Origin of the sequence: Demequina soli (assembly GCF_000971195.1) — a bacterium.
GTDB lineage: Bacteria > Actinomycetota > Actinomycetes > Actinomycetales > Demequinaceae > Demequina > Demequina soli.
The window spans coordinates 169,331-223,762 of sequence record NZ_BBLZ01000001.1; the positions used below are offsets into that span (position 1 = coordinate 169,331).

At 72.5% G+C, this 54,432-nt stretch carries 61 protein-coding genes (2 of these 61 only partly in view); 27 read left to right on the plus strand and 34 right to left on the minus strand.

Going from position 1 to position 54,432, the window contains the following annotated elements; translation table 11 throughout:
• Positions 1-193: the end of an HNH endonuclease signature motif containing protein gene (locus AOM04_RS00790; protein ID WP_062460880.1), read on the plus strand. Its footprint begins 1,277 nt before the window's first position; 193 of the gene's 1,470 nt are visible here — the last part of the coding sequence; the start codon falls outside the window, past its left edge; its stop codon occupies positions 191-193.
• Between the two features lie 39 nt (positions 194-232).
• Here AOM04_RS00790 and AOM04_RS00795 read toward each other — a convergent pair whose 3' ends face one another.
• Entirely contained in the window at positions 233-1,471 is a 1,239-nt protein-coding gene (locus AOM04_RS00795; RefSeq protein WP_062460883.1) for a mechanosensitive ion channel family protein, read from the minus strand.
• A gap of 169 nt (positions 1,472-1,640) precedes the next feature.
• On the opposite strand from AOM04_RS00795, the gene AOM04_RS00800 reads away from it, so the two are divergent.
• Together AOM04_RS00800 and AOM04_RS00805 are read left to right on the plus strand one after the other, a co-directional pair.
• Positions 1,641-3,149, plus strand: a complete 1,509-nt coding sequence (locus tag AOM04_RS00800) for a serine hydrolase domain-containing protein (protein WP_228373569.1) — start codon at positions 1,641-1,643, stop codon at positions 3,147-3,149.
• A gap of 41 nt (positions 3,150-3,190) precedes the next feature.
• A complete protein-coding gene (locus AOM04_RS00805; protein WP_062460886.1) occupies positions 3,191-3,649 on the plus strand; it encodes a lamin tail domain-containing protein in 459 nt (152 codons plus the stop codon).
• A gap of 60 nt (positions 3,650-3,709) precedes the next feature.
• Here AOM04_RS00805 and AOM04_RS00810 read toward each other — a convergent pair whose 3' ends face one another.
• From AOM04_RS00810 to AOM04_RS00835, 6 genes are all read right to left on the minus strand, one after another.
• A complete protein-coding gene (locus AOM04_RS00810; RefSeq protein WP_062460889.1) occupies positions 3,710-4,141 on the minus strand; it encodes a hypothetical protein in 432 nt (143 codons plus the stop codon).
• A gap of 44 nt (positions 4,142-4,185) precedes the next feature.
• On the minus strand, positions 4,186-6,192 hold the full coding sequence (locus tag AOM04_RS00815; protein ID WP_062460892.1) for an ATP-dependent helicase: 2,007 nt from the start codon (positions 6,190-6,192) through the stop codon (positions 4,186-4,188).
• A 49-nt stretch (positions 6,193-6,241) separates the two neighbouring features.
• On the minus strand, positions 6,242-6,610 hold the full coding sequence (locus AOM04_RS00820; RefSeq protein WP_228373570.1) for a TM2 domain-containing protein: 369 nt from the start codon (positions 6,608-6,610) through the stop codon (positions 6,242-6,244).
• 111 nt (positions 6,611-6,721) lie between these two features.
• Complete coding sequence (locus tag AOM04_RS00825) at positions 6,722-8,866, minus strand: beta-galactosidase (protein ID WP_062460895.1); 2,145 nt, start codon at positions 8,864-8,866, stop codon at positions 6,722-6,724.
• Between the two features lie 163 nt (positions 8,867-9,029).
• Positions 9,030-10,085, minus strand: coding sequence for a LacI family DNA-binding transcriptional regulator (locus AOM04_RS00830; RefSeq protein ID WP_062460898.1), 1,056 nt, complete (start codon positions 10,083-10,085; stop codon positions 9,030-9,032).
• 72 nt (positions 10,086-10,157) lie between these two features.
• Entirely contained in the window at positions 10,158-10,544 is a 387-nt protein-coding gene (locus tag AOM04_RS00835) for a hypothetical protein (protein WP_062460901.1), read from the minus strand.
• Positions 10,545-10,683: 139 nt separating this feature from the next.
• On the opposite strand from AOM04_RS00835, the gene AOM04_RS00840 reads away from it, so the two are divergent.
• From AOM04_RS00840 to AOM04_RS00850, 3 genes are all read left to right on the plus strand, one after another.
• Positions 10,684-11,025, plus strand: a complete 342-nt coding sequence (locus tag AOM04_RS00840) for a hypothetical protein (protein ID WP_062460904.1) — start codon at positions 10,684-10,686, stop codon at positions 11,023-11,025.
• Positions 11,026-11,162: 137 nt separating this feature from the next.
• Entirely contained in the window at positions 11,163-11,408 is a 246-nt protein-coding gene (locus AOM04_RS00845; RefSeq protein WP_062460907.1) for a hypothetical protein, read from the plus strand.
• 126 nt (positions 11,409-11,534) lie between these two features.
• Positions 11,535-11,786: a hypothetical protein gene (locus AOM04_RS00850; protein WP_062460910.1), complete on the plus strand. Its 252-nt coding sequence runs from the start codon at positions 11,535-11,537 to the stop codon at positions 11,784-11,786.
• A gap of 34 nt (positions 11,787-11,820) precedes the next feature.
• On the opposite strand, the gene AOM04_RS00855 is transcribed toward AOM04_RS00850, so the two are convergent.
• The 5 genes from AOM04_RS00855 to AOM04_RS00875 are packed head-to-tail and all read right to left on the minus strand — an operon-like array spanning position 11,821 to position 19,039.
• Positions 11,821-12,924 (minus strand): peptidase C39 family protein, encoded by a 1,104-nt coding sequence (locus tag AOM04_RS00855; protein ID WP_062460913.1) that lies wholly within the window; start codon positions 12,922-12,924, stop codon positions 11,821-11,823.
• Position 12,925: 1 nt separating this feature from the next.
• Positions 12,926-14,503 carry an ATP-binding cassette domain-containing protein gene (locus tag AOM04_RS00860; RefSeq protein ID WP_062460915.1) on the minus strand — a complete coding sequence of 526 codons (1,578 nt, stop codon included), beginning with the start codon at positions 14,501-14,503 and terminating at the stop codon, positions 12,926-12,928.
• Positions 14,500-15,363 carry an ABC transporter permease gene (locus AOM04_RS00865; protein WP_062460917.1) on the minus strand — a complete coding sequence of 288 codons (864 nt, stop codon included), beginning with the start codon at positions 15,361-15,363 and terminating at the stop codon, positions 14,500-14,502. Before AOM04_RS00865 ends, AOM04_RS00860 begins: the two co-directional genes overlap by 4 nt.
• Positions 15,360-16,355: an ABC transporter permease gene (locus tag AOM04_RS00870; protein WP_228373571.1), complete on the minus strand. Its 996-nt coding sequence runs from the start codon at positions 16,353-16,355 to the stop codon at positions 15,360-15,362. The genes AOM04_RS00865 and AOM04_RS00870 overlap by 4 nt, the downstream gene beginning before the upstream one ends.
• A 2-nt stretch (positions 16,356-16,357) precedes the next feature.
• Positions 16,358-19,039 carry an ABC transporter substrate-binding protein gene (locus AOM04_RS00875; RefSeq protein ID WP_062460920.1) on the minus strand — a complete coding sequence of 894 codons (2,682 nt, stop codon included), beginning with the start codon at positions 19,037-19,039 and terminating at the stop codon, positions 16,358-16,360.
• Between the two features lie 85 nt (positions 19,040-19,124).
• Between AOM04_RS00875 and AOM04_RS00880 the strand changes: the two genes are divergently transcribed.
• Positions 19,125-19,916 carry a DUF1684 domain-containing protein gene (locus AOM04_RS00880; RefSeq protein ID WP_062460923.1) on the plus strand — a complete coding sequence of 264 codons (792 nt, stop codon included), beginning with the start codon at positions 19,125-19,127 and terminating at the stop codon, positions 19,914-19,916.
• On the opposite strand, the gene AOM04_RS00885 is transcribed toward AOM04_RS00880, so the two are convergent.
• Positions 19,838-20,470, minus strand: a complete 633-nt coding sequence (locus tag AOM04_RS00885; RefSeq protein ID WP_062460926.1) for a thymidine kinase — start codon at positions 20,468-20,470, stop codon at positions 19,838-19,840. The two genes, AOM04_RS00880 and AOM04_RS00885, sit on opposite strands and share 79 nt — an antisense overlap.
• A gap of 220 nt (positions 20,471-20,690) precedes the next feature.
• Here AOM04_RS00885 and AOM04_RS00890 point away from each other — a divergent pair, with 220 nt between their 5' ends.
• Together AOM04_RS00890 and AOM04_RS00895 are read left to right on the plus strand one after the other, a co-directional pair.
• A complete protein-coding gene (locus AOM04_RS00890; RefSeq protein WP_062460928.1) occupies positions 20,691-21,005 on the plus strand; it encodes a DUF2316 family protein in 315 nt (104 codons plus the stop codon).
• 25 nt (positions 21,006-21,030) lie between these two features.
• Positions 21,031-22,455, plus strand: coding sequence for an MFS transporter (locus AOM04_RS00895; protein WP_082104252.1), 1,425 nt, complete (start codon positions 21,031-21,033; stop codon positions 22,453-22,455).
• Positions 22,456-22,476: 21 nt separating this feature from the next.
• Here the strand turns inward: AOM04_RS00895 and AOM04_RS00900 are convergent, their stop codons facing one another.
• Genes AOM04_RS00900 through AOM04_RS00915 form a run of 4 tightly spaced genes read right to left on the minus strand, consistent with a single transcriptional unit; the run spans position 22,477 to position 24,323 of the window.
• Positions 22,477-22,824, minus strand: a complete 348-nt coding sequence (locus AOM04_RS00900; RefSeq protein WP_156160553.1) for a hypothetical protein — start codon at positions 22,822-22,824, stop codon at positions 22,477-22,479.
• Positions 22,821-23,324, minus strand: coding sequence for a GNAT family N-acetyltransferase (locus tag AOM04_RS00905; RefSeq protein ID WP_228373572.1), 504 nt, complete (start codon positions 23,322-23,324; stop codon positions 22,821-22,823). Before AOM04_RS00905 ends, AOM04_RS00900 begins: the two co-directional genes overlap by 4 nt.
• Complete coding sequence (locus AOM04_RS00910) at positions 23,324-23,713, minus strand: ribonuclease E inhibitor RraB (RefSeq protein ID WP_062460938.1); 390 nt, start codon at positions 23,711-23,713, stop codon at positions 23,324-23,326. Before AOM04_RS00910 ends, AOM04_RS00905 begins: the two co-directional genes overlap by 1 nt.
• Before the next feature lie 58 nt (positions 23,714-23,771).
• Complete coding sequence (locus AOM04_RS00915) at positions 23,772-24,323, minus strand: GNAT family N-acetyltransferase (protein ID WP_062460941.1); 552 nt, start codon at positions 24,321-24,323, stop codon at positions 23,772-23,774.
• A gap of 138 nt (positions 24,324-24,461) precedes the next feature.
• On the opposite strand from AOM04_RS00915, the gene AOM04_RS14730 reads away from it, so the two are divergent.
• The 5 genes from AOM04_RS14730 (at position 24,462) to AOM04_RS00935 (ending at position 28,932) form a co-directional block, all read left to right on the plus strand.
• Positions 24,462-24,635, plus strand: coding sequence for a DUF8730 family Cys-rich protein (locus AOM04_RS14730; RefSeq protein ID WP_169816389.1), 174 nt, complete (start codon positions 24,462-24,464; stop codon positions 24,633-24,635).
• Positions 24,636-24,793: 158 nt separating this feature from the next.
• Positions 24,794-25,018, plus strand: a complete 225-nt coding sequence (locus AOM04_RS00920; RefSeq protein ID WP_062460944.1) for a TM2 domain-containing protein — start codon at positions 24,794-24,796, stop codon at positions 25,016-25,018.
• 71 nt (positions 25,019-25,089) lie between these two features.
• Positions 25,090-25,536: a CotH kinase family protein gene (locus AOM04_RS00925; RefSeq protein ID WP_062460947.1), complete on the plus strand. Its 447-nt coding sequence runs from the start codon at positions 25,090-25,092 to the stop codon at positions 25,534-25,536.
• Positions 25,537-25,615: 79 nt separating this feature from the next.
• Positions 25,616-26,872 (plus strand): arginine deiminase, encoded by a 1,257-nt coding sequence (locus AOM04_RS00930; RefSeq protein ID WP_228373573.1) that lies wholly within the window; start codon positions 25,616-25,618, stop codon positions 26,870-26,872.
• A 245-nt stretch (positions 26,873-27,117) separates the two neighbouring features.
• Positions 27,118-28,932 (plus strand): alpha/beta hydrolase, encoded by a 1,815-nt coding sequence (locus AOM04_RS00935; RefSeq protein WP_169816390.1) that lies wholly within the window; start codon positions 27,118-27,120, stop codon positions 28,930-28,932.
• Positions 28,933-28,994: 62 nt separating this feature from the next.
• Here AOM04_RS00935 and AOM04_RS00940 read toward each other — a convergent pair whose 3' ends face one another.
• On the minus strand, positions 28,995-29,573 hold the full coding sequence (locus AOM04_RS00940) for an NADPH-dependent F420 reductase (RefSeq protein WP_062460953.1): 579 nt from the start codon (positions 29,571-29,573) through the stop codon (positions 28,995-28,997).
• Positions 29,574-29,678: 105 nt separating this feature from the next.
• On the opposite strand from AOM04_RS00940, the gene AOM04_RS00945 reads away from it, so the two are divergent.
• Positions 29,679-30,281 carry a MarR family winged helix-turn-helix transcriptional regulator gene (locus AOM04_RS00945; RefSeq protein WP_062460956.1) on the plus strand — a complete coding sequence of 201 codons (603 nt, stop codon included), beginning with the start codon at positions 29,679-29,681 and terminating at the stop codon, positions 30,279-30,281.
• 16 nt (positions 30,282-30,297) lie between these two features.
• Here AOM04_RS00945 and AOM04_RS14395 read toward each other — a convergent pair whose 3' ends face one another.
• From AOM04_RS14395 to AOM04_RS00960, 4 genes are all read right to left on the minus strand, one after another.
• Positions 30,298-30,441: a hypothetical protein gene (locus tag AOM04_RS14395; RefSeq protein ID WP_156160555.1), complete on the minus strand. Its 144-nt coding sequence runs from the start codon at positions 30,439-30,441 to the stop codon at positions 30,298-30,300.
• Between the two features lie 13 nt (positions 30,442-30,454).
• Complete coding sequence (locus AOM04_RS00950; protein WP_062460959.1) at positions 30,455-31,912, minus strand: NAD(P)/FAD-dependent oxidoreductase; 1,458 nt, start codon at positions 31,910-31,912, stop codon at positions 30,455-30,457.
• Between the two features lie 173 nt (positions 31,913-32,085).
• Positions 32,086-32,475, minus strand: coding sequence for a phage holin family protein (locus tag AOM04_RS00955; protein WP_062460962.1), 390 nt, complete (start codon positions 32,473-32,475; stop codon positions 32,086-32,088).
• A 90-nt stretch (positions 32,476-32,565) separates the two neighbouring features.
• Positions 32,566-33,000, minus strand: coding sequence for a phage holin family protein (locus tag AOM04_RS00960; RefSeq protein ID WP_156160556.1), 435 nt, complete (start codon positions 32,998-33,000; stop codon positions 32,566-32,568).
• 302 nt (positions 33,001-33,302) lie between these two features.
• On the opposite strand from AOM04_RS00960, the gene AOM04_RS00965 reads away from it, so the two are divergent.
• Positions 33,303-34,958 (plus strand): cation:proton antiporter domain-containing protein, encoded by a 1,656-nt coding sequence (locus AOM04_RS00965; protein ID WP_062460965.1) that lies wholly within the window; start codon positions 33,303-33,305, stop codon positions 34,956-34,958.
• A gap of 120 nt (positions 34,959-35,078) precedes the next feature.
• The gene (locus AOM04_RS00970; RefSeq protein ID WP_062460969.1) at positions 35,079-35,492 is read left to right on the plus strand and encodes a winged helix DNA-binding protein; all 414 of its coding nucleotides are present in this window, start codon (positions 35,079-35,081) and stop codon (positions 35,490-35,492) included.
• Between the two features lie 3 nt (positions 35,493-35,495).
• On the opposite strand, the gene AOM04_RS00975 is transcribed toward AOM04_RS00970, so the two are convergent.
• Positions 35,496-35,909, minus strand: a complete 414-nt coding sequence (locus tag AOM04_RS00975) for a carboxymuconolactone decarboxylase family protein (protein ID WP_062460972.1) — start codon at positions 35,907-35,909, stop codon at positions 35,496-35,498.
• Between AOM04_RS00975 and AOM04_RS14735 the strand changes: the two genes are divergently transcribed.
• Both AOM04_RS14735 and valS read left to right on the plus strand, forming a co-directional pair.
• A complete protein-coding gene (locus AOM04_RS14735) occupies positions 35,908-36,297 on the plus strand; it encodes a hypothetical protein (RefSeq protein ID WP_062460978.1) in 390 nt (129 codons plus the stop codon). The two genes, AOM04_RS00975 and AOM04_RS14735, sit on opposite strands and share 2 nt — an antisense overlap.
• 37 nt (positions 36,298-36,334) lie before the next feature.
• Positions 36,335-39,088 (plus strand): valine--tRNA ligase, encoded by a 2,754-nt coding sequence (gene valS, locus AOM04_RS00985; protein WP_228373574.1) that lies wholly within the window; start codon positions 36,335-36,337, stop codon positions 39,086-39,088.
• 82 nt (positions 39,089-39,170) lie between these two features.
• Here the strand turns inward: valS and AOM04_RS00990 are convergent, their stop codons facing one another.
• Positions 39,171-39,806 carry a TetR/AcrR family transcriptional regulator gene (locus tag AOM04_RS00990; RefSeq protein ID WP_062460981.1) on the minus strand — a complete coding sequence of 212 codons (636 nt, stop codon included), beginning with the start codon at positions 39,804-39,806 and terminating at the stop codon, positions 39,171-39,173.
• 65 nt (positions 39,807-39,871) lie between these two features.
• Here AOM04_RS00990 and AOM04_RS00995 point away from each other — a divergent pair, with 65 nt between their 5' ends.
• Positions 39,872-40,945: a flavin-containing monooxygenase gene (locus AOM04_RS00995; protein ID WP_228373575.1), complete on the plus strand. Its 1,074-nt coding sequence runs from the start codon at positions 39,872-39,874 to the stop codon at positions 40,943-40,945.
• A gap of 111 nt (positions 40,946-41,056) precedes the next feature.
• A complete protein-coding gene (locus AOM04_RS01000; protein ID WP_062460986.1) occupies positions 41,057-41,986 on the plus strand; it encodes a putative endonuclease domain-containing protein in 930 nt (309 codons plus the stop codon).
• Between the two features lie 73 nt (positions 41,987-42,059).
• Here AOM04_RS01000 and clpX read toward each other — a convergent pair whose 3' ends face one another.
• The 3 genes from clpX to AOM04_RS01015 form a co-directional block, all read right to left on the minus strand.
• On the minus strand, positions 42,060-43,316 hold the full coding sequence (gene clpX / locus AOM04_RS01005; protein ID WP_062460989.1) for an ATP-dependent Clp protease ATP-binding subunit ClpX: 1,257 nt from the start codon (positions 43,314-43,316) through the stop codon (positions 42,060-42,062).
• A 190-nt stretch (positions 43,317-43,506) separates the two neighbouring features.
• Complete coding sequence (locus AOM04_RS01010; RefSeq protein WP_082104338.1) at positions 43,507-44,193, minus strand: ATP-dependent Clp protease proteolytic subunit; 687 nt, start codon at positions 44,191-44,193, stop codon at positions 43,507-43,509.
• A 5-nt stretch (positions 44,194-44,198) separates the two neighbouring features.
• Positions 44,199-44,777, minus strand: a complete 579-nt coding sequence (locus tag AOM04_RS01015; RefSeq protein ID WP_062462265.1) for an ATP-dependent Clp protease proteolytic subunit — start codon at positions 44,775-44,777, stop codon at positions 44,199-44,201.
• Positions 44,778-45,033: 256 nt separating this feature from the next.
• Between AOM04_RS01015 and AOM04_RS14915 the strand changes: the two genes are divergently transcribed.
• Together AOM04_RS14915 and AOM04_RS01025 are read left to right on the plus strand one after the other, a co-directional pair.
• Complete coding sequence (locus tag AOM04_RS14915) at positions 45,034-45,423, plus strand: DUF4190 domain-containing protein (protein ID WP_062460995.1); 390 nt, start codon at positions 45,034-45,036, stop codon at positions 45,421-45,423.
• Between the two features lie 89 nt (positions 45,424-45,512).
• Positions 45,513-46,157, plus strand: coding sequence for a DUF4190 domain-containing protein (locus tag AOM04_RS01025; protein WP_062460997.1), 645 nt, complete (start codon positions 45,513-45,515; stop codon positions 46,155-46,157).
• A 75-nt stretch (positions 46,158-46,232) separates the two neighbouring features.
• Here AOM04_RS01025 and tig read toward each other — a convergent pair whose 3' ends face one another.
• The gene (gene tig / locus AOM04_RS01030; protein WP_062461000.1) at positions 46,233-47,558 is read right to left on the minus strand and encodes a trigger factor; all 1,326 of its coding nucleotides are present in this window, start codon (positions 47,556-47,558) and stop codon (positions 46,233-46,235) included.
• 182 nt (positions 47,559-47,740) lie between these two features.
• On the opposite strand from tig, the gene AOM04_RS01035 reads away from it, so the two are divergent.
• The 3 genes from AOM04_RS01035 (at position 47,741) to AOM04_RS01045 (ending at position 49,976) form a co-directional block, all read left to right on the plus strand.
• The gene (locus AOM04_RS01035) at positions 47,741-48,235 is read left to right on the plus strand and encodes a MarR family winged helix-turn-helix transcriptional regulator (RefSeq protein WP_062461002.1); all 495 of its coding nucleotides are present in this window, start codon (positions 47,741-47,743) and stop codon (positions 48,233-48,235) included.
• A gap of 83 nt (positions 48,236-48,318) precedes the next feature.
• The gene (locus tag AOM04_RS01040; RefSeq protein ID WP_062461005.1) at positions 48,319-48,747 is read left to right on the plus strand and encodes a MarR family winged helix-turn-helix transcriptional regulator; all 429 of its coding nucleotides are present in this window, start codon (positions 48,319-48,321) and stop codon (positions 48,745-48,747) included.
• Positions 48,744-49,976: an MFS transporter gene (locus tag AOM04_RS01045; RefSeq protein ID WP_062461008.1), complete on the plus strand. Its 1,233-nt coding sequence runs from the start codon at positions 48,744-48,746 to the stop codon at positions 49,974-49,976. The genes AOM04_RS01040 and AOM04_RS01045 overlap by 4 nt, the downstream gene beginning before the upstream one ends.
• 72 nt (positions 49,977-50,048) lie before the next feature.
• On the opposite strand, the gene AOM04_RS01050 is transcribed toward AOM04_RS01045, so the two are convergent.
• Positions 50,049-50,606, minus strand: coding sequence for an NYN domain-containing protein (locus AOM04_RS01050; RefSeq protein ID WP_062461011.1), 558 nt, complete (start codon positions 50,604-50,606; stop codon positions 50,049-50,051).
• A 32-nt stretch (positions 50,607-50,638) separates the two neighbouring features.
• Here AOM04_RS01050 and AOM04_RS01055 point away from each other — a divergent pair, with 32 nt between their 5' ends.
• Positions 50,639-51,040 carry a DUF1304 domain-containing protein gene (locus tag AOM04_RS01055; protein ID WP_369401298.1) on the plus strand — a complete coding sequence of 134 codons (402 nt, stop codon included), beginning with the start codon at positions 50,639-50,641 and terminating at the stop codon, positions 51,038-51,040.
• Between the two features lie 22 nt (positions 51,041-51,062).
• Here AOM04_RS01055 and AOM04_RS01060 read toward each other — a convergent pair whose 3' ends face one another.
• The 5 genes from AOM04_RS01060 to AOM04_RS01080 all read right to left on the minus strand — a co-directional run.
• Entirely contained in the window at positions 51,063-51,659 is a 597-nt protein-coding gene (locus AOM04_RS01060; protein ID WP_062461013.1) for a cation efflux transmembrane domain-containing protein, read from the minus strand.
• A 29-nt stretch (positions 51,660-51,688) separates the two neighbouring features.
• The gene (locus tag AOM04_RS01065; RefSeq protein WP_062461016.1) at positions 51,689-52,087 is read right to left on the minus strand and encodes a VOC family protein; all 399 of its coding nucleotides are present in this window, start codon (positions 52,085-52,087) and stop codon (positions 51,689-51,691) included.
• Positions 52,088-52,137: 50 nt separating this feature from the next.
• Positions 52,138-52,716 (minus strand): hypothetical protein, encoded by a 579-nt coding sequence (locus tag AOM04_RS01070; RefSeq protein ID WP_062461018.1) that lies wholly within the window; start codon positions 52,714-52,716, stop codon positions 52,138-52,140.
• Between the two features lie 381 nt (positions 52,717-53,097).
• Positions 53,098-53,826 carry a dienelactone hydrolase family protein gene (locus AOM04_RS01075; protein ID WP_062461021.1) on the minus strand — a complete coding sequence of 243 codons (729 nt, stop codon included), beginning with the start codon at positions 53,824-53,826 and terminating at the stop codon, positions 53,098-53,100.
• A gap of 34 nt (positions 53,827-53,860) precedes the next feature.
• Positions 53,861-54,432, minus strand: partial view of an acyl-CoA dehydrogenase family protein gene (locus AOM04_RS01080; RefSeq protein WP_062461024.1) — the 3' end only. The gene runs 640 nt beyond the window's last position; the window shows 572 of its 1,212 coding nt (coding positions 641-1,212); its start codon lies beyond the right edge, outside the window — the gene reads right to left on this strand; the stop codon is at positions 53,861-53,863.

The following is a 54,432-nucleotide window of genomic DNA, read 5'->3' on the forward strand; positions in this document are numbered from 1 at the left end:
CCACGACACCGGCTGGGAGGTGGAGATCCACGGCGGCAACGTGTGGTTCCGGCCTCCCGCAAGCGTGGATCCGGCTCGCGTGGCGGTGCTCGGCGGCCGGCGACGGACCGCGCCCAGGTCGATGCCGCAGCCTCCTCCCTTGCCCACCTCACCGTCCGTGCGGCGGTGCAGCGGAAACCACCTGCGGACATGAGTGCCCTGGCCAGTCACCAGCCACGGTCGTCCGGCGCGGTCAGGCGGGACGGTCGGAGGAATGCTCGTCGGAACTTGACTCCGCGTCGTCGGCGACCACCGCATCGTCCCCCTCGCGGCCCACCCGCGGGATCGCGTGCGTGAACTGGCTCGCGCGCTCCTCCGCCTCCGCGGATCCGGTGAACAGCCCGGCCTCGCCGGCCTGCTCGGGCTTGAGGCTCCGGCGCCGGGGCCCCGCGGGGGCCGGGGCGGTCGCCTCGGACACGAGCACGCGCTGCGCGGGCGCGGCGTCCGGCATCACGGACTGGATCCAGAGCACCATCGCCTCGCGCACGAAGCACCGGAGGTCGTAGAGCTTGGGCGCGTCGGAGGCAGTGACGAGGATGCGGACCCGCACGTACCCGGCGGTCGCCTCGGTCACCTGGAGGACGGAGGCGCGGCCGTCGTACAGCGGCGTCTCCTTGAGCACGGTCTCGAGGTGCTCGCGCATCCTCTGCGGCGAGACCCGCCAGTCGAGGTCGAACTCCACGGAGCCGAGCAGCTCCGACCCCTGCCGCGTCCAGTTCTCGTAGGGGGTGGTGGTGAAGTAGGTGCAGGGCAGCACGAGGCGGCGGTCGTCCCACAGGTCGAGCACCACGTAGCTGAGGGTGATCTCGCCGACGCGGCCCCACTCCCCCTCGGCGACGATGACGTCGTCGACGCGCAGCGCGTCCGAGAACACCAGCTGGATGCCGGCGAACATGTTCCCCAGCACCGACTGCGCAGCGAGACCCGCGACGATCGACGCGATGCCCGCCGACGCCAGCACGGACGCCCCGACCGCCCGCACCGAGTCGAACGTGAACAGCACCGCCCCGATCGCGATCACCACGATCAGCGCGATCGCGAGCCGCTTCACGATCAGCGTCTGCGTCCGCAGCCGCCGCGCGAGCCGGTTATCAGGGATGTCGATCTTGTTGTACGCGAGCGCGAGGTCCGCGACGAACCTCACGAGCGCGACGAGCAGCCACGCGATGGCCGCGATCGCGGCGATGGTGAAGACGCGCGAGATGACGGGCATCCACCCGGAATCGCGGAGCGAAGCGTGCACCCCCGCCCACAGCCCGAGCAGGATCACCAGGACCCAGAACGGGTTGCGCGTGATCGTCTGAAGGTCGCGCGCCCACGGATAGCGGCGCGCCACCACCCTCATCAGCACCTCGACCACGAGCGCGAACAGCAGGGCACCGCCCACGCCGATCGCGACGGCGACACCGAATCCGAGCCAGTCCTCGAGCATCTCTCCTCCTGGGGTGGGGTCCGTCTCGACGGTACGGGAGGGGTGTTTCGGCCGCATGAACCCTTGGCGCGGCGGACGACGCGCGGGCCCGGTCGCGCGTTCATTGCCCCCCACCGTGGCTCCCGCTAGGGTCGACGAAAATCCGCACGCACGACTCTGGGGGTGTTCTGTGCGGCACCGACGTGTCACCGCAACGCTGAGACTCGGGCTGGGACTCGGGCTGGGCCTGGCGCTGGCGCTGGGTCCGGGCGCGTTCCTGGGCCCGACCGCGCCGGCGAGCGCCGCCACCGCGAGCACCGCGATAGACGACGCGATCGCCGCCGAGATGCCCGCCTCCGGCGCGCCCGGGCTCGCGTACGCGGTCGTCACCGACGGCGAGATCTCCGAGGTCGGCGCGCGCGGCGTGACCCGCGCCGGCACCAACACCCCGGTCACCGCCGACACCCCGTTCCTGCTCGGTTCGATCTCCAAGAGCTTCACCGCGGTCGCCGTGATGCAGCTGGTAGAGACGGGTCAGGTGGACCTCGACGGCACCCTCGCGGACTATGTCTGGATCTTCGCCGACCTCCCGCCCGGCGACATCACGATCCGCCAGCTCCTGAGCCACACGAGCGGGTTCTCGACGCTCCAGGGCAACACCCGTCGCACCCACCCGACCGGTGCCGAGGACGACCTCGCCAACGCCGCCGCCGTCATCACCGCCGAGACCCCCGCCTACGCCCCCGGCACCCGGTGGGAGTACTCGAACACCAACTACCAGCTGCTCGGCCGGCTCGTCGAGGTGGTCAGCGGCGTCGACTACCAGACGTATGTCACCGAGCACATCCTCGAGCCGATCGGGATGGCGGACAGCTTCGTCGCGGACGGCGCCGTGCACCCCGAGATGGCGACCGGGCACACGCCGTGGTTCTGGACGAAGCGCCCCCTCGCCGAGCAGCCCACGGATCGCACGACCGCGCCCCAGGGCGGCATTGCGGCGAGCGCGCACGACGTCGCGCTCTACCTCGCCATGATGATGAACGGCGAGGACGACGTCCTGAGCGCAGACTCGAAGACCCTCATGATGCGTCCCGCGGGCCCGACGTCCCCGTTCTACGGGCTCGGCTGGTACGTCGACACCTCGCAGGGCACGGTCGGCCATACCGGCTCCACCCCGGGCGTCGAGACGCAGGCGACCATGGTCCCCGCGAGGGACGATGCGGTGGTGGTCCTCGTGAACGGCGGCAGCGGGGTGGGGTTCGCGGAGACCACGCAGCTGCGCTCGGCCGTCACCTCGGCCGCGCTGGGGCTCGACTACGCGGGCGAGGGCTCCCGCTGGTCGCAGAAGGCGCTCTTCCTGGCCCTCACGCTCGCACCCCTGCTGTACCTGGCATGCATGGTGTGGGCCTGGAGCAGGCGCGACGCGATCCGCGCCAAGTCGGGCGCGACCGGCCTGTTCAGCCTGTGGTTCCCGCTGCTCACCACGGGCATAGGTGCGTGGGTGATCCTGGCGCTCGTCCCCCGCCTCATGGGCGCCCCGATGCCGACCCTGCGCGCCTTCCAGCCCGACCTCGCGCTGGCGATGACGGCGACGGCCGTGGGCGGCGTCGCATGGGCGGCCTTGAGGCTCGTGGTCGCGTACACCGGCGGCCGCGGCCCGCGGCGCGCGGCGTCATCGGACGCACCGAACCCGACGTAACATCGTCACGCGCATCTCGCGCACGTCTGAGGGGACACACCATGCTTGCCGCACGCCGCCTGACCGCGATCGCGGTCGCCGCCGCCATCACCGTCTTCGCCGTCGCGCCCGCCACGGCTCCCGCCGCGGACGCCGCGCCGGCGATCCAGTTCTCGTACGTGCAGTACAACAGCCCGGGCTCCGACCGCGGCGGCAACACCTCGCTCAACGGCGAGTACATCACCATCAAGAACCGCAGCACGGTCGCGAAGAGCCTCAAGGGCTGGACGGTTCGCGACGTCGCGAACCACGTCTACCGGTTCGGCTCGTTCACGCTGAAGCCGGGCGCCTCCGTCACGCTCTACACGGGCAAGGGCACCAACACCGCGTCCAAGCGCTACTGGGGACAGTCCTGGTACATCTGGAACAACGACGGCGACACCGCGATCCTCAAGAACGCGTCGGGCACCAGGATCGACACGTGCTCGTGGGGCAGCTCGGGGTCCGCCAAGCGCTGCTGACGCCCAGACCCGCCGGCTCCGCACCGGCGGGCTCCACACCCGCAAGGGTCGAGCGGACTCCTAGTCGTCGCACCCGCACGACCCGGACGGCGTCCGCGCCTGCCAGCACTTCTCGCACACGCCGTAGCTCTTGGGCTCGTCCTGCGCGGGGATGATGCGCTTCTTGCTGCCGGGGCTGCCGGTGCGGGCCGCCACCGGGTGGTCGACCGCCCAGTTGACCATGCCGTTGCCGTGGGTCTTGTCGCGCACCCGGTCCGGCAGGTCGGAAGCGGACACGGCCTCGACGCGGGACCCGAACCACTCGGTCGACCGCTTGCCGATGTGCAGCGGGTGCAGGCCGTCCTCGCGCATCGCCTTGATGTAGCTGGACTTCACCTCGCACCCGATCACCCCTGCTCGGAGGGCGATCTGCCGCACGAGCGGCCTGGCGTCGTCGGCGAGCTTGAACTGCTCCATGGCAGCCTCGAGCGGGATGAGGGTCGCGTCGTTCACCCCTTAGGGTCCCACGCGCGGACCGGGACCGCTGACCGCGACCGCTACTCCAGGTCCCCGAGATCGATCGACAGGTCCACCTCGACGGACGCCGAGAGCCCGGGCGGAGGCGCCGGACGCGCGGGCCGCACCGCCACGTGCGGCACCTCCGTCATGAGCCGCTCCGGCAGCCGCCCCAGGAAGTACGCGTCCTCGAGCGCGTCGAGGCCGTGCGGCCCCATCCACGCTCGCACCGGCGTGTGCGACACGGTCCGCGTCACGACCAACCGGTCCCTCGCGCGCGTGAGGGCGACGTAGAGCACGCGACGCTCCTCCTCGACCTCGTCGAGGTCGCCCAGCGAACGTGCCGACGGGTACGACCCCGCCGACACCCCCGCGCAGAACGCCCAGTCCCGCTCGAGTCCCTTGGCCGAGTGCACCGTGGAGACGATCACGTGGTCGTCCTGCGACTCCTGCTCGAGCTCCGACGTGAACACCGGCGACAGGATGTACTCCTCGAGGAACTCGAGGATGCTGGCCCGCGTCGCGGCGAGCCGCTCGACGTGCACGAGGTCCCTGGCCCGCGCCTCCCAGTTCTCGTTGCGGTACTTGTGCGCGAGCACCGGCTGAAGCATCGCGGCGGCCCGTCCCACGGCATCGTCCACCCGCTGCGCGGCCTCCTCGATCGCGTCGAGGCCCGCCCGGAGCCACGCCGGCATGCCCGCCAGCGACGATGCGCGCGCCTCCGCGGCGGAAGCGCCACCCGCGCGCGCCTCGAGGAACGCGTCGAACGCCCGCGCCGCCGTCACGTCGCCGACGCGGGGGACGAGGGTGAGCAGGCGCATCCAGGCGACCTCGTCGTCGGGGTTGGCGACCACCCTTAGCGCCGCCAGCACGTCCCGGACGTGGGCCGATTCGAGGAGCTTCACACCCCCGAAGAACACGTACGGGATGTCGTTCTCGACGAGCCTCGCCTCGATCGCGCGGCCGCTGTAGTTGGAGCGCACCAGCACGAGGTGGGTGGCCCAGGGCAGCTCGTCGGCGCGGGCCTTCAGCAGCGAGGCGGCGATGAACCCGGCCTCGTCCTGCGGCGTCTCGAAGCTGTGCAGCTCCGGTTTGGCGCCGCGACCGCGGACGGCCCGCAGCTTCTTGTCGTACCCCAACGGGGACTCCGACAGCAGCCAGTTCGACAGGTCGAGGATCTCCTGCGTCGAGCGGTAGTTGTCCTCGAGCTTGAGCACGCGCGCGCCCGGCACCCGCTCCGAGAACGAGTGGATGGACGCGAAGTCGGCGCCGCGGAAGCCGTAGATCGACTGAGCGTCGTCGCCGACGCAATACAGCCTGGTACACGGCACCAAGGGATCGAGGATGGTCCACTGCAGCGGGTTGGTGTCCTGCATCTCGTCGACGAGGATCTCGTCGTGGTGCGAGCCCACCCACGCCGCCACGGTCGGGTCGGCGAGCCGGGCCGCGAACACCCGCAGGATGTCGTCGTACGTGAGGTACCTGCGCTCCTGCTTGCGCTGCTCGAAGGCGCGGACCGCCGCGCCGATCGCCTTCGCGTCGACGTCCAGGTCGGGGAGCTTGGCCGCGATCGCGGACGCGAGGGTGCGGCGCGTGTTGTGCGCGAAGCTCAGCACGTCGACGATCTGCGCCGCCTTGAGCCCCTCGACCCGCTTGCCTCGGCCCAGCACGCCGCGCATCACCTGGAGCTGATCCTCCTGGTCGAGCACGCTCCAGCCCTCGTACCCGAACACGTCGGGCGCGCCCCGCACCTCCCGCATCGCCCACGCGTGGAAGGTCATGGCCGCGACCTGGGACGATGCGCCGGCCAGCTCTCCCTGAACCCGCGACCTGATCTCGGCGGCGGCGCGGCGGGTGAACGTGATCGCGAGGATCCGGTCGGGAGGCGTGCCCTGCTTGATGAGGTGGCGGATGCGGGCGACGATCGTGGTGGTCTTGCCGGTGCCGGCGCCCGCGAGGATGAGGTTGTGGCGCGCGTCAGTGAGGACGGCCTCCCGCTGCGCGGGGTTCAGATGGCTCAACGCCCCGTCGACACCCTCCTCAGCCATGCCGACGAGTCTAGGCGCGACCCCCGACAGCCCCGACGAGGCCGGGTGCCTACTGGCTGACGTTGTATCCCGCGCCGAGCACCACGAGCACGAGCGTGACGATCCAGGCCATCACCTTGTACTGGTCGTAGCCGCGCAGGCGGTAGCCCGACTTGTCGCGCATCGTGCCCGTGAGGATGAGGATGATGTCGACCAGCACCCACACCCCGAGCCCGCCGATGGTGAGGAACTTGAGGATCGCGGTGCCGACCTTGCCGAGGTAGAACCGGTCGATGCCGAAGATCCCGAGGAGCCACGACAGCAGCCACGCGACCACGAAGCTCTTCGAGCCCTCCGCCTGTATCGCCATGGGCGGCATCGGCTGCTGAGAGTAGGCCGGCGGCGGAGGCGGCGTGTCCCGCGGGTCGTTCTCGGTCATGCGCGCTCCCCCTCGGGATCGATGGGCGTACCGGGCGCCGCCCCATCCGGGCCGGCGCACCCGCCGAACCTATCGACGCGGCGCCCCGCGGGGCAACCGTGATCCCCACCCTCACGGGGCGGGCGATACCAGCACCCGCACGTCCCACGCCCCGAGCTCGACGGCGTCGCCCGCCGCGACCACCGCCCCCGACACCGCGTCCACGAGCGGCACGGGTGCGGCCACGGACGCGGAGCCCCACCCCCAGTGGTGCAGGAAGAAGGCGCGCCGGCCGTCCGCGAGGGTGGTCGACGTGGCGCGCACCGACGCGGGCAGCCCGGGCCACGCCGCGACCGGCGCCTCCACCGCAGACGCGAGCAGCGCCGCGGCGGTGCCCTGGTCCGGCACCGTCCCGACCACCGTGATGCGCCCCGCCCCGGCCGCGGTCGACGTGATGGCCGCGTAGCCGCCCAGGTGCGGGTCGTCGTACGCCGCGAGCACGGTGGCGCCCTCCGGCCGGAGGTACTCCGCCCACGCGGTGGCGGCCGGTGTGGCGGACCCGGCCAGCGCATCGTCCACCGCGAGCGGCACCGGCGTCGCGAGCGACTGGAACTCCTGGTACGAGACTCCCGCGAGCGCCGCGAACCGGGCCGGCTTGACCTCCGCGCGGGCGCGCGCCTCGGAGTCGCCGTAGGCCGCGCGCGGCCCGAGCACCAGGTGCCCGCCGGCCTGCGCGTACGCCGCGAGCCAGTCGAGCAGGGCGTCCGAGGCTGCGTAGTCGGCCGCGACCACGAGCACGGGACGGGACGCCGCGAACGCGACGGGATCCCCGAACGGCGCATCGGCGCCTACCAGTTGAGAAGGCCGTACGATGCTCACCTGCAGCCCGGCGTCGAACGCCGCCCGGTAGAACGGCAGCGCGAGCTGGCGGTAGGCGTCTCGGTTGTCGCCCATGCGATCCTCGCCGAGCGGCTGCTGGAGCTGCCGGGCCGCGAGCGCCCACTTGGAGTCGCTCGAGTACAGGAACGCGACGTCCGCGTCCGGGACCGCGCCGGCGAGCAGGGGGCCCACGGCGGAGAAGTCGGCGCCGATGCGCGCCACCTCGTCGACGATGCGCCCGGGCGCGCCGTCGTGTGGGATGAGCCCGATCCAGTTGGTCTCCGCGCCGTACTGGAGCGTGTGCCAGTGCCAGTACTCGATCGCGCGCGCCCCGCGGGACACGAGCGCCCACGCGACCTGGCGCAGCTGGCCGTCGAACGGCGGCAGGTTGTACGCGCTCTGGCCGATGCCGCCCGCGTTGGTCTCGGTGACCCAGAACTCGGCCTGCTTGGAGGAGTACGCGAGGTCCGCGAGCTCGTACACGGCCCACGTGCCGTTGGCGATCCAGTCGGGCGACATCGGCGCCTCCGACGGATGCGCGAGCCCGTCCTGCGCCGTGTAGTAGGCGTTGCACGAGGCCACGTCGAGTGCCCGCGACAGCGCCGCGTCCTCGACCGCGACCTGCTCGTACGAGATGCACGTGGTGACGAAGGGCGCCCCCTCACCCTCCCCGACGATGGACCGGACCAGGGCGGCCTGCCACGCGATGTACTCGTCGACCAGGCGCGACTGGTAACGGCGCCACGCGAGCTCGTACTGGGGCTGCCAGTTGTTGTCGGGCCGCCACAGCTCGTCGAACGAGGTCAGGCGGTGCGACCAGTACACGAGCCCCCACTCGCGGTTGAGGGTCTCGACGTCGCCGTACGCCTCCTCGAGGAAGGCGAGGAATCCCTGGAAGATCCCCTCGTTGGACAGCAGCCGCAGACCCGGCTCGTTGTCGACCTGATAGCCCACGATCGCGGGATGCCCCGCGTACCGGCCCACCACCGCGCGGATGACCCGCTCCGCGTGCGAGCGGAACGCGGGATGCGTGAAGTCCATCTCCTGACGCGCGCCCCATCCGATCGCGTGGCCGGTCGCGGAGTCGCCCAGGATCTCCGGGTGCTTCGCGGCAAGCCACATGGGCACCGCGTAGGTGGGCGTCCCGAGGATCACCGCGATGCCGTGCCGGTGCGCGGCGTCCAGCACCGGCTCCAACCAGCCGAGCTCGAGCTCGCCGTCTCGCGGCTCCCACGTCGACCACACCGACTCGCCCACGCGGATGAGCGTGAGCCCGGCGGCGCGCATCGTCGCCATGTCGCGCTCGATGCGCGCGGGGTCCGGGTCCGCGCCCGCGACGGGGTACTCGTGGTAGTAGGCGGCGCCCAGGTGGAGGCGGCCGGGGGCAGGCGTGGTCATGCGGAGATCCATTCGCGTGGGAGGGGTGGGGCGGGGTTTGGGCGGCGCCGGTCGAGCCCCGCGGGTCGCGGGATCGTGGGCGCCGCGGGCACCACGGATAGGCGCCGCGCGAGGCGGCGCACGCGCAGGGCCGGGCGGCGGAGGGCGGCGGGTTCCGGCGCGCTCATGCGGGCTCCCCGGCGACGATGCGCGGCGCGTCCGTGGACGCGCGCACCACGAGGCGCACCGGCACCGAGACGCGCCGCGACTCTGGCTCGCGCCCCTCGACCGCGTCGAGGAGCCGCGCGACACCCTCGCGCGCGATCGCCTCGAAGTCCTGCGCGAGCGTGGTGAGCGGGGTGTGGAGGTAGGCGGACACCTCCGAGCCGTCCATGCCCACCACGCTCACATCCCCCGGCACCGTCAGGCCGCGCCCCTCGAGGGCGTGGATGAGGCCGATCGCCATGTCGTCGTTCGCGCACAGCACCGCGGTGAGGTCGGGCCGTGCCGCAAGCGCCATCCCGGCCTCGAACCCGGAGGCCGCGCTCCAGTCCCCGGTGACGGGCGCAGGCACGGCGCGCCCCGCCGCCTCGAGGGCCGTCCTCCAACCCTCGGCGCGCGCGTCGGAGGTCCGCCATCCGGCCGGGCCGGCCACGTGGTGCACGGTGCCGTGGCCCAGCGCGAGCAGGTGCGCGACCGCCTCGCGGCACGCGCCCACGTCGTCGGCGCCGACGCGGATCCAGTCCGCGCTGTCGCCCGGCCGGTCCTCGAAGACCACCACGGGCGTGCCCGGGGTCTCGTGGCCGATGGTCGCCGTGGACTGGGCGGGCTCGAGGATCACGATCCCGTCGACGCCGCGGTCCACCAGCGCGTCCATGGCCGCCGCGATCGCCTCGGGGCTGCCCGTCGGCGTGCGCGTGAGCGCGATCCCGTAGCCCGCGTCGCGGGCCGCGGCCTCGACACCCGCAAGGATGGCCGAGGGGCCGCGGAACGTGGTCGACATCGTCACCACGCCGAGCGTGCGCGTGCGGCTCGTCACGAGCGCGCGGGCGGCCGCGTTGGGCCGGTACCCGGCCTCCGCGATCGCGGCGTGGACCCGGGCGCGGACCTCGTCGCGCACGTTCGGCTCGTCGTTGACCACCCGCGACACGGTCTTGAGCGCCACCCCGGCGAGGCGTGCGACGTCCGCCATCGTGGCGCCCTTCGCGGCCCTGCGCTGGGCCGTCGACCGCTCTGTCATGACCCGAGCATCGCCCGGATTGACAGCGCTGTCAACTGGAGGCGCGGTGACGGGCGAGGAAAGGGCGCGCGGCTACCGCCCCACGCTCGCCCACACGGCGGCGACCGTCTCCCCCGACGCCACCCGCAGCTCGCGGCCCCCGAGCGGCGCGGCGAGCTCGAGGCGCGCCGTGCAGATCGGCTGCGACGCGTTGGTCGGCACGAACGCCGGGGCGCCGAGCCCCAGCAGGTCGAGCGTGACCGCATCGTCCGACTCGAGGGCGCGCACCCGGATCATCTGGTCGCACTGCCCGGGCGGCGCGAACGACACCACGAGCGCGGACCCGTCCGCGGTGTAGCCGTCGATGAACGCCTGGTCCGTGAGCGCGGCCACCCCGAGGCCTCCGAGGCCGAGCGCGATCGCCGCGAGCGCGAGGACGCGCGACACCGTCGCACCGCTGCCTACCAGGGGCGTTCCCATGCGCCCACCGTACGCCGCGACCCGCACGGCCGCGAGCGTCGGGTGAACATCCGCTGACCGCCCTTCCCGTGCGACCCCGCGCCCGCCTACCCTGCCCCCAAGGGCATCCCCCGCCCTCCCGCCGGAAAGGCGAGCGTCCATGACCGACGTCCGCGACCTCATCGACTTCGACACCCCGCACAACTACGCGGACCTGCTGACGCGCGCCGGCACCACCAGGGATGCCGCGCACTGCACGCTCTGCGGGCTCGACTCCGACCCGCTCCCGCCGGATCGCCTGTCGCTCATCAAGTACCGCCAGAGCGGCAGCGACAAGGGCGCGAGCCGCCTGTACTGCGCGCTCCACCTCGCCGCCTGGCGGGACGATGCGCGCGCCAGCAGGCGCCCCGGACGCCGCGGCGCGGAGCCCCCCGAGCATCAGATCTGCCCCACGTGCTTCATGCAGATGCCCCTCACCGGCGGCTGCCCCACCTGCGACTAGCGGCCATCTTTACCGAATGATGGGAATATCAAGGCGCAGGCATGGGTTCGGGACCTTGGACCCGAGCCGGAGCCGCGCGGGTCGATAGAGTCTTCTGAGCCCACGAAGACAATGACGTACGGAGCTGGGAACGCACCATGATCGACACCACCGAGCGCCCTCACCTGAGCCTCGACAACTACGCCGACCTCCTCGCCCTCGCGGGCATCGTCCGCGACTCCGCGCCCTGCTCCGCATGCGACCCCGGCGCGCCCGAGCTGCGCCCCGAGGCGCTATGGATCGGCCACGACGCCTCGGGCGAGGAGTTCAGCGCCGCGGTGCTGCTGTGCGTGCGCCACGCCGCCGAGTGGTCCGCCTCGGGCCACGTCGCCCTCGCGCACTGACGCCCTCCCGGAGCAAGACCCGAGGCAGATCACACCTACGGGACCAATGCCCCGCGAACACCCCCGGATCGCGGCGTTACCTTGGCAACGTCAGCAATGACATCGCCGCACACCTGGGAACCACTCATGACTGACACCGCCACCCGCCTCAGCCTCGACAACTACGCGGATCTGCTCGCCCTCGCGGGCGTGGTCCGCGCGACCGCGCACTGCAGCGCCTGCGGCGAGCAGTCCCACCCGGTTCGCACGGACGCCCTGTGGATCATCCACGACCGCACCGAGCCGAGCCTGTCCGCGCTGCGCCTGCTGTGCGCGCGCCACGCGTCCGAGTGGAGCCGCACCGGACACCTCGCGCCGGCCGCCCCCGGCGTGGCCTAGGGTCGGCCCGGCACGGCGACGCCGCGCATCGTCCCTACGGACGGCGCAGCCAGACGATGCCGCGGTAGCCCTCGGGACCCCAGCGCACCATCCGGTCCAGGTCGGCCGCGGCCACCGGCATGTCGTGGGTGTCGACCCACGTCTCGCCCGCCACGTCCTCGACCCACGGGTCCTCGAGCACGAACGCCCCGTCCCGCGCGGCGTGCGCCACGATCCAGTGCGCGCCCGTGACGCCGTGCATCGGCTCCTCGTCCACGAGCAGCAGCGCGACCCACCCCGCGTTCAGGCGGGTCTCGAGCTCCGCCATCGACACGCGGTCGCGCGCGATCGGCACGTCGAGCGCCGCCGCCCGCGCCGCGGAGTGCCCCTGGAGCTCCGCCCGGTAGTCGCGCTCGAACCCCTCATAGTCCTCGAGCAGCACCGGCCCGTCGTGGTCGAGCGCGACCTCGACCAGGGGGCCGCCGTCGCCGTCCCCGAGCTCCTCGCGCAGCCGCACGGCGAGCCCGACCGGCTCGCACGCCGGGTGGTTGGTCGCCTCGCGCCAGAACCCGATCTCACGGTCCCGATCCGCCCCGCCGTCCCCGGCGAAGCCGACGACCCCGCGGGCCTCGAGCGCCATGAGCCCCGCGACGGCGCCGCACGTGTAGAGCGTGGTCTGGGCGTAGTAGCCGAGCTCCTCGTGGGGGATCCCGCGCAGCCACAGCACGTGGCCCGCGAAGCGCTCGGTGCCCTTGGCGCCCCACGGGGCGCGCATCGGCGCGAATCCCCGCGCGATCGCGAACGGCGGCAGCGCGAGCCCGGGCGCGACCTCCCACTTCACCGCCGCGTCGCCGGCGGCGGCACGCTCCTCGAGCAGCCCGTCGACCAGGGCCTCCGCCGCGGCGAGGCCGGCCGCCGACGCCGCCCACCACAGGTCCACGATCTTGACCGCGGCCGTCGCGGGCCTGCCGCTGGTCAGCATCGCCGCAAGCGGCGCGCCCTTCCCGTCGCGCCGGACCGCGAGCGCGGGCCGGTACGCGGAGCGCGGCAGGTTCCAGCGCGCGGTCCTCTCCTCGCCCAGCACGTCGGCGAGCTCCGTGCCCCACGCCTCGAACACCTGCGGGGTGAAGCCCGCGGGGGGCGTCCCGAATCCCGACACGTCAGTCCTTCCCGTCCGCGGGCACGGCGTTCTCCCGCATCGCGGCCGCGACCAGCAGCCTCGTGTACTCGTGGGCGGGGTGCTCGAGCACCTCGTGGCACGGCCCGGTCTCGACCACGCGACCGTCCCACATGACGGTCACGGCGTCCGCGATCATCCGCACCACCGCGAGGTCGTGCGAGATGAACAGGATCGCGATGCCCAGCTCCTCACGCAGCCGCGCGAGCAGCGCGAGGATGTCCGCCTGCACCGACACGTCGAGCGCGGACACCGACTCGTCGCAGATGAGCAGACGCGGCTGCGGCGCGAGCGCCCGCGCGATGGCGACGCGCTGGCGCTGGCCGCCCGACAGCTCGGCGGGGCGCTTGCGCGCGAACTCCGCGGGCAGGCCGACCATCTCGAGCATCCCCGGCACCTCGGACGACGCACGCCCGGCGACCCCGAGCGCCTCCGCGAGGATCGCGCCGATGCTCATCATGGGGTTGAGCGACGAGTACGGGTCCTGGAACACGATCTGCATCTGGTCGGGCGTGCGCGAGCCGCGCCCGGGCGCGAGCGCCTCGCCCTCGAGGACGATGCTTCCCGCGTCCTCCCGCTCGAGGCCGGCGATGCAGCGGGCCAGGGTGGACTTGCCGGACCCCGACTCCCCGACGATGCCGACGATCGCGCCCGGCGCGATGCTGAGATCCACCGCGTCGAGCACCGTGCGCGCGCCGAACGCCTTGGTCACGTCCTCGCACGCGAGCAACGGGGCCCGGTCGCCGGAGGCGTCCTCCTCGGCGGACAGGCGCGCGCCCGAGCGGGCCGCGACCACCGGGTCGGCCTCGATGAGCGCGCGCGTGTAGGGGTGCGCGGGCGCGGCGAGCACGGCAGCCGTCGCCCCCCGCTCGACCACCCGGCCGTCGCGCATGACGAGCACGTCGTCGGTGCGGCCCCGGACCACCCCGAGGTCGTGCGAGATCAGGATGACGGACAGCCGCCGCTCCTCCTGGATGCGCCGCAGCAGGTCGAGGATCTCGGCCTGGTTGGACGCGTCGAGCGCCGTCGTCGGCTCGTCCGCGATGAGCAGCTGCGGATCCGAGGCGAGCGCCGCGGCGATCGCGACCCGCTGGCGCATGCCTCCCGAGAGCTCGTGCGGGAACGCGTCCGCGACGCGTGCCGGCAGGTTGACCTCGGCGAGGCGCTCCTCGACCGCGGCGCGACGCGCGCCGCGCGGGAGCCGTCGCCCCTGCGCGCCCTCGATCGTCCACGCGATCTGGTCGCCGCAGCGGTGCACCGGGGTGAGCGAGGTGAACGGATCTTGGAGGAGGAGCGAGACGGAACGGCCGCGCACCCGCCGCCACGCGGCATCGTCCCCCGCCGACCCGACGGGGATCGCCTGCCCCGCGACCGAGACGGTCCCGGTCGCCCGGAAGCCGCGCGGCAGCAGCCCGACGATCGACTTCGCGGTGAGGGTCTTGCCGGACCCGGACTCGCCGATGAGCGCGAGGGTGGCGCCGGGAGCGATCTCCGCGGAGATCGGCTCCACCATGGGCCCCGCCGGGCCGAGGACGGCCAGGTCGCCGAGGATGACGGTCATCGGGCCTCCTCCCCCACCTGGGACAGCCGTTGGCCGATCCAGTCGCCCACGAGGTTGACGCACACCGCGACCGCCACGATGAGCAGCGCGGGCACGAACACGGCGGCCGGGTTCTGGAACATGATGGCGCGCCCGTCGGTGAGCTGACGGCCCCAGTCCGCGGTGCCGGGCGCGACGCCGACACCGAGGAACGACAGCGACGAGAACGCGACGAGCGCGAACGCGACGTTGAGCATCATGTTGGTGACCACGAGCGACGTGACGTTGGGCAGGATGTGCCGGAACATCACGCGCCAGCGCGACAGGGACAGCATCTGGGCCGCCTCGATGTAGGGCCGGGCCGACTGCTCGAGCACGCCCGCGCGGACGATGCGGATGTCGGACGGCGAGAACAGCACGATGAGCAGCGCGACCGTGACCCAGTAGCCGCCGCCCATCACGCCCGACACGACGATCGCGGCGAGCAGCACCGGCACGGCGAGCAGCAGGTCGGTCCACCGGGAGATGAGGGTGTCGAGCCAACCGCGCTCGTAGCCGGCGAGGGTGCCGAGGATCACGCCCAGCATCATCGAGCCGACGGCCACGATCACGGGCCCCACCAGGGCCGATGCGGTGCCCGCGACGGCCATCTGGAGGATGTCGCGGCCCAGCTCGTCGGTGCCGAGGGGATGCCCGTCGGAGCCCGGCGGAAGCGTCGCGGCGAGGATGTCCTGGTGCATCGCGTCGGAGAAGATCAGCCTCCCGAGCACGGCGGCGAGCATGGCGAGCGCGAGCACGCCCATCGCGACGCCGACCCCGATGGGAAGGCGGCGCCGACGACGACGCACGGGCAGGACGCCGATCACGCGGATGTCGCTCATGCGGCGGCTCCCATCTGTCGGCGCACGCGCGGGTCGAGCAGGATGTAGGCGAGGTCCGCGACCAGCGCGATCGCGGCGATCACCACGGCGACCAGCAGCGTGAGCGACTGCACCACGGCGATGTCCTTGAACAGCACCGAGTCCTGGAGCAGGGTGCCCAGCCCCGGCAGCGCATACGTGGTCTCGGCGAGCACCGTGCCGCCCACGAGGAACGTCAGCACCAGCGACGCACCCGTGACGATCGGGATGGCGGCGTTGCGCAGCGCGAGCCGGCGCACGAGCCCCTCGCCGAGCCCGCGCGAGCGGGCGAACGTCACGTAGTCGGACTCGAGCTCGCGCAGCATCGCCGTGCGCGTGAGCTTGACGATGATCGCGCCGAGCCCGAGGGCGAGCGTGACCGCGGGCAGCACGAGGTGGCGCAGCGTGTCGACGCCGCCGTCGCCGCCGCCGTAGACCGGGAGGATCGGCAGGTAGTACGCGAACACGTAGAGCAGCAGGAGGCCCACCGCGAACGTGGGCGCGCTCAGCCCGAGGATCGACAGCGCGTTGCCGGTGCGGTCGATCCAGCCGCCCGCCTTGACGGCGGAGCGCACGCCGAGCGGGACCGCCACGGCGACCGACACGACGAAGGCGAGCAGGCACAGCGCGGCGGTGATGCCCACGCGGTCCCCGATCGCGTCCGCGACCGGCTGCTGGAGGCGGATCGACGTGCCGAGGTCCCCGGTGAGGAACCCCCGGAGCCACGACAGGTACTGGACGACGACGGGGTCGTCGAGCCGGTACTGCGCGCGCACGGCGGCGACCACGTCCGGGTTGGCGGGGCGGTTGCCCAGGAGGTTCTTCACGATGTCGCCCGGGGCGAGGTACATCATCGCGAAGACGACGATCGAGAGCACGAACAGCACCCCGAGCACGCCGAGCACGCGCACCGCGACCATGCGGCCGAGCGGCCGCAGGCGCGATGCGCGTGCCCGGTTGTCAGCGATCGACAAGGTCAGCCCGCCCGGTAGAGCTGCGCCGGCCACGTCGACACGAACGTGTACGCGCTGTACGCGTCGAGGCCCAGGTCGTTCGCGAACGCGGTCGCGGACTGACCCCACCACAGCGGCACGTTGATGACGTCCTCGGCCTGCAGCGTCTCGGCCTCGACCAACAGGTCGATGCGGGCCGCCTGGTCCTTCTCGGCGCCGATCTGCGTGAGGAGGTCGAGGACCTCCTGGTTGTCGTACTGCGCGGGGTTGTCGGCGCCGATGAGGTACGAGGGGATCTCGGCCGGGTCGCCCAGCGTCGAGAAGTACCACATGTAGTTGATGCCGTACTCGGAGGACGGGTCGAGGCTCGCGAGCCACTCCTCGATCGGCACCTCGCGCACGTTGAGCGTGATGCCGATCTCGGCGAGGTCCTGCGCGAGGGCCTGCGCCGCGGTGCCCAGCTGGGGGCCGGTGTTGGGCGTCAGCAGCTCGGCCTCGAAGCCGTCCGGCACGGACGACGCGGCGAGCGCGGCCTTCGCGGCCTCGAGGTCGTAGTCCCACTGCGGGATGCCGGCGAGCATCTCGCGGGCCTCGTCGGGGCTGTAGACCGAGCCGAGCGACTCGGGCGTCATGATCGCGGTCGCGGCCTCGCCGTGGCCCTTGAGGATCGTCGACACGTAGGCGTCACGGTTGACGGCGTGCGCGATGGCCTCGCGCACCTTCGCGTCGTCGAACGGCGCGACGCCGGTGTTGAAGTACAGGCCGACGTAGGAGAGGTCGTTCACGTACTCGACGCGCATGCTGTCGAGCGACTCCCACTGCTCCGCCTGGGAGAACGGCACGTTGAACGCGACGTCGACGTCGCCGGACTGCGCGGCCAGCAGGCGCGTGGACTCGTCCGAGACGAAGTCCATGCGGATCTCCTTGACCTTGGGCAGGTCGCCCCACCACGTGTCGACCCGCTCGAAGGTCACGTGCGAGTCCGGCACGAACTCCGTGACCTTGTACGGCCCCGTGCCGAGCAGCAGCGAGTCGGAGGTGCCGACGTCGCCGTCGTGGGCCTCCCAGAACGCCTTGGAGGTGATGAACGCGGCGCCCGCGGTGCTCATGTTGCCCGCGAACGCGGCGTCGGGCTGGGTCAGCGTGATGGTGACCTCGTTCTCCCCGGTCGCCTCCACGGAGTCGATGTTCGTCATGTAGTACGCGAGGCCCGGCGAGGCCGTCTCGTCGCGCGCCTGGTCGAGCGAGAACACCACGTCCTCGGCGGTCACCGGCGTGCCGTCCTGGAACTCGGCGTCGTCGCGCAGCTCGTAGACGTAGGTGACGTCGTCGGTCTGCTCCCAGCTCGCCGCGAGCGCCGGCTGCAGCGCGCCGGTCGAGTCGACCGACACGAGTCCCTCCTGCGCCACGGACGCGACGTAGTAGTTGAGGATGCCGGACTCGGCCCCCACGTAGAGGCTCGACAGCGAGCCGGGCAGGGCGACGGTGATCGAGTCGATCTCCTGGCCGGTGTCCGCGCCGACCACGGCGCTCGCGCGGGGCGTGGGTTCCTCGTCGGACGATGCGGTGCAGCCGGCGAGCGCCAACGCGCCCGCCACGGTGACCGCCGCCGTGCGGGCGACGGTGCCGGACGTGAGTGCCATGGGGTTCTCCTCTGTAGGGGCCGGGTCATGCTGGAGCGGGGTGGTGACGACGCCGCCCAGGGGCGCGAAACGCGCCCGATGGACGGTGCTGCGACGGCGGGAGTCGAGGATGGCCTCGACGCCGACGGGTGAGGGCTGATGCGCGGCCAGGACGCGCAGCGCGGCGGCGACGCCGGGGATCTGCGCGGCCTCGGCGAGCGTGGCAGCGGTCGTGCGGCGCCGCAGCGCGGGAGCGAGGCCGAGCGCGCGCAGCGACGCGGGCAGCGAGAGCCCCTCGAGCGCGGACTCGATGACGAACGCGGCGCCGCGACCATGTGAGGCGAGCGCGACGGCGGTCTCGGGGCGGCTCACCGCCGTGTCCCCGGAGCCCTCGACCCTCCCGATCCGGGCGGCGACCGCCGCGGAGCACGTGCCCTGGCCGGTGATCCACGGCTCGTCGACGAGCGCCGTCGGGTCGACGCGCCCGTCCGCGCCCGCGACGTCCGCTGCCGTCAGCGCGATGACCTCCTCCGCGAACAGGAACGAGGTGCGCAGCCCCGCCCCACGGGCACGGTCGCGCCCCTCGAACGGCGTGGCTGTCACGGCGATGTCTGCTCGCCCGGCGCGCACCATGTCGAGCGCCTCCTCGGCGTCGGTGGCCTCGAGGATCGCGATGTCGAGATGCGGCTGGAGCTGCGCGAGCCTGGCGGCGGCGGGCGCGAGCACCGCGCCCACCTGCTCGGGTGGGGCCACGAGCCGCACGAGCCCGGCACGGCGCCCGAGCGCGCGGGCGAGCTCCGTCGCCGCCGCCGTGAGGCTCGCGTCGATGCGCGGCGCGTGGCGCGCGAGCAGCGCGCCCACCGGCGTGAGGCGGGCCGCACGCGCGGTCCGCGCGACGAGCGGCGCCCCGAGGCGCTCCTCGAGCCGCTGCACGTGCTGGGTGATGGTCGGCTGGCTGAAGCCGAGCGAGCGGGCCGCCGCGGAGATCGAGCCGTGCTCGTCGATGGCGACCAGGATGCGCAGCGAATGCAGGTCGATGACCCTCGTGAGGGACTCGATCTCGGGGCCGATCGCGCCTTCCATAGGGGGACGCTATCTATCTTTCGACTTCCATGGGTTACAGCGATGTTTCATTTTCCGAGACTCACGACCTGCCACCATGGGTCGCGTGACCCTTCCCGCCTCGCACGACGCCTGGCTCGCCGCGCGCGACGCCGCCGCCTTCGCGCCGCACGGGCTGGCCGCGCTCGCGCGCACGGCGTGGCTCTCCGACACCCCGATGGAGGTGCCGGGCACCCCCGGCGCTTGGCACCTCGATGCGGGGGTCGCGACCAACGGCGACCTCCGGCTCGCCCCCGGCGACGAGGCCCCACACGGCGAGGTGCTCCTGCGCGCATTCGCCCGCGACGGCGCGGTCGCCCTGCGCGTGCTCGACCCCGAGCGCCCGGCGCGCGAGGGACTCGCGGCGATCGAGCGCTGGCCCGTCGACCCCGACCTCGTCCGGCCCGGCCGCCTCGACCCGATGCCCTCCGCCACGACCCCCACCGTCGCGATCGACGGCCACCGAGGGTCCACCCGCTACGACGGCGCGGTCGCCTTCGAGGTCGACGGCACCGCCCTCACGCTGCTGGTCCACCGCGAGGGCGACCAGCTGTTCGCGGCATTCGCCGATGCGACCGCGGCCGACGAGTCCTACGCGTTCCGCATGATCCGCCTGGCGGCGCCCGGGCCCGACGGCGTCGTCATCGTCGACCTCAACCGGGCCTACCTGCCTCCCAGCCGCTTCTCGCCGCACTTCGTGTGCGTGACGCCGCCCGCGACCAACCGCTGGGCCGTGCCGGTGCGCGGCGGCGAGCGACGCATCGTCCCGCGCGACGCGCGTCAGAACAGCGGCGCCGCGGTCCCCGCCTCGACCTCGGGCACGCCCGCGGCGCGCACGGGACCCACCTTGTCGAGGTAGCAGCGCCCGCACAGCGACTCGTAGTCGGCCTGCTGGCCGTCGATGGCGACCTGCTCGCCGTGGCTGACGAATACGCCCCCGATGACGCGGCCGTTGAAGATCGCCTTCGACCCGCAGCGGCAGATGGTCTTGAGCTCCTCGATCGCGTGCGCGATCTCGAGCAGCCGCAGCGACCCCGGGAACGAGTGCGTCATGAAGTCCCCGCGCAGCCCGTAGCAGAGCACCGGCACGCCGTGGCGGACCGCGACGACGAACGCCTCGTCGACCTGCGCGGGTGTGAGGAACTGGGCCTCGTCGACGAACACCGCGTCGATCTGGTCGATCGGACGATGCGCGACGAGCGCCTCGTACAGCGACGCCTCCGCGTCGAGCAGCACGTCGACCGCGCGCTCGACGCCGAGCCGCGACGACACCGAGGTGCCGGCCTTCGTGTCGACGCCCGGCTTGACGATGACGGGATGCTGGTCCCGCTCCTCGTAGTTGTAGGCCGCGGTGAGCAGCAGCGCCGACTTGGACGAGTTCATCGCCCCGTAGCGGAAGTACAGTTTCGCCACCGCGGCCCCTTTCCCCGGCGGACGCCCACGCCCGCTCGTGCGGAACACGATACTGGCGCACGGCCTCCGCACGGGACGATGCGACAGTTCGTCTGGATGTCACCCGGAGGTCGGACGCCGTTCACCTGGGGATGGTGGAGTGGCGCCCCGCAACCGTGCCATGCTCATAGGACTCACCACGAGCAGTCGGCAACGGTGCCGACGACCAGAAGGAGCCCGCATGTCGCTCACCCGGACCGAGGTCGCCCGTACCGGGCGCGAGCTCGCCGCGAATCTCGAGCGGTCAGGCATCACCCGCGAGCAGGCGGCCGACGACCTCGGCTTCAGCGCGCGACGCCTCACCGAGACCCTCCGCGTCGGACCCGCGTCCGACCCCGCCGACGTCTGGCTGCTGCGCGACTACCTCGACCGCGCCATCCGCGAGCGCGGCGACATCCCGCAGGCCTGGACGGTCCTCACCGACGAGGCGCGCCTGCGCGCCGCCCGCTGGTTCGCCCTTCGCACCGCGCCCACCGCGCACCGCCACGCCTCTTGAGCGGATCGGGGCCTAACCTGGCCCCATGTCCGCCACCCCGGCATCCGGCGCATCGTCCTCGCCCGTCGCGAGCAGCACCCAGGTCACGGTGCTGTGGATCGCGATCCTGGGCAGCTTCGTCGCGTTCCTGGACGGCAGCATCGTCACCGTCGCGCTGCCGGCGATCGCCCGCGACCTCGGCGGCGGCATCGCGCTGCAGCAGTGGGTGACGGACGCGTACCTCATCACGCTGGGCTCGCTCATCCTGGTGGCCGGCAGCCTGTCCGACCTGTACGGGCGCCTGCGCGTCCTCACGATCGGGCTGATCGGCTTCGGCGCCATGTCGCTCGTGATCGCGCTCGCACCGACGGGCGGCGTGCTCATCGGCGCGCGCCTGCTCCAGGGCGTCGCCGGCGCGCTGCTGGTCCCGTCGAGCCTCGCGCTCATCATGTCGACGTTCCGCGGGCCGGCCCAGGCGAAGGCCATCGGCACGTGGACGGGCGCGACGACGGTCGCGTTCGTGGTGGGCCCGCTGCTCGGCGGCGTGCTGACCGACTACGCGTCGTGGCGGTGGGCGTTCGGCATCAACGTCGTCCCGATCGCGGTGACCCTCGTGCTCCTGGCCCGGGTCAAGGCGGCGGGCACGCGCGACGTGCGGCGCGAGGGCGCGCGGGTCGACTACGCGAGCGCGGTGCTGTGCGCCGTCGGGCTCGGCGGCGTCGTCTACGCGCTCGTCGAGCAGCCGCGGCTCGGGTGGTCCGAGCCGGCGGTCGCGATCGGCGCGATCGTCGGGGTGCTGGCGCTCGTCGGGTTCTTCTGGCGGCAGGCCCGCGCCGCCGACCCGATGCTGCCCCTGTCGCTGTTCACGGCGCGCAACTTCGCGTGGGGCAACCTCACCACGTGGTTCGCGTACGGCGGGCTGGCGCTCAACGGCTTCATCGTGAGCGTGTACCTCCAGCAGGGCGCGGGGCTGAGCGCGACCGCGGCGGGCTTCGCGGGGCTGCCCATCACCGCGCTCGTGATCCTCGGCAGCACGCGCACGGGCGCCTGGGGCGCGCGCTTCGGACCGCGGATCTTCATGACGGTGGGGCCGTTGACGATGGGCGTGGGCTCCTTCATGCTCCTCGCCGTGTCCGAGGACTTCACCTACTGGACTCAGGCGCTGCCGGGCATCGTGGTGTTCGGGATCGGGCTCACCCTCATGGTGCCGCCGCTGACCTCGGCGATCCTGGGCGCGATCGAGGTCGCCCGGTCGGGCATCGCGAGCGCCGTCAACAACGCCGTCGCGCGCATCGCGGGCCTCGTGGCGGTGGCGCTCATCGGCACGATCGCGGGCGGCCGGCTCGACCTCGCCGGGTTCCACCGCGCGACCGTGGTCACGGGCGTCTTCATGATGCTCGCGGGCGTCGTCTCGTGGCTGGGCATCAGGAACGATGCGGTGGCCGAGGAGCCCGCGGACGCGCCGTCCTAGCGGTCGCCGGGTCGAGAGGTCCTAGAGGTCCCCGACCGCCCGCTCGACCAGGTACCGGCGCATCATGACGATCGACTGCATGGTCGGCAGGAACCAGCACGCGACCGCGACGATCGCCGTGTACCGGCCGGCGGGCAGGATCGCGATCAGCGACGAGACGGCGAACCACGCGCCCGCGGAGATCCAGTACTTCGCCAGCCGCGTCTTGAAGCCCGCCCACGCGAAGCCGACCCAGCACAGCAGGCCCAGCGACACGAGCGGCGGCAGGATCCACCACGAGGTCGTGAGCCGCCACCGGGTGTTCTGCAGGCGCGCCACGGCGTAGTCGGGCAGCTCGGCGCCGCCCTCCACCGGAACCTCCTCGCTCATGCGCGTCCTCCGAGGTCGTAGGTCCACACGTTGAGCGTCATGGGCACGCCGCGGTACTCGTCCTCGAGCTCGCCGCGGAACGCGAAGCCGACCGTCCGGCACAGCGCGTTCGACGCGACGTTGTCGACGTTGGGGCAGGCCATGAGGACGGGCAGGGTCCCGCGAGCGCGCGCGTCCTCGATCACGAGGCGCACGCCCGCGGTCGCGGCGCCCCGGCGCTGGAACTCGGGCAGCACCATCCAGCCGGTCTCGAGGCACGGCGCACCGTCCCACTCCGACTCCCACCAGCCGATCGAGCCCACGGCGCCCGGCGCATCGTCCCTCCGGATGGTGAACATGCTCGGGCGGCCGGCGTCCCAACCGCGCACGTACTGCTCGTGGCGGCGCGCGACGCGCGCGGGGGTCTCGGGTCCGGCGAGGTGCTCCATCATCTCGGGCGCGTTCGCGGCGACGAGCACATCGAGGTCGGCGTCCGTCCAGCGGCGCAGGCGGTACCCCACTACAGGTCCTTCTCCGCGTCCGTGAGCAGGCCGGCCCATCCCTCGTAGTCGCCGCCATGCTTGTCCGCGAGCCGCTCGCACAGGTCGACCGTCGCCCGCAGGAAGTCCGGGACGAGCGGCGTCCGGTAGGCGCGCAGGAACAGCATCCACTCGGGGATGTCGTGGCTGGGCTCGACGATCTCGTAGGCGAGGTGCATCGCGCGCAGCTCGTCGGCCGCGGAGCGGATGCGCGGCTCCGACGTGAAGGACAGGAAGAACTCCGACTCGCGCGGCGCCGTCGGGTCCCCGCCGCGGGCCTCGAGCGCGGCGAGCTGCGCGGCGTCGTCGCTCCACAGCCCGTACGGCTCGACACGCTTCCGGCCGCCGAACACCTTCGACAGGATTCCCATGGGGCCACCGTATCGGGGCCGGGTCCCGGCCCGGGACGATGCGCCGCGCACCGGCCGCTCAGCCCGGCAGCGGGCGCCTCATCACCTCGGTGAAGCCCAGCCTCCGGTACACGCGCAGCGCGGGCTCGTTGTCGACGTCGACGGTGAGCGCGAGGTGGGTCTCGCCCACCGCCTTGACGGCGCGCGCGGCGGCCGCGAGCAGCCCGGAGGCGACGCCCCGGCCGCGGTGGTCGGGCAGGGTGAGGCAGTCGAGGATGTAGGGGCAGTCGGGCAGGTCGTCGAGGAGGGTGCAGCGGTGCACCACCGTGACCGCGCCGGCGATGCCGCCGTCCTCGGTGATCGCGACGGGCGAGGCGACCGGCATGAACGGGCCCGCCTCGTTCTTGAACATGGACTGGGTCATCGCGACGACGCGGTCCCAGTCGTGGAACGGCTCGCGGCGCGGGTAGCACTCCCACACGGCCCCGGCGAGCCAGGGGATGTCCTCGGGCACCAGCGCGCGCACGTGCGACCATGGGGTGGCGGCCTCGAGGACCGCGGCGACGGGCGCCTTCATGACGATGCGCTCGACGGGCGGCTCGACGTGGGGCTCGGCGGTGTTCTCCGACATGCTCGGACCGTATCACCGGAGGACCTCACCCCTCCTTGACACATACCCCTGGGGGTATGCATACTGGTGGGGAAGCGGCCGGGAGCCTCCCCGTTGCCCGGCCGCGAACACCCGTGATCCCACGAAGGAGAATCAGATATGTGCTCTCGCATCACCTGCAGCCAGTGCGGCAAGGCGACCTGGACCGGCTGCGGCCAGCACGTCGAGCAGGCGCTCGCCGGCGTCGCCCCCAAGGACCGCTGCACCTGCGACCAGGACGGCGCCAAGACCGGCTCGTTCGGCTCGATCTTCGGCTCGATCTTCTCGCGCTGACCGCGCGAGAGGGGCGCGGGGTGACTGCCGCGCTCCTTCCGAGGACAGGCCCCGTCACCCACCCGGTGACGGGGCCTTGCCGCGTCCCCGCCCCGCACGCGGCGGCCCGTGCCGGGCTAGCCTCGAGGGAGGTCCCCACCGACACGACGGAGGTCGTCATGAACGAGGCACCCCTGCCCCCGAAGGACACCGCGATCACCTACATCCTCTGGTTCTTCCTCGGACTGCTGGGGATCCACCACTTCTACCTGGGCAAGATCGGCCGCGGCATCCTGTGGCTGCTGACCGCCGGCCTGTTCGGCATCGGCTGGTTCGTGGACCTGTTCACCATCCCCTCGCAGGTGCGCGCCGTGAACGCGCGCCGCGCGATGGGGATCCGATAGCACCCCGGCTCTCGACCAACCCCCGATCCGCTCCCAGCGGACTCTCAGCGACGGCGCATGAGATGGCTGACATGAACCTCTCGCTGACCGACGTCCTCGACGCCATCGACGGCCCCGACGACGACGCCTTCGCCACCATCATCGCCTCGGCCCTCGACGTCGACGCGTTCGCGACCTACCTGGCCTTCCAGGAGATCGTCGACAGCTACGACCACGTGGGCGGCCCGTGCGAGCACGCCTTCATGAGCGTCGACCCCGCGACCGGCCGCATCGCGGTGGTCGACTGGGCGCTCGACGTCGCGGTCGGCACGCGCGCCGGGCTCGGCGACGCCGAGGGGGCGCGCGTCCTCGCGCGTCGCTTCCTGTCCCTGCCGGAGTTCGCGGCGCGCGTCGACGCCGAGCTCGAGCGGCTCGCGGCCGCGCTGGTCGCCTCGCACGCGGACGATGCGGCGGCCGCCGACCAGGCGCGCGTGCTCAAGGCGCACGCACCCGTGCTCGGGCCCGCGCCGCAGCCCTGACGCACCCGTCCGCCACCCGACCCACGCATCGTCCCCCCTGCTAGGTTCGGAAGCACCGGCAGGAAGGCGCGCGCAGACCATGACCGAGACGCAGGCCCCCGCGATCACGATGCCCGAGTACGGCGTCCACTCCGAGGTGGGGACGCTCGAGAAGGTGCTGGTGTGCGCGCCCGGGCTCGCGCACCACCGGCTCACGCCGTCCAACTGCCATGACCTGCTGTTCGACGACGTCATGTGGGTCGAGAACGCGGAGCGCGACCACGCGGAGTTCGTCCAGCTCATGCGCGATCGGGACATCCAGGTGCTCGAGCTGCACACGCTGCTCGCCGAGACCCTCGCGCTCCCCCACGCCCGTTCGTGGCTCCTCGACCGCAAGATCACCCCGGACGAGGTCGGGCTGGGCCTCGCGACCGACATCCGCCACTACCTCGAGGAGCTCGACAGCCACGCGCTCGCGCGCCACCTCATCGGAGGCCTCTCGACGCTCGACCTGCCGCGCGACTTCTCCCCTCCCGGCATCCAGCTGGTGCGCGAGGAGTCCGGCATGCGCGACTACCTGCTGCCGCCGCTGCCCAACACCCTCTTCACGCGCGACACCACCAGCTGGATCTATGGCGGCGTCACCCTCAACCCGCTGTACTGGTCGGCGCGCCACGCGGAGACGCTCGTGATGAAGGCCGTCTACGCGTTCCACCCCGACTTCGGCGACGCCGTGAACGTGTGGTGGGGCGACCCGGAGATGGACCACGGGCTCGCGACCCTCGAGGGTGGCGACGTCATGCCGATCGGCAACGGCACGGTGCTGGTCGGCATGTCCGAGCGTTCGAGCCGCCAGGCGATCACCCAGCTCGCGATGGAGCTGTTCCTCGAGGAGGGCGCGGAGAAGGTGATCGTCGCGAAGCTGCCGCGGCTGCGCTCCGCGATGCACCTCGACACGGTGTTCACGCTCGCGGACCGCGACCTGTGCACGGTCTTCCCGGGGATCATCGACGAGATCGAGACGTTCGTGATCCGCGAGGCCCCCGCCCCGACGATGCTCGACGTGCGCCGCGACGAGCGTCCCTTCACGGAGGTGGTCAGCGAGGCCCTCGGCGTGGACCTCCGGGTCATCGCGACGGGCGGCGACCGCTACGCCTCCGAGCGCCAGCAGTGGGACTCGGGCAACAACCTCCTCGCGCTCGAGCCGGGCGTGGTGGTCGCCTACGACCGCAACACCCACACCAACGACGAGCTGCGCGCCGCGGGCGTCGAGGTCATCGAGATCGTCGGCGCGGAGCTCGGTCGCGGCCGCGGCGGCGCGCACTGCATGACGCAACCGCTGCTGCGGCAGGCCTGACGGAACTGCCGACGGAGGCGTCGGGGCTCGACCACGCCGTTGTGGCCGCCTCGCGACAAGAAGGTGCGGGCACGCCATTGTGTCCGCACTCGACGACGCTAGCGCCCCCGGCGCCTCGGGACGACGACGTTACGGAATAGTTACCATTGGGACCGGTCACAATTGCGATCCGCCACTCACGAGGGACGATGCGCGGGGCGCGCGGCGCGCCGGGATACAGTCACGAGGGTGAGGGGGTGACGCCCATGACCGGTTCCGCGACGGAGATCGCGAACCCATCCGAGCCCGCGCGCGAGCCGGATCCCGCGCCCGCGGCGGCGCCGCGCCACCCCCTGCGCGCCCTGCGCGAGCTGCGGGCCCGGCACACCGCATCGTCCCACCGCCCGCCGCGGCTGCTCGAGCCGACCTTCTCCGGCGTGGGCCTCGTGGCCGGCGCGCTGTTCATCTCGATCTCGCTGGAGCCGTCGCTGCTGCCCCGCATCCCGGTGGTGCAGGGCGTCGCCTCCGGGGTGTCGTTCATGGTCGGCTACGGCCTGGGCGCGGGCGCGCACGCGGTGTGGAACTACCTCGAGGTGCCCAACCTGCGCGGGCGGGCGCGCACGGTGGTCGCGTGGCTCGTGCTGGGCGCGATCGGGCTGAGCCTGTCGCTGTCGATCTGGCGCTGGGTGGGCTGGCAGAACGGCATCCGCCAGACCTTCGGCATGGACGACCTCAACCCCACCGCGTGGCCGATCGTCGCCGGCGTCGCGATCGTGATCGCCAGCGCGCTGCTCGTGGTCTCGCGGGCGCTGCGCGCCGCGTTCCGCTGGGCGGACCGCCTGGCGGTCCGGTACCTGCCCCACCGCCTCGCGGTCACGCTCGCGACGCTGGCGATGGTGCTGCTCCTGTGGCTGCTGGTGTCCGGCGTGCTGGTGCGCGGCTTCTTCATCGGCGCGAACGCGGCGTTCTCGGTGCGCGACACGCACGACATCGCCGGCACCGAGGTCACCCACTCGGCGCTGCGCTCCGGCGGCGACGGCTCGCTGACGCCGTGGGACACGCTGGGCCGCCAGGGCCGCAAGTGGGTGGCGGGAGGGCCCACGGTCGAGGACCTCGACGCGTACAGCGGCGGGGGCGCGGTCGAGCCGATCCGCGTGTTCGTGGGCCTGCGGTCCGCAGACACCCTCGAGGGCCGCGCGCAGCTGCTGCTGAAGGAGCTCGAGCGCACGGGCGCTTTCGACCGCAAGGTGCTGGTGCTCGCGACGAGCACCGGCACCGGGCTCGTGGAGACCAACGCGTCGGACTCGCTTGAGTTCCTCTACAACGGGGACACGGCGATCGCGAGCCTGCAGTACTCGTACCTGCCGAGCTGGCTGTCGCTGCTGGCGGACCAGGAGGCGGTCGCGGATGCCTCGGTCGAGGTGTTCCGCGTGGTCCACGACTACTGGGCCACCCTGCCCGAGGACGCGCGCCCCCGGCTCTACCTGTACGGCCTGTCGCTGGGCTCCGCGGGAGTCGAGGCGGTGCTGAGCTCGCCCGACATCCTCAACGAGCCGATCGACGGCGCGCTCATGGCCGGACCCACCTTCGTCAACCTCATGCACAACGAGCTGGAGCGCGACCGGGACCCGGGCTCGCCCGCGTGGCTGCCGGTGTTCGGGGAGGGCCGCACCGTGCGCTTCACCGGCGAGGCCGACTCGCTCGGCTCCCCGGCGGGCGAGTGGGGGCCCACCCGCATCGTCTACCTGCAGCACGGGTCGGATCCCGTGGTCTTCTTCTCCCCCGTGACCTTCTACCGCGAGCCGGAGTGGCTCCGGGGCGACTCGCGCGCGCCGGACGTGTCGCCGCAGATGCGGTGGTTTCCGATCATCACCGGGTGGGAGACCCTGCTCGACATGCCCGCCGCGGGATCCGTCCCCGACGGCTTCGGGCACATGTACTCGGTCAAGGCGAACCTCCAGGCATGGGTGGGCGTCACCCATCCCGCGGACTGGACCTCGGACGACACGGAGCGGCTGGGCGACTACCTCGACAAACGCCGGCAGGAGCAGCTGACGCTGCTCGAGCAGCTCGGGCAGTAGCCGGCCGATGCGCCTCGCGCGACGGTCACGAGGCCGCCGCGCGAGGCGCATCGGGAGACGGGTCAGCGGGCGACCGCGAAGCCCCCGGTCCACGGCAGCTTCTCGGAGACGGCGAGCGTGAGCTGCGCGAAGCCGATGGCCTCGAGCTCGTGCGCGCGGGCGAGCGAGCCCGCGTCGATCGCGCCGACGCCGCCGGCCTCGATCGCGGCGATGAGCGCCGACTTCGCGTCGCTCGAGTCGCCCGCGACGAGGACGGTCGTCGGGGCGTCGCCCACCTTCTTGGACGCGAGGGTCGCCGCGAAGGTCGTGTTGAAGGCCTTGAGCACGCGGGCGTGGGGGATCTTCACCTGGATCTCGGCGGTGGCCGACGAGCCGGCGGGCACGACGAGCGAGTCGAAGGTCTCGAAGTCGAGCGGGTTGGTGATGTCCACGACGACCTTGCCATCGAATGCGTCGCCGTACGCCGCGAGGATCGAGTCGACGGCGGGGAACGGGACCGCGAGCACGACCACGTCGCCGGCCAGCGGGGCCTCGCCCACCTGGTCCTTCGCGACGTAGGAGACGGAGCTGCCGCCCTCGGCGAGGACGCCGCCGATCGCGTTGGCCATGGTGCCGGTGCCGATGATGGTGAAGGTGGTCATGTCGATTCCTATTCCCGGGCCGCCTCGCGCCCCGTTGGTTGTACCTACAACAACCGACCATAGCGCCTCTTGGTTGTAGATGCAACTTCTTGGTATGATGGTCCCATGACGAGCACAGACACCGCCCTGCGCCACCCCGAGCGCGTCGCGGTCGCGCGCCTCCACGCGCTGCTCGAGCTGCTCCCCGCGGCCCTCGACAAGCGCCTCACCGAGGCGCATCTCACGGCCTTCGAGTTCACGCTGCTCGAGGCGCTGTGGGAGGCCGACGCGCACCGCCTCCGCCTCAGCGCCCTCGCGTCGCGCACGAACGCGACCCTCCCCCGCCTGTCGCGCGTGGTGACGGGCCTCGAGCGCAAGGGCCTCGTGTCGCGCACGCCCTGCGCCGAGGACGGCCGCGCGTTCAACGCGGTGCTCACCGACGCCGGCGTCGAGGCGTTCCTGGACACGCGCCCGCTGCACGCGGACGCGGTCCGCGAGATGATCCTCGCCGACCTCGACGAGGACGAGGTCGACGCCCTCGCCGGCCTCGCGCTCAAGATCCTGGGCCGGCTCGACCCCGACCGCCGGCTCGCGATCACCGCGAGCCTCGCGGACACCGCCTGCGCGGCGGACCCCGAGGCCGTGACGTGCGACGCCGACCCGGCACCCGCGGAGTGCGCGGCGGACCCGGCGCCCGTCGCCGGCTGCCCCGCCGACCCGCAGGCCTGAGCCCGCGCCGCCACGGCTAGCGGTGGCGGCGCGCCAGCCTCCACATCGTCCACGACGTGCCGACGAAGCGCGTCAGCTGCGCGACCAGGGAGCGCCGACGCCGCAGCTCGCCCTCGGTGGGCAGCGGCGCGTGAGCGATCCTGTCGTTGGTGGTGTCCATCACGCCCCTCCGATCACTCCGGGATCCAGGCCCAGCCCGGACGGCCCTTCGCCTTGTAGATGAACAGGGTGTGGAGCATGCGCTTCACCCAGTGGCCGGACAGCCCGATCTCACCCTTGGTGGCCTTGAGGTCGCGCCCCGTCTCGGGGTAGCGCTCCCAGTCGGGCACCACGGGGCTCATCGTCATCGCGGCGGCGGTGCCCGAGCGGAAGCCCGTGCCGGCCGAGGCGACGCAAGCGGCCGCCATCTCCGACATCGACGCCGCATGCGTGGGCACGGACGCGCCCGTGAGGATCATGTCCGCGATCGACTTCGCGACCACCTTGCCCATGGTCCCCGACGGCATGCCGGTGCGCGGCGGCGAGGGCGCGACCGCGACCCCGTCGGGCGTGGCCCGCGGCCGCGAGATCTGGTGCGGCGGGGCGAACGCGATGCCCACCGCGAACACGTTGCGGTACGTCGGGTTCTGGTACGTGCGCGGCCAGTCGCGCGCGCTCCACTCCTCGTACGGCTTGGGCGTGTAGTCCGCGTCGACCTTGAGGAAGCCCGACGGCGCGAACACCGTGCCCGTGATGTCCTCGCCGGTCCGGTCGAAGGCCTTCCAGTCGTTGCCCTTGAACGGCGGCAGCAGCATCGCGAAGTCGTACTCGAGGTCGTTGTGCGAGCCGTCGAGCTGGTCGTAGTGGATGACGCCCTCATCGATGGACGTGACCGCCGCGCCCGTGATGGCGCGCACGCCGCGCTCGCGGAACAGCGACTCGGTCCACAGCTGCGACGTGGTCCGGTATCCGTGCTGCTCGAACTGCATGCCGCCGACGCCGAAGTCGCCGAGCTCGTTCTCGTTGGTGAGGTAGACGATCTCGGCGTTGTCGCGCACGCCCGCCTCGCGCAGCTCGTGCTCGACGTTGAACGTGTACTCGAAGGCCGCGCCCTCGCACGTGCACGTGCCGTGCCCGACGCCGATCACCACCGTCCTCCTCTCGGTGCGCAGCGCCGACTTGAGCGCGTCGAGCCGGTGGGCCGCCTCGGTGGCGTGGTCGGGGGTGCAGACCGACAGGGTGTGGCCGCCGTCCGGGCCGAGGCCCGGCGTCGCGCCGAAGTTGAGCTTCGGGCCGGTCGCGTTGATGACGTAGTCGTAGCGCAGCCGCTCGAGCTCGCCGTCGCGTCCGGGAGAGGTGTGCTCGACCTCGACGGCGGGGCGCGCATCGTCCCCATCCCCCTCGGGCCACAGCGCGACGGCCTTCGCCTGCACGAAGGTGATGCCCTTCTTCCGGTAGATCGGCGCGAGGTCGAAGACCACGTCCTCGTGCCTCATCCTGCCGACCCCGACCCAGATGTTGGACGGGATCCAGTTGTAGGTGGGCTTGGGGTTGACCACCAGCACCTCGTGCTCCGACGGGAGCAGCCTGCGCAGGTAGAGGGCCGCCGTGTGCCCCGACACCCCGGCACCCAGGACCACCACGCGGGCCATGACCGATCACCGTCCTCGCCGACCTGAGACAGGGCCGTCGTCGTTGACGGCCCATCGCCTCAGAACTATACCCCCGAGGGTATATGTCGCAAGGGACCTTCGTCCCCGCACGCGAGTCGCCCGGACAGCACGACGCGCCGCCGGGAGGGCCCCGGCGGCGCGTGCGTGAAAGGTCAGTCCTTCTTCTTGTCCGCCGCCTCCTTGAGCAGGAACATCGGCAGGATCCAGGTCGCGAGCGCGGTGATGAGCCACACCAGCACGGTCGCGGCGATCCACGTGCCGACGCCGCTGATGGTGAAGTCCGAGACCACGAGCGTCGCGATGAGCAGCGCGACGAACGTCGACACGAGGCCCACGCCGCCCAGGATCGCGTTCGCGTACTTGGTGGCCATCTTGAAGATCAGCGGCGACAGGATCCACTGCGCCACCGTGTACACGAGCGTCGCGACGATCAACGCGGTGAACGGCAGGGACATGTTGTCGCTCAGGATCAGCGACGTGATCCACAGGCCCAGGGCCGCGGAACCGAGGAAGATCAGCGTGTGAATCAGGAATCGCACCATGAGGCAGACGCTACTCCCTGAACGTCCGATTCGCGCGGAAATCAGGCATGACGCTGAAATGTCGCGTTCGGGCCCGGACGATGCGCCGGCTCAGTCGCGCTTGTCGGCAGGCTTGTCGACGGCCTTGCCGCCCTTGCCGGGCTCGCCGTCCTTGTCGCCCATCCGCCCGAAGACGCCGGGCAGCACCCACACGCCGATCGCGGTGATGAGCCACACCAGCAGCGTCCCGCCGGCCCACGCGCCGAAGCCGTGGATGCTCAGGCCGGAGGTGAGCGTCGCGGTGATGAGCAGCGCGACGAACGTCGAGATGATGCCGACGCCGCCGACCACCGCACGCGCGCGCTTGTGGATCTGGCGCTCGATGAGCGGGGACAGGAGGCTCTGGGCGAGCGCGAAGATCACCGTCGCGGTGATGAGGCCGCTGATCTTCAGCTCGAAGTCCGCGCCCAGGATGAGCGAGGTCAGCGCGAGGGCCGCGATCGCGGACGCGAGGAACACGGCGGCCTTGAGCAGGAATCTCTCCATGAGCCGACGCTACCCCGGCGCGCCGACGATGCGCGAGAGGGTTGTGCGGCGCCGCGCCGCGCATCGTCCCAGGCAATACACCCGGACAGACGACGAGGGCGCCTCCGAAGAGGCGCCCTCGTGGTGCTGTCGACCATGCCTTCCGGCCACCAGGGACTTGCGGCCGGAGTCAAGACGATGCGGTCCTAGGACCTTGTGCCCAGAACGATAGCGCATGCGCCGGCATTCCCGGGACCTTCGCCACGGGCGAAAGAACCCGATTCCGACACATCCCGGCAAAACGGGCCGGATAGGGTCGTGCCATGCTGCACCACGCGCCCCTCATCACGACGATCGCGGTGGGCCTGGTCGCGGCGTTCGCCCTCGGCCTGATCGCGCAGAGGCTGCGGCTGTCCCCCATCGTCGGCTACCTCGCCGCGGGGCTGCTCATCGGCCCGCACTCGCCCGGCTTCGTGGGCGACGTCGACCTCGCGCAGCAGCTGAGCGAGATCGGCGTGATCCTGCTGATGTTCGGCGTCGGGCTGCACTTCTCCTTCAAGGAGCTGCTCGCGGTGCGGCGCGTCGCGGTCCCGGGCGCGATCGTGCAGATGATCGTCGCGACCGGGCTCGGCACGGGCCTCGGCCTGCTGCTCGGCTGGGACCTCACCGCCGCGATCCTGTTCGGCCTCGCGCTGTCCGTCGCGTCGACCGTGGTGATGCTGCGCGCGCTCGAGGAGCGCCAGATGCTCGACACCCGCGCGGGCCACATCGCCGTCGGCTGGCTCATCGTCGAGGACCTCGCCATGGTGATCGCCCTGGTGCTGGTCCCCGTGCTCGCCGGCGGGGACGCGGTCTCGGGCGGTGAGCTCGCGGGCGAGCTCGCGCTCACGGTCCTGCGCGTGGGCGGCTTCGTCGCGCTCATGTGGATCGTGGGCCGCCGCGTGATCCCGTGGACGCTCGCGCGCGTGGCCGACACGGGCTCGCGCGAGCTCTTCACGCTCGGCGTGCTCGCGATCGGCCTCGGCGTCGCGGTGGGCGCCGCATGGGTGTTCGAGGTGTCGTTCGCGCTGGGCGCGTTCTTCGCGGGCATGATCCTGCGCGAGTCGGACCTGTCGCACCGCGCGGCGGAGGACTCCCTGCCGCTGCGCGACGCGTTCGCGGTGCTGTTCTTCGTGGCGGTCGGCATGCTCGTCGACCCGGCCGTCGTGTGGCAGCACCCGGTGGCGCTGCTCGCGACCGTCCTCGTGATCGTCGCCGGCAAGTTCGGCATCGCGTTCGTGCTCGTGAGGGCGCTGCGCTACTCGCGGTCGATGTCGGTCGTGGTCGCCGCCTCGCTCGCGCAGATCGGCGAGTTCTCCTTCATCCTCGTCACGCTCGGCGAGGACCTCGGCGCGCTGCCGGGGCAGGCGCGCGACCTGGTGCTCGCGGGCGCGATCGTGTCCATCATCCTCAACCCGCTGCTGTTCGCGTGGGTGTCGCGCGTCGTCGCGCGCCGCGCGGCCAAGGACGTCGCGGAGGCCTCGCCCGACGACGGCCCGATCGCAGCCGCCGCGACGGGCCACGTGATCGTGGTCGGCTACGGGCGCGTCGGCGGCCGGGCCGCGCGCCGGCTGTGGGCCGCCTCGATCCCGGTGGTCGTGATCGACGACGACGAGACCCGCGTGGCCGCCATCCGCGACCTGGGGCACGAGGCGATCCTGGGCAACGCGGCGCGCGCGAAGGTGCTGGGCGCCGCGGGCATCGGCTCGGCGCGCGCCGTGCTCGTCGGCGTGCCGGACCCGCTCAACGCGGGCGCGGTGGTCGCGAAGGCGCGCGAGCTCGCGCCGGACGCCGACATCGTCGCGCGCGGCCACGGCTCGAGGGACGTCGCCTACCTCCAGGAGCAAGGCGCCAGCCGCGTGCTCGTGGGCGTCCACGAGGTCGCCGACCTGATGGTCGAGAGGGTCGGAGGCCCGGAGAACGAATCCGAAAGGGCTTAGGCGTCCGATTTCCAATGACAGATGTGACGGGTGTGATCGGGCGCGAGGGCGACGTCGATCTCGCCCTTCACACGCACCACTTCCTTCACATTTGTCATTGGCAATCCGTACCCTGAGGGCATGAGCCACGACGCGGTGCGCCTCGACGCCCTCATCAAGGCACTCGGTCACGCCTACGACGCCGCCTTCGACGATGCGCTCGCCGACCGCTCCACCACCCGCGCCGAGTTCGTCCTGCTGAGCGTCCTCGCGGGCGCCCCCGACCCGCTCGCCTGGGACGCGGTCGAGGGACGCATGCCGCCCGGCTACGGCGCGGGCCGCCTCACCGACGCGTGGAACGGCCTGGCCGCGGGCGGCTGGGTCGCCGAGGAGGACGGCCTCTTCGCCGCCACCGCGACCGGTCGCGACGCCCTCGCCGACCTCCACGTGGAGGTCGACAGCATCCACGAGCGCGCCACCGACGGCCTCACGGAGCCCCAGATCGAGGCCGCCACCGCCGCGCTGAGGACGATGCTCGGCAACCTCGAGGACTGAGCGCTACTCCACCCCGCGCATAACGCGGTTCCAGGCGTTGGTGGTCGCGACGACCTCGACGATCGCGCCCAGCTGGGTCGCGTTGAACCACTCGCCGGCGTGCGCGCGGGCCTCCTCCTCGAGCGCGCGCGGCGCGTCCGTGAGCACCTCGGCCAGGCGCAGCGCCGCCATCTCGCCGTCGCTCACCAGGCCGGGACGGATCTGGCGGGCGGGCCGCGCGAGCGCGCTGATGAGGTCGGGACGCGTGCCGGCGTCCGCGAGCGACTCCGCGTGCAGGCGTATCGAGTGGCGGCAGCCGTTGAGATGGGACACGCGCAGCCGCAGCAGGTCGCGCAGGCGACGCTCGAGCACGTCGCCGGCGTCGCCGTCGAGCCGCTCCAGCGCCTTGAGGAAGCCGGCGCCCACCCTCGCCTCCATGCCTCCCGAGGCTACCGGCGCATCGTCCTCCGCCCGGGCCGCACGCGCCGCCGGCGGGCATGATGCTGTCATTCCTCGTATCTCACCCGCGGCGCTGGCGACCCTCGCGGGCGCGCTCGCCGTCAACGCGCTGCCGCACGGGACGGCCGCCGCGCGAGGCCGCCCGTTCCCCTCGCCCTTCGCGGACCCGCCCGGGCGCGGCATGTCGCCGCCCGCGCACAACGCCGCCTGGTCCGCGATCAACGCCGCCGGCGCCGTCGCGTGCGGCGCACTCGCCCTGCGGAGGGACGATGCGCGGGACCTGGCCGTACCCGCCGCGGCCGGGGCGGCGGTCATGGCCGTCGTGGTGGCCGCGTGGTTCGGGCCGCTGCTGCGGCATCGGCCCTGATTCCGCGCATCGTCCACCCTCTGGAAGAATGGCGCCCATGACTTCGCGCATCCCGGACAAGGCCACCGTCGACGGGCTTGAGGACCGCTGGAACGAGGCCTGGGAGGCCGCCGGCACGTACCGCTTCGACGAGTCGAGGACTCGCGACGAGGTGTACTCGATCGACACCCCGCCGCCGACCGTCTCGGGCTCCCTGCACGTCGGCCACGTCTTCAGCTACACGCACACGGACGTGGTCGCCCGCTTCCAGCGCATGCGCGGCCGCGAGGTGTTCTACCCGATGGGCTGGGACGACAACGGCCTGCCCACCGAGCGCCGCGTCCAGAACTACTACGGCGTGCGCTGCGACCCCACGCTTCCCTACGTCGAGGGCTACGAGCCCCCGTTCGAGGGCGGCGAGGGCAAGTCCGTCAAGGCGGCCGACCAGCAGCCCATCTCGCGCCGCAACTTCGTCGAGCTGTGCGAGCGCCTCACCGCGGAGGACGAGAAGCAGTTCGAGTCGCTGTGGCGCCACCTCGGCCTCTCGGTCGACTGGTCGCGCACCTACCAGACCATCTCCCCCTCGTCCCAGGCGGTCGCCCAGCAGGCGTTCCTGCGCGGCCTCGCCCGCAACGAGTGCTACCAGGCCGAGGCGCCGACCCTGTGGGACGTGACGTTCCGCACCGCGGTCGCGCAGGCGGAGCTCGAGGACCGCGAGCGTCCCGGCGCCTACCACCGCCTGGCGTTCGAGCCGGCGGCGGACATGGAGGAGGCCACCGGCTCGTACGAGTCGATCTGGATCGAGACGACGCGCCCCGAGCTGCTGCCCGCGTGCGTGGCCCTGGTCGCCCACCCGGACGACGAGCGCTACCAGCCGCTGTTCGGCAAGCACGTGCGCACGCCGCTGTTCGGCGTCGAGGTGCCCGTCGTGGCGCACCACCTCGCCCAGCCCGACAAGGGCTCCGGCATCGCGATGATCTGCACCTTCGGCGACGTCACCGACGTCACCTGGTGGCGCGAGCTGCGCCTGCCGACCCGCCCCGTCATCGGCTGGGACGGCCGCATGCTTGCCGAGGCGCCGCACGGCATCGAGTCGGAGGCGGGCCTCGCCGCGTACGCCGAGATCGCCGGCATGACCACGTTCTCGGCGCAGAAGCGCATCGTCGAGCTGCTCGTCGAGGCCGGCGTCATGGACGGCGAGCCGCGCCCCATCTCCCACCCCGTGAAGTTCTTCGAGAAGGGCGACAAGCCGCTCGAGATCGTCACCACGCGCCAGTGGTACATCCGCAACGGCGGCACCGACAAGGCGCTGAACGATGCGCTGGTGGCCCGGGGTGGCGAGCTCGACTTCGAACCCGACTTCATGCGCGTGCGCTACGAGAACTGGGTCAAGGGCCTCACGGGCGACTGGCTGATCTCGCGTCAGCGCTTCTTCGGCGTGCCGATCCCCGTCTGGTATCCCGTCCTCGCGGACGGCTCGCCCGACTACGAGAACCCCATCGTCCCCGGCGAGGACGCCCTTCCGGTGGACCCGTCGGCCGACGTGCCCGCCGGCTACACCGCGGACCAGCGCGACGTCCCCGGCGGCTTCACCGGCGAGAAGGACATCATGGACACGTGGGCGACCTCGTCGCTCACCCCGCAGATCGTGTGCGGCTGGCGCGACAACCCCGCGCTGTTCGCGGCCACGTTCCCCATGGACCTGCGCCCGCAGGGCCAGGACATCATCCGCACGTGGCTCTTCTCCACGGTGGTGCGTTCGCACGCCGAGCACGGCACGCTGCCGTGGAAGCACGCCGCGATCTCCGGCTGGATCCTCGACCCCGACCGCAAGAAGATGTCGAAGTCGAAGGGCAACGTCGTCACGCCGATGGGCCTGCTCGAGCAGCACGGCTCGGACGCGGTCCGCTACTGGGCCGCCGCCGCGCGCCTGGGCACGGACGCCGCGTTCGACGAGGGCCAGATGAAGATCGGCCGTCGCCTCGCGATGAAGGTGCTCAACGCCTCGAAGTTCGTGCTCGGCGCGACGGGCATCGCGACCGCCGCGGACGCCTCGCTCGAGGCCGGGCTCGCCGCGACCGCGCACGTGACCTCCGCGTCCGTCACGGAGCCGCTCGACCGGGCCATGCTGTCGGCGCTGGCCGACGTCGTCGACGCCGCCACCAAGGCGCTCGAGGGCTACGACCACACCAAGGCCCTCGAGGTCGCCGAGACGCTCTTCTGGACGTTCTGCGACGACTACCTCGAGCTGGTCAAGGCGCGCGCCTACGACGGCGCCGCCCCCGGCGAGGCCATCGATCCGCTCGCGACGTGCTCGGCGGGCGCCGCATCGGCCCGCGCCGCGCTCACCCTCGCCCTGCAGACGTTCCTGCGCCTGTTCGCGCCGGTGCTGCCGTTCGCGACCGAGGAGGTGTGGAGCTGGTTCCAGGAGGGCTCGGTGCATCGCGCGTCCTGGCCCGTGTCGTCGCCGCTGCGCGAGGTCGCGGGTGCGTCCTCGCAGGGCGCTCCCCTGCTCGCCGCCGCGGGCGAGGCGCTGTCCGTGCTGCGCAAGGTCAAGTCGGAGGCGAAGGTCTCGCAGCGCACCGCGATCGTGTCCGTGGACCTGCTGGTGCCGGCCGCGAAGGCGGGCTTCGTGCGCGCCGCGGAGCCGGACCTGCTCGCCGCGGGCCGCGTCGAGGCGATGCAGATCGTCGACACGGAGGCCGCTCTCGAGCCCAACGTCGACGGCCTGGGCTCCGAGGACGGCTCGTCCGACGAGATCGCCGACCCCACCGTCATGCGCACCGAGAACGCGGTGCTCGCGGAGGCCTGAGCCTCCCGCACGTCCGGCTCGCCCCGCGCGGCGTCCCTGTTCCGGGGGGCGTCCCGCCGGGCGGGCCGTCGCGTCTCCCCTGCTACCCCTCGAGCAGCGCGGCCGCGAGGGCCCGCTCGACCCAGGCCGCGTACTCCGCGAGGGACCAGCCCTCGACCTCGACCAGCTGGGCGTAGGTATGGGGGTGGCCGACGCTCCAGATGAGCGCCGCGACGTCCGCGCGCGGGAGGTCCCTCGCGCCGGGCCGCTCACGCAGCTGGTCCGCCGCGAGGCCGTAGTGCGCGAGCCGCTGGGACGCGCGCCGGCGCTCGAGCTCGGCGACCGCGTCGTCGTGCGCCGCCGCCTCGCGGATCAGCCGGATCACCGGCGCGACCCGCGGCTGCGACTCGGCGAACCACGCGGCGAGCACGGCGACCATCTCGCGCGCGGTCGCGGTGGCGCCGGCCCGCTCGGCCATGAACTCGGGCACCCGGCGCGGGGCGCCCGGGCCCGCGGCCGCGGCGTCGAGGACCGCGTCGAGCACCTCGCGCTTGCTGCCGACCGCGTTGTACACGGTCTGGACCGCGACGCCCGCCTCCCGCGCGATGTCGGCGATGGAGGTGCGGCCGTAGCCCTTGTCGACCATGAGGGCATGCGCGGCCTCGACGATGCGCGCACGCGTGGCCTCCGCGTGCCGGCGCGGGGCGCGGCTCTCGGCCGAGGTCTTGACGGCGTCCACGCCATTAGAATAGCGTTCCAGTTGTTGGAATCATGTTCCAACTACTGCGTGTCGGGAGGTGCGCCGTGGACGATCAGCACGATGTCGTGGTCATCGGAGGCGGCCAGGCGGGACTCGCCGCCGGCCACCACCTCGAGCGGGCCGGCGTGGACCACGTGGTCCTCGACGCGGGGCCCGCAGCCGGGGCCCAGTGGCGCAGACGCTGGGACACGCTGCGGCTCTTCACCCCCGTCCAGCACTCGACCCTGCCCGGCCTCGCCTGGGAGCACCCCCGCGGATACTTCCCCACCAAGGACGAGGTCGCCGACTACCTCGAGCGCTACGAGGATGCGCGCGCGTTGCCCGTGCGCCATGGCGTCGCGGTGAACCGGCTCGCACGAGGGCCCCGGGGCTTCGCGCTCGAGACGTCCGCGGGACCGATGCGCGCCGGCGCTGTGGTGGTCGCGACCGGCGCGACCACCCTCCCCCACGTGCCGGAGGTCGGCGCGGGGATGGACCCGAGCATCGTCCAGGTGCACTCGGACGCGTACCGGTCGCCCGCGGACGTGCCGGGCCGCAGGGTGCTGGTCGTCGGGTTCGGGACGTCCGGCGCGGAGATCGCGGTCGAGCTCGCGGCCGCGGGTCGTGAGGTGACCATCGCCGGGCACCCGACCCCGCACCCGCCCGACGCCCTGCTCGCCGTCGCCGGCGGCGCGTGGTGGGTGGTGATCACGCGCGTCCTCAACCGGCGCACGCCGATGGGCCGCAGGGTCGCGCCGCAGGCGCTCGCGCACGGCGCCCCGCTCATCCGGATCTCGGCGCACGATGTCGAGGCGGCCGGGGTGCGGCGGGTGGGCAGGATCGAGGGCGTCGACGCCGGGGTGCCCGTCGCGGACTCGGGGCCGCTGGAGGTCGACGCCGTCGTGTGGTGCACCGGCTACCGCGGCGACCTCGGGTGGATCGACGTGCCCGCGCTCGAGAGGGACGCGCACGGGTTCCCGGTGGCGCCCTTCGGGCTCGCGCCGGCGGTGCCGGGGCTGACCTTCGTGGGGATGCCGTTCCAGACCCGGATGGCGTCGCAGCTCCTGGGAGGCGTGGGGGACGACGCGGCGTCGGTGGTGGCGGCCCTGACCGGGGACCGCGAGGCGCTGGCCGCCTGACCACCCGCCCCGGGCGCGCCGATGTCCCCGACACCGCGCGCGGACCGCTCCCTCCCCAGGACCCGCGACCCCCCGGTCCCGCGGGTCGCGCCGACGGCTAGAACTGGGCGTGTGACCCACCTCCGCGTTCTTCCCTCGCAGGCATCCGGCGAGATGCTCGTCGACACGCTGCGCCGCACCACGCGCGCGTTCACGTTCGCGGAGCTCGCGAGCATGTCCTCCGCCCGCAAGGCCCGGACCGCGATCGGACACGGGGAGGCGGTCCGCATCCTTCCGGACGCCTACGTCGCGGATGTCCATCAACGATCCTTCGAGGCGCGCGTCGACGCGGCGCTGCTGTGGGCGGGCGTGACGGGGACGCTGTCGGGCCCCGCCGCGATGCACGTGTGGGGGTTCCTCGCCGAGCCGCCGAGCGTCGTCGACCTGGTCGTGCCCCACCCCATGCATCACCAGACGCCGGAGTGGCTGCGGATCCGGCGGATCAGCTGGCAGCCGCCGCTGTCGCGGATCGGCGGGAAGACGCTGGTGGGGCCGGCGCACGCCGTGGTGCTCGGGTACGGGCTCCTCCCCGGAGGTCAGCGCGCCGCCGCGGTGCACAAGGCCATCTCGACCCACCTGGTGAGCGCCCGCTCGCTGCTCGACGCGCTCGAGGCGGTCCCGCGCGTCCCGGCCCGGCGCGAGCTGGCGCAGCGCCTGACCGACGCCGAGACCGGCGCCGAGACCGACCTCGAGGAGCGCGGCCCGCGCAGGGTGTTCAACACCGGCGAGTTCGCGAGGCTCGTGCGCCAGCACCACGTCATGGCGAACAACCGCAGCTACCGCCTCGACATGTTCGATCCGGCGACGCTGACCGACGTCGAGCTCGACGCCGACGAGCTCCACTCGACGCCGCTGCAGCGTCAGCGGGACATGCGCCGCGACGCGGATCTCGCGCTCGTGGGGATCCAGACGATCCGCCTGAGCCACCGCGACGTCACCGAGCGCCCCGAGTGGTGCCGCGCGCTGGTGCGCGGCGTGCTCGTGGCACGCGCGACACGGTAGGCGACAATCGGCTACCGGTCAGGCGCGCAGATCCGCTGAGACCGACAACCGTCTACCCATTCGGAGAAAAGGGTCAGGCGGCGCCCTGCTGCTCCACGCGACCCTCGTAGGCCGGCATCGCGCGGTCGATGACCGTCTCCCGCGTCACGACCACGCGGGCGATGTCGTCGCGGCCCGGCACGTCGAACATCGTCTCCTGGAGGACCTCCTCCATGATCGCGCGCAGGCCGCGCGCACCGGTACCCCGGTCGAGCGCCTGCTCGGCGATCGCGTGGACGGCCTCGGGGTCGAACTCGAGCTCCACGTTGTCGAGCTCGAACATGCGCTGGTACTGCTTGACGAGCGCGTTCTTGGGCTCCGTGAGGATGCTCACCATCGCCTCGACGTCGAGAGGGTTCACGGTCGCGATGACGGGCATGCGGCCGATGAACTCGGGGATGAGCCCGAACTTGTGCAGGTCCGCGGGGGTGACCTCGGAGAAGAGGTCCATGTTGTCGGCCTCCTTGAGCGTCGCGCCGAAGCCGATGCCCTTGCGGCCCACCCGCGAGCTGATGATCTCCTCGAGGCCGGCGAACGCGCCGCCGAGGATGAACAGCACGTTCGTGGTGTCGATCTGGATGAACTCCTGGTGCGGGTGCTTGCGCCCGCCCTGCGGCGGCACCGACGCGACCGATCCCTCGAGGATCTTCAGCAGCGCCTGCTGCACGCCCTCGCCGGAGACGTCGCGCGTGATCGACGGGTTCTCGGCCTTGCGGGCCACCTTGTCGATCTCGTCGATGTAGATGATGCCGCGCTGCGCCTTGTCGACGTCGTAGTCGGCGGCCTGCAGCAGCTTGAGCAGGATGTTCTCGACGTCCTCGCCCACGTAGCCGGCCTCGGTCAGCGCCGTGGCGTCCGCGATCGCGAACGGCACGTTGAGCATCTTCGCGAGGGTCTGCGCGAGGTACGTCTTGCCGGTGCCCGTGGGCCCGATGAACAGGACGTTCGACTTGGCGATCTCCACCTGGTCGTCGTCGCCCTTGAGGCGGGTCTCGCCCGCGCGCACGCGCTTGTAATGGTTGTACACGGCGACGGACAGGGCGCGCTTGGCGCTCTCCTGGCCCACGATGTACTGCTCGAGGAAGTCGAAGATCTCGCGCGGCTTGGGCAGCTCGGTGAGCTCGGCCTCGACCTGCTCGGCGAACTCCTCCTCGATGATCTCGTTGCACAGCTCGATGCACTCGTCACAGATGTACACACCACCACCCGCGATGAGCTTGCGCACCTGCTTCTGCGTCTTGCCGCAGAACGAGCACTTGAGCAGGTCGCCGCTGTCAGCGGGTCGGTTCATCGGGAGACTCCTCTCACGAGCAACGTCGTGCCCCTCCAGGCTACCCACGCCCTCCGACATGCGGGAGACGGCACGCCGGTCCCGCCCGTGCCCGGGGCGGCCGCGGCACGATGCGCGGGCCGCCCGGACGCGCCGAGGGGCGCCGTGCACGGTGTGCTCCGCGCGCGACGCCCCTCGATCACGGGTCGTCCTAGAGGTGGACGGACTCGGTGCCCTTGCGGGACTCGAGGATCTGGTCGACGAGGCCGTAGTCGCGGGCCTCGGCGGCGGACAGGAACGTGTCGCGCTCGATGTCCTCGCGCACCTTCTCCGGGGTCTGGCCGGAGTGGAACGCCAGGGTGTTCTCGAGCCACTCGCGCATGCGGAGCATCTCCTCCGCGTAGATCTCGATGTCCGAGGCCTGCGCACGGGCGCCGCCCTCGATGCGCGGCTGGTGGATCATCACGCGGGCGTTGGGCAGCGCGAGGCGACGGCCGGGGGTGCCGGCCGCGAGCAGCACGGCCGCGGCGGAGGCCGCCTGGCCCAGGCACACCGTCTGGATCTCCGGCTTGATGTACTGCATCGTGTCGTAGATCGCGGTGAGCGCGGTCTGCGAGCCGCCGGGCGAGTTGATGTACAGCGTGATGAGGCGGTCCGGGTCCTGCGACTCGAGCACCAGCAGCTGCGCCATCACGTCGTCCGCGGACGCGTCGTCGATCTGCACGCCGAGGAAGATGATGCGGTCCTCGAAGAGCTTCGCGTACGGGTCCTGGCGCTTGAAGCCGTAGGCCGTGCGCTCCTCGAACTGGGGAAGGATGTAGCGCGACGAGGGGGCCTCGTACGCCCCGCCGCCGAACGTGCCGGCCGTGCGGCCGGCCGCCTGGAACGCGCGCTGGATCTCGCTCACGCCTTGCCTCCCTGGGACTTGTCGCCGGCCTCGGCCGCGTGCTTGATCACCTTGTCGACGAAGCCGTACTCGAGCGCCTCGTCGGCCGTGAACCAGCGGTCGCGGTCGGCGTCCTTGTTGATCTGCTCGACCGACTTGCCGGTCTGCGCGGCGGTCAGCGAGGCGAGCACCTTCTTCATGTGCATGATGAGCTCCGCGTTGATGCGGATGTCCGTCGCGGTGCCGTAGATGCCGCCCGAGGGCTGGTGCATCATCACGCGGGCGTGCGGCGTCGCGAAGCGCTTGCCGGGCGCGCCCGAGGAGAGCAGGAACTGCCCCATCGACGCCGCCATGCCCATCGCGACGGTCGCGACCTCGGGCTTGATGTACTGCATCGTGTCGTAGATCGCCATGCCCGCGGTGATGGAGCCGCCGGGGCTGTTGATGTACAGGTAGATGTCCTTGTCCGGGTCCTCCGCGGCCAGCAGCATCATCTGGGCGCAGATGGCGTTCGCGTTGTCGTCGCGCACCTCGTCGCCGAGCCAGATGATGCGCTCGCGCAGCAGCCGGTTGAAGATCGAGTCGTTGAGCGCCATGCCGGGCCCCTCGCCTCGCGCCGTGATGTCGTTCACGTGTGTCCTCCTGTCAAGCGTCCTGGTTGACCCTAACGCGCACGGCGCGCACGACGATGCCGCCGACGCCCCCTTTTCGCTACGGGGGGAACGGCGCCCGTCCTCCGGGGCAACCCTGAGCGGCCGACACGCCGGATCGGCCCGCGGGACGATGCGCCGGGCGGGCGGCGGCCCCTACGTTGGGGGCGTCAGCGCCACCCGAGCATCCCAGGAGGACCCCGTGAGCGACGCACCGCAGGACCCGTACGCCCCGCAGCAGCCCGTCTACGCCCAGGCTCCCGGCTACGCGCAGCCCGCGCCGGGCTACGGCCCGCCGCCCGCCACCGAGAAGAACTGGATGGGGATCACCTCGCTCGTGCTGTCCCTCGTCGGCCTGTTCACCTGGTTCACGGCCATCCCCGGCGTCATCTTCGGCCACCTCAGCCTGAGCGCCGCCCGCCGGGGCGAGGCCGACAACCGCGGCCTGGGCTTGGCCGGGCTCATCGTGGGGTACGTCGTCATCGCGCTCGGCATCCTCGGCATGATCGCGCTGCTGGCCCTCGTCGGCTGGGCTGTCGACACGTGCGGCGGCTCGAACCCCGCCGACATCTGCACCACGACCCCCGCCTGACGGCGGGCGCCGACGGCGCTCACCGCACGCCGCGGGGCGGCCGCGGATAGCCTGGGAAGGGCCCCGACCACGCGATCCGAGGAGGGACGATGTCCACACCCGACGAGCCCGAGGCGGCACCCGAGCCGGAGCCCACCGAGGTGCTCCCCGTGGAGCCCGCGGCCGCCGCACCGTTCGACCCGGAGACGCAGCCCCCGACCGAGCCCATGCCAGCGCAGCCGGAGGCACCACCGACGGCTCCCCCGGAGCCGCCCGCGCCTCCCGCCGCCCCGGGCACCCCGCCCGAGGTGCAGCCGCCGGTCCAGCCGACCGCCGCATCGTCCCCGGCGCCGCAGGCGGCCTACGGCCAGCCGCCCTACGCCGCCCAGCCCCTGTACCCGCCGCAGCAACCCTACGGCCAGCCGCCCTACGCGGCGGCCCCTCCCCCGGCGACCCCCCGGCCCGCGGGCACGAAGACGTGGCTCAACATCACCTCGTTCGTGACGAGCCTGCTGGGGCTCGGGTTGCTGGGCGTGATCTTCGGCCACCTCGGCGTGAGCGCCTCCCGGCGCGGCGAGGCCGACCTCCGGGGGCTCGGCATCGCGGGCCTCATCATCGGCTACCTCAACATCCTGCTGACGATCATCGCGATCATCGCCGTCATCGTCGCGGTCGCGAGCTGCGCGAACGACCAGCAGTGCGTCGACTGGTGGACCAACCTGCAGAACGACGTCCAGCACAGCACGAACGCCTAGAACGAGCGCGAGGCCCCGGCCACCTTCACGGTGACCGGGGCCTCGCGGCGTCGGCGCGCGGGCGCGCGCGGCGGGTTACTCGGCGGCGGCCTCCTCGGAGACCTCCTCCGCCTTCGTCTCGTCCTCGAGCGAGCCGATGACCTCGGAGAGGTCCACGGCGGCGCCCGCGGTGTCGACCACGGCGGCGCGGCGCAGCGCGAAGGCGGTGGCCTTCGAGCGCGCGACCTCGGCCACCATCGCGGGGATCTGGCCGGCCTGCTCCACCTGCTGGATGAAGGTGCCCGGGTCCATGCCGTACTGGCGCGACGAGTTGATCAGGTAGTCGAGGAGCTCGGGCTGCTCGACCTCGATGTCCAGGTCCTCGGCGAGCTGGTCGAGGAGGATCTGGGTGCGGAGGGCCTTGGTGGCCTCCTCGGTGACCTCGGCGCGGTGCTCGTCGTCCTCGAGGCGGTTCTCGTTCTCGAGGTGGCTGTGCACCTCGTTCTCGATGACCTTCTTGGGGAGCTCGAAGTCGGTGGCCTCGGTCAGCTTCTCGAGGAGCTTCTCGCGGGCCTCCATGGCCTGGTTGTTGGTCTTGATGCGGGCGACCTGCTCCTTGAGGTCGTCGCGGAGCTCGGCGACCGTGTCGAACTCCGACGCGAGCTGCGCGAAGTCGTCGTCCGCCTCGGGGAGCTCGCGGGTCTTGACGGCGGTCACCTTGACGGTGATCTGCGCGGTCTCACCGGCGTGGTCGCCGGCCGCGAGCGGGCCCTCGAACGTGGTCTCCTCGCCGGCCGACAGGCCCGCGATGGCCTCGTCGATGCCCTCGAGCATGTTGCCGGCTCCCACCTGGTAGGAGGTGCCCTGCACGGTGTCGATGGTCTCGCCGTCGATCGAGGCGGAGAGGTCGATCGTGACGAAGTCCTTGTCGGCCGCGGGGCGGTCGACGCCCACGAGGGTGCCGAAGCGCTCGCGCAGCGCCTCGAGGCGCTCGTCCACGTCGGCGTCCTCGACGACGATCGGCTCGACCTCGATGATGAGGTCGGCGGCGGCCGGGAGGGTCACCTCGGGGCGCACCTCGACGACCGCGGTGAACTCGAGGCCCTCGTCGCCGGCGACGACGCCGGGAACCTTGGTGACCTCGACCTCGGGCTGGCCGAAGGGACGGATGCCGGTCTCGCGGACGGCCTCGGAGTACCAGCCGGGGAGGCCGTCGTTGACGGCGTGCTCGATGATCGCACCCTTGCCCACACGCTGCTCGAGGACCTTCGCGGGGATCTTGCCCTTGCGGAAGCCGGGGATCTGCACCTGGCTGCCCACGTGCTCGTAGGCGTGCTTCATGCTGTCGGCGAGGTCCGCCTCGGTGAGGTTGACCGTGAGCTTGACGGTCGTGGCGTCGATCTTCTCGAGGGCGCTGGTCACTACGTACTCCTGGCGTTGGGTTGTGGGGCCCGCGGGGGCTCCGTCGGCTCCCGGTGGTCGGGCAACCCCGCAATCGTACGCGTCGCGCGCACACAGGCCAATTCGGAAGACATAGCGGACGATGCGGGACAACCGGGGCGCCCGCCCTTGACGCCTCCCCGGGCCGGGCCTATACCTCGCCTATGGACGACGCTCGACGGGACACGCTGGTCGCGCTCTTCGGCGCCGTCCACGACGCGACGCGCTCGGCCGCCGCCGCGCTCGGCGATCGCACCGGGTCCGCCACCCGCCACATCCTCGGCCTGCTCGCCGCCGAGGGCGACCTGCGGATCTCCACGGTCGCGGCCGCCGTGCGCATCCCGCCGCCGGCGATCGCGCACTCCGCGGCGCAGCTCGAGGACCAGGGGCTGATCGCGCGGCGCCCCGATCCCGCGGACGCGCGCCACGCGCTCCTCTCCCTCACCGCCGCGGGCCACGATGCGGTCGCGGAGTGGCGCGCGCGCCTCGCCGAGGTGGCCGCGCCTGCGCTCACGGGGCTCGCCGAAGCCGACTGGGCGATCCTCGCCGCAGCCGCGCGCATCATCTCGAGCGTGGACCTCAGCGTCGAGCGCCTGCGCGGCGGGCTCTCGAGCGACGGCGCTCCCGCGACGCCGGGCCGCGGGCTCCACGCCGTCTGACGGCCGCACCCACCACCGCGCGGACGCGCGGCGCCACGGGCACGCCTTGACGGATATACATAAGTGACTTATATATTTGAAGAATGGAAAACCAGCGCCGCGCCACCCTGGCCGCCCTGCTCGTCTCATCGAACCGGCTCACCCGGGAGGCGGCGCGCGCGACCGGGGACGCGACCCCCGCATCGTCCCGGCAGATCCTGTCGCTGCTGACCGCGGAGGGCCCCCTCCGCATCGGCGCCATCGCCGCCGCGCTGCGCCTGTCGCAGCCCGGCGTCACCCAGGCCGCGGCGACGCTCGAGGGCCACGGCCTGGTGTCGCGCGGGCCCGACCCCGCCGACGCCCGCGCGACGGTCCTCACCCTCACCGAGGCCGGGCGCGCCGCCGCGGTCGAGTGGCGTGATCGCCTCGCGACCGCGCTCGAGCCCGCGCTCGCCCACCTCACCGACGACGACTGGGCCACGCTCGCCCGTGCCGCCGCGATCCTCGACACCCTCGACAAGGAGTCACTGTGAGCAGTCCCCAGTCCCCGTCCAGCATCCTCCACCAGCCCCGCACGGTGTGGGCGGTCGCGTTCGCGTCCGTCGTCGCGTTCATGGGCATCGGCCTCGTCGACCCGATCCTGCCGGCGATCTCGGAGGCCCTCGAGGCCACCCCCGCGCAGGCCGAGCTGCTCTTCACGTCCTACCTGCTCGTCACCGGCCTCGCGATGCTGGTCACCAGCTGGGTGTCCGGCCGCATCGGCACGCGCTGGACGCTGCTCGCGGGCCTCGGCCTCGTCGTGGTGTTCGCGGCGCTGGCCGGCGGGGCGGGCTCCGTGAACGAGATCATCGGCCTGCGCGCCGGCTGGGGGCTCGGCAACGCGCTGTTCATCTCGACCGCGCTGGCGACGATCGTGGGTGCCGCCTCGGGCGGCGCCGCGAACGCGATCATCCTCTACGAGGCGGCGCTGGGCCTCGGCATCGCGATCGGCCCGCTGCTGGGCGGCGTGCTCGGCAACGTCTCGTGGCGCGCGCCGTTCTTCGGCACCGCGACGCTCATGGCGATCGCGTTCGTGGCGCTGCTCGTCATGCTGCGCGGCGACGCGACCCCGCGCGTGCGGGTGCCGTTCAGCGCGCCGTTCCGGGCGCTGCGCCACCGCGGCCTCCAGCGGCTCGCGATCACCGCGTTCCTCTACAACATCGGCTTCTTCACGCTGCTGGCCTACACCCCGTTCCCGCTGGGCTTCGGCGCGATCGGGCTGGGTCTGACGTTCTTCGGGTGGGGGCTCGGCGTCGCGATCACCTCGGTGTGGGTCGCGCCGCTGCTGACCGCGCGGATCCGCCGCACCGCGGTGCTCGGCGGCACGCTCACGCTGCTCGCGGCCGACCTGCTGGCCGCATCGTTCCTGGTGTCCTCGCCGCCCGCGCTCGTCACCTGCGTCGTGATCGGCGGCCTGCTCCTCGGCGTGCTCAACACCGTGTTCACCGAGGCCGTCATGGAGGCCACGGACTTCCCGCGCACCGTCGCCTCGTCGGCGTACTCGTCGGTGCGCTTCCTCGGCGGCGCGATCGCCCCGCCGCTCGCGGCATGGCTCGCGGCTCAGGCCGGCGACTGGCTGCCGTACGCGGTTGCCGCGGTCGCCGTCCTCGCGGGCGCCGTCGTGGTCACCGCCTCGCGGGGCGTGCTCGCGCGCGTCGACGCGCACCTGGCGGAGCCGGCCGAGGTCGAGGCGATGGCGATCGCCGTGGGCGACGCGGCCTGACGGTCGGCGCGTCGCGCCGGCCCACCCGGACGATGCGCCGGTCGGGACCACCCCGGCCGGCGCATCGTGCCGCTACAGGAACTGCAGCGGGTCGAACTCCGCGATCGGGATGATGCGCACGCGCGGCAGCGGCTCGTTGAACGCGTGGATGTCGTACTCCATGTCGAAGAACTCGAGGCCCTGCTCCTGGAGCTCGATGAACGCGTTGTTGCGGAACTCGACGAAGCCCGCGAGCCCGACCCGGCGGCCGTCGAGGAGGTCCTCGATGCCGTCCACGAAGTCGCCGTCGTTGCTGACCAGCACCACGTCGTCCTGACGCTCGCGCAGCGCCTCCATGGTGCGCTGGATCGCCATGTCGACGACCTTCTCCCCCGGCCCGCCCGACAGCGGCACCGGCCGGAAGCCGATCGCGAGGAGCGCCTGCACGAACGTCATGGGCAGCTCGTTGTTCGCGGCGAGGAAGAACAGGCCCTGCGTCGGCTGGTCCCACCGCTCCTGCACGTGGCGCAGCACGCGCTCCCAGCGGGGACGCTCCTCGGGGCGCGGGCGGCGCCCCAGGATGGAGGTGCCGAGGGTGGCGTCGATGTTCTCGCCGTCGACCAGGACGTAGGTGACCCGCTTGTGTGCCATGCCGCGAGCCTACGTGGTCGTAGCCTGACCGCATGAGCGGAGGCGTGATGCAGACGATCGCGATGGTGCTCGCCGGGCTGGCGGCGGCGGTGCACGTGTACATCTTCTGGCTGGAGTCGTTCGCGTGGATGCGGCCGTCGACGTGGCGGGTGTTCGGCATCGCCACCGAGGAGGAGGCGCGCACCACGCGTGCGCTCGCCTACAACCAGGGCTTCTACAACCTGTTCCTCGCGATCACGGCCGGGGTCGGCATCGTCCTGCTGGCGACGGGGGACGATGCGGCGGGGCGGGCGCTGATCCTGGCCGGATGCGGGTCGATGGCCGCCGCCGCGCTCGTGCTGATCGCGGGATCGCGCGCCTACGCCGGCGCGGCCCTCAAGCAGGGCCTGCTCCCGCTGCTCGCCGTGGTCGCGCTCGGCACGTCGATGCTCTGAGGGCCCGCCGGCCGGCCTCCCGCTAGGCCTCGGCCTGCTTGGCCTCGAGCCGCTCCTTCGACGCGGCGCGCCACACCTTGAGCCCCGCGTCGGCGTTGAGCGCGGCGATCCCGACGCCGACCACGATGTCCGGCCAGCCCGACACCCAGGCCAACGCGATCGCGGCCGACGCGAGGATCGCGACGTTGGCCAGCGCATCGTTCCGTGCGGACAGCCACGCGGCGTGCGCGAGCGAGCCGCCATGGTGGCGGTGACGCGCGAGGATCGCGGCGGCGACCAGGTTGGCCGCGAGCGCACCGAACGCGGTGACGGTGAGCGGGAGCGTCTCCGGGCGGGTCGGATCGAGGATCTTGACGACCGCCGTGACGAGCGTGACAGCCGCGGGCACGAGGATCACGATCGCGAGGGCGTGGCCCACCCGCGCGCGGCGGTGCAGGGGCCAGGCCGCCGCGAAGAAGATCAACATGTTGAGGATCCCGTCCTCGAGGAAGTCGATCGAGTCCGCGACGAGGGACACCGAGCCGATGAGCTGCGAGACGGTGAACTCCACGACCGCGTAGGCGAGGTTGATGAGCGCGACCGCGAGGACCGCGCGGCGCAGGGCCTGGACCGACGTCATGCGCTCAGCGTGCCAGAGGCGCGGCCCGCCTACGCGTCGCTCGCCTCGAGCGGCGACCGGTCCCCGACGGACCACCGGTGGCCGAACAGGTCGGTGAGGCCGCCCTGGCGGTGCGGCCCCCAGGGCATCGCATGCTCGGATACTGGCGTGAGGGCGGAGGCACCCGCCGCCGCGGCTCGCGCGAGGACCACGTCGGGGTCGTCGACGAGCAGCTCGATCCGCGCGGTGGTGGTGCCGGCGGCGAGGGGGTCCGTCTCGCGCTCCTTCCCCGGCACGGTCTCGTGGACCAGGAACGGCGCCCCGGCGATCTCGAGGAGCGCGACCCCGCCGAGGTCCCACCGGGGTGCCGCGCCGAAGGCCTGGGCGTACCAGCGCACCGCGGCGGCCGCGTCGGGGACGATCAGCATGACGGTGACGGCGGTGCTCACGGCTCCCAGGATGCGCGCGCCGGGCCCGGAACGCCAGGGCGCGCGACCCCTCAGGGGGCCGGAGTGCACCCGGGCGGCGGCGAGTTGCCGCTGATGGTGAAGTCCTCGCACTGCAGGAAGTGCGGGTTGAGCCAGCCGAGCACAAGGCTCACCGCGGCGATGATGCCGACGGTCGCCGCCGCGGCCGCCCATCCCCGCGCCGGCACGGCCTCGACCAGGTCGGGCCTGACCGTGCGCAGCAGCACCCACACCAGGGTGGGCAGCCCCACCACGGTGACGATCGCGCCGAACCAGCGCACGAGCTGCGTGACGGCGGGGTTGTCGGCCGCGGAGCCGACGAACTCGCCGACGATCCACAGCGTGGGGACCAGCAGCGTCGCGAGCACGCGCCCGCGCGGGCGCTCCCCTCCCTGGCGGAACAGCACGACCAGCAGCGCGGCGGTGGCCGCGGCCCACAGCAGGAGGATCTGCTCGAAGAAGACGCGTCCCCACGCGCCCAGCGTGAAGGCGGGCCACCAGATCACGGTGGCGGCGCCGACGACGAACGCGCCCACCGTGCGGCGGGCGCGTTGCGCCTCCTGCGCAGGATTCGGCGCGACCGCTGGGCCCTCGCCCTCGTGCTCGCTCATGCGCGCTCACCCCGTGCACCACGCTAGCCCGGCGCGATGGCCGGCGCGTGGGCGGGGGCGGCCCGCTCATGGCGACCGCACCCGGGTGCCTCGGGTTGGCCTCGGCTGAATCTGATGGGTTCCTGATGGGACCGCAGGACCGGGCCAGACGCCGCCAATCGGTGCGGCCGGCAATCCCGACGCGACCAATACCCGCGCCCGACGGCCAGGCGCGGGTCGATACGGCCGTGGCGAGATGCGTGGTGAGAACCGCCCCGCAGCGTTGGCACTGCACCCCGCCAGCCGCTGGCCGACCACCCCGAACTTGGCACCCCCGAACGTCCAGCGCCGGTCCCATGCCACCCGGCATGGGACCGGCGTGACGGCCTGAAGCCCCCCTCGTCAGCCGAGGTGCTGCTCGAAGAACGCCAACGTGCGCGTTCGAGCGTCCTCGGCGGCTTCAGGCACGAGCGGACTCGGCAGTCCGGGCATGAACTCCTCGAGGTCGAAGGCATGTCCCGCGCCGGAGTAGCGGACCACCTGAGCCTTTGCGCCAGCGCTGGCGAGGGCGTGCTCGATCGCGTCGAGCTCACCCTCGGCAAGCAGGAAGTCATCGGCTCCGAACAGCCCGAGCCACGGAGTCGTGAGTGCGGCAAGTCGGCCGCCCAGTGCCTGCAGCCCCGGGTGCTCACCGTACGCCGGCTCGATGATGCCGTTGGCGTAGTAGCTGGCTGCCGCCGCCACCGAGCCCTCGAGCGCGGCGACCAGGGCCGCACGGCCTCCGAACGAGAACCCCAGGACGCCGATCCGGGTCGAGTCGATCCCCAGACCCCGCAGGAAGTCCATGGCGCTCGAGATATCTGCCCCGGTGGAGTCGTCGCCCGGCATCGCGAGCGCGAACTCCTCGACGCTGGGGAAGCCGAACGGGTCGACCAGATCCTCGCCCCGCCTGTGGTGCAACATCGGAGCCACCGCCGTGTAACCGCGCGATGCCAGCCGTTCGAGCCACTCCGCGATCTGCGGCGTGTACCCGGGCGCCTGGTGCAGGACGACGACTCCGCCGCGCGCGTCCCCGTCGGCACGCGCGACGCGCAACGGCACCCCGTGGTGCTCAACGCTCTCGATGGTCATGCGTCACCTGCCTTCGCTGCCGCTTTGCGCGATCTCACTCGGTTCCCGGGATCGGCCCGAAGGTCGGGCCCATCCAGATGTAGTTCGCGGGCGCACCGAGAAGGTCCCAGCCCACGTTGACCATGTGCGAGTCATCCACGATGAAGTGCTGGACGCCCGCGAGCGCGTCGCGGATCGCGCGCTGCGTGTCGCCGGCGCGCAGGGTGATGCCGCCCCCGCGCCGGTAGGCCCACTCCGCGATCTCGCGTGCGACGTCGTGCGCGTGGATGTTGGCGCCCATCAGCATCGAGGTCTGCGTGCGGGAGAGGCCGCAGCCCTCGCGCAGGGTGTCGTCGATGTCCGCGAGCACCTGGTGCACGAGCGCTCGCGCAGCTTGAGCCTTCATCTCCTGCTGCGCATACTCCATTCGGAACCGGTCACTGTCGGCCTGTCGTCGGGCGCCGGGCCGGGTCGGGGGGCGGCTCGCGTTCGCGGCGGCGTCGTCGAGGAGCCGGCGGGTGATCCCCGTGGCGAAGCCCAGGTGCATCAAGGGGATGAGCAGCCCTACGCCGCCCAGCGCCTCATCACCGCCGAGGATCGGCGCGCCGAGCACCACCGCCTCGTGGT

Coding starts and splice junctions, on each gene's coding strand:
- AOM04_RS00875 (WP_062460920.1), bottom strand. CDS start 19,039: ATGGAAGGCGCGATCGGCCCCGAGATCGAGTCCCTCACGAGGGTCATC.
- AOM04_RS01070 (WP_062461018.1), bottom strand. CDS start 52,716: ATGAGCGAGCACGAGGGCGAGGGCCCAGCGGTCGCGCCGAATCCTGCG.
- AOM04_RS00955 (WP_062460962.1), bottom strand. CDS start 32,475: ATGGTGCGATTCCTGATTCACACGCTGATCTTCCTCGGTTCCGCGGCC.
- AOM04_RS14395 (WP_156160555.1), bottom strand. CDS start 30,441: ATGGACACCACCAACGACAGGATCGCTCACGCGCCGCTGCCCACCGAG.
- AOM04_RS00970 (WP_062460969.1), top strand. CDS start 35,079: ATGAGCCACGACGCGGTGCGCCTCGACGCCCTCATCAAGGCACTCGGT.
- AOM04_RS00845 (WP_062460907.1), top strand. CDS start 11,163: ATGATCGACACCACCGAGCGCCCTCACCTGAGCCTCGACAACTACGCC.
- AOM04_RS01060 (WP_062461013.1), bottom strand. CDS start 51,659: ATGACGTCGGTCCAGGCCCTGCGCCGCGCGGTCCTCGCGGTCGCGCTC.
- AOM04_RS00860 (WP_062460915.1), bottom strand. CDS start 14,503: ATGACCGTCATCCTCGGCGACCTGGCCGTCCTCGGCCCGGCGGGGCCC.
- AOM04_RS00915 (WP_062460941.1), bottom strand. CDS start 24,323: ATGTCGGAGAACACCGCCGAGCCCCACGTCGAGCCGCCCGTCGAGCGC.
- AOM04_RS00945 (WP_062460956.1), top strand. CDS start 29,679: ATGACGAGCACAGACACCGCCCTGCGCCACCCCGAGCGCGTCGCGGTC.
- AOM04_RS01040 (WP_062461005.1), top strand. CDS start 48,319: ATGGAAAACCAGCGCCGCGCCACCCTGGCCGCCCTGCTCGTCTCATCG.
- AOM04_RS00815 (WP_062460892.1), bottom strand. CDS start 6,192: ATGGCTGAGGAGGGTGTCGACGGGGCGTTGAGCCATCTGAACCCCGCG.
- AOM04_RS00925 (WP_062460947.1), top strand. CDS start 25,090: ATGAACCTCTCGCTGACCGACGTCCTCGACGCCATCGACGGCCCCGAC.
- AOM04_RS00805 (WP_062460886.1), top strand. CDS start 3,191: ATGCTTGCCGCACGCCGCCTGACCGCGATCGCGGTCGCCGCCGCCATC.
- clpX (WP_062460989.1), bottom strand. CDS start 43,316: ATGAACCGACCCGCTGACAGCGGCGACCTGCTCAAGTGCTCGTTCTGC.
- AOM04_RS00825 (WP_062460895.1), bottom strand. CDS start 8,866: ATGACCACGCCTGCCCCCGGCCGCCTCCACCTGGGCGCCGCCTACTAC.
- AOM04_RS01025 (WP_062460997.1), top strand. CDS start 45,513: ATGTCCACACCCGACGAGCCCGAGGCGGCACCCGAGCCGGAGCCCACC.
- AOM04_RS00820 (WP_228373570.1), bottom strand. CDS start 6,610: ATGACCGAGAACGACCCGCGGGACACGCCGCCTCCGCCGCCGGCCTAC.
- AOM04_RS00865 (WP_062460917.1), bottom strand. CDS start 15,363: ATGAGCGACATCCGCGTGATCGGCGTCCTGCCCGTGCGTCGTCGTCGG.
- AOM04_RS00975 (WP_062460972.1), bottom strand. CDS start 35,909: ATGGAGGCGAGGGTGGGCGCCGGCTTCCTCAAGGCGCTGGAGCGGCTC.
- AOM04_RS00920 (WP_062460944.1), top strand. CDS start 24,794: ATGAACGAGGCACCCCTGCCCCCGAAGGACACCGCGATCACCTACATC.
- AOM04_RS00840 (WP_062460904.1), top strand. CDS start 10,684: ATGACCGACGTCCGCGACCTCATCGACTTCGACACCCCGCACAACTAC.
- AOM04_RS00900 (WP_156160553.1), bottom strand. CDS start 22,824: ATGAGCGAGGAGGTTCCGGTGGAGGGCGGCGCCGAGCTGCCCGACTAC.
- AOM04_RS00895 (WP_082104252.1), top strand. CDS start 21,031: ATGTCCGCCACCCCGGCATCCGGCGCATCGTCCTCGCCCGTCGCGAGC.
- AOM04_RS00830 (WP_062460898.1), bottom strand. CDS start 10,085: ATGACAGAGCGGTCGACGGCCCAGCGCAGGGCCGCGAAGGGCGCCACG.
- AOM04_RS14735 (WP_062460978.1), top strand. CDS start 35,908: ATGCCTCCCGAGGCTACCGGCGCATCGTCCTCCGCCCGGGCCGCACGC.
- AOM04_RS00835 (WP_062460901.1), bottom strand. CDS start 10,544: ATGGGAACGCCCCTGGTAGGCAGCGGTGCGACGGTGTCGCGCGTCCTC.
- AOM04_RS00850 (WP_062460910.1), top strand. CDS start 11,535: ATGACTGACACCGCCACCCGCCTCAGCCTCGACAACTACGCGGATCTG.
- AOM04_RS01075 (WP_062461021.1), bottom strand. CDS start 53,826: ATGACCATCGAGAGCGTTGAGCACCACGGGGTGCCGTTGCGCGTCGCG.
- AOM04_RS01055 (WP_369401298.1), top strand. CDS start 50,639: ATGAGCGGAGGCGTGATGCAGACGATCGCGATGGTGCTCGCCGGGCTG.
- AOM04_RS00940 (WP_062460953.1), bottom strand. CDS start 29,573: ATGACCACCTTCACCATCATCGGCACCGGCACCATGGCCAACGCGATC.
- AOM04_RS00960 (WP_156160556.1), bottom strand. CDS start 33,000: ATGGAGAGATTCCTGCTCAAGGCCGCCGTGTTCCTCGCGTCCGCGATC.
- AOM04_RS00890 (WP_062460928.1), top strand. CDS start 20,691: ATGTCGCTCACCCGGACCGAGGTCGCCCGTACCGGGCGCGAGCTCGCC.
- AOM04_RS00950 (WP_062460959.1), bottom strand. CDS start 31,912: ATGGCCCGCGTGGTGGTCCTGGGTGCCGGGGTGTCGGGGCACACGGCG.
- AOM04_RS00935 (WP_169816390.1), top strand. CDS start 27,118: ATGACCGGTTCCGCGACGGAGATCGCGAACCCATCCGAGCCCGCGCGC.
- AOM04_RS00965 (WP_062460965.1), top strand. CDS start 33,303: ATGCTGCACCACGCGCCCCTCATCACGACGATCGCGGTGGGCCTGGTC.
- AOM04_RS01035 (WP_062461002.1), top strand. CDS start 47,741: ATGGACGACGCTCGACGGGACACGCTGGTCGCGCTCTTCGGCGCCGTC.
- AOM04_RS00930 (WP_228373573.1), top strand. CDS start 25,616: ATGACCGAGACGCAGGCCCCCGCGATCACGATGCCCGAGTACGGCGTC.
- AOM04_RS14730 (WP_169816389.1), top strand. CDS start 24,462: ATGTGCTCTCGCATCACCTGCAGCCAGTGCGGCAAGGCGACCTGGACC.
- AOM04_RS01050 (WP_062461011.1), bottom strand. CDS start 50,606: ATGGCACACAAGCGGGTCACCTACGTCCTGGTCGACGGCGAGAACATC.
- AOM04_RS00910 (WP_062460938.1), bottom strand. CDS start 23,713: ATGGGAATCCTGTCGAAGGTGTTCGGCGGCCGGAAGCGTGTCGAGCCG.
- AOM04_RS00795 (WP_062460883.1), bottom strand. CDS start 1,471: ATGCTCGAGGACTGGCTCGGATTCGGTGTCGCCGTCGCGATCGGCGTG.
- AOM04_RS01015 (WP_062462265.1), bottom strand. CDS start 44,777: ATGGCGCTCAACGACTCGATCTTCAACCGGCTGCTGCGCGAGCGCATC.
- valS (WP_228373574.1), top strand. CDS start 36,335: ATGACTTCGCGCATCCCGGACAAGGCCACCGTCGACGGGCTTGAGGAC.